Genomic DNA, 56423 nt, shown 5'->3' with positions numbered 1-56423 from the left:
GCTTTTCCTACTCTTGACATTGCTTAATTTCTCCTATTAATAAACGTAGCATAAAACTTCGCCACCTACATTTTGCTGACGGGCTTCTTTATCAGACATTACGCCTTTTGAAGTCGACAAGATGGCAATACCTAAACCATTTAATACTCTTGGCAAGTTATCCATGCCTGCGTATTTTCTCAAACCTGGTTTACTGATGCGCGTAATGCTACGGATAGCAGAAATTTTAGTTATCGGGTGGTACTTTAAAGCAACTTTAATGCTGCCCTGAGGACCAACTTCTTCAAACTTGTAATTGGCAATGTAACCTTTATCGAAAAGCACCTTAGTGATTTCCTTTTTAAGATTTGATGCAGGAATTTCAACAACCCTATGGTTGGCTTTAATAGCATTCCTTACTCGTGTAAGATAATCTGCGATTGGATCTGTATTCATTTTATTGTGTTATGATGGTGGTTTCCTTCCCGTAACATCCGGGACGACCTGCCATCGGTTAAATTCTCTTTTTTAGCTCAATGCTAAAAGCACAAAGCTTAAAGCCTGTTTAGCTTTATGCTTTATGCCTTGAGCTTTTTGCTCTTTTTTACCAGCTAGCTTTCTTTACTCCCGGTATTTTACCTGCCAATGCCATTTCACGGAATGTTACGCGTGAAATACCAAACTGACGCATATAACCACGAGGGCGACCAGTCAATTTACAACGGTTGTGTAATTTTACCGGAGACGACGCTTTAGGCAATTTATCTAAACCAACGAAATCGCCGGCTTCTTTAAGGGCTGCTCTTTTCTCTGCGTATTTTGCAACCAATTTAGCGCGCTTTACTTCACGAGCTTTTACACCTTCTTTAGCCATTGCTATTTTGATTTTTAAATGGTAATCCAAATTGTTTCAACAACTCCAATGCTTCAACATCGTTTGTTGCGGAGGTTACAAAGGTAATATCCATACCTTGGATTTTATTGATTTTGTCAATATTTATCTCAGGGAATATAATTTGCTCTGTTATACCTAAAGTATAGTTACCTCTTCCGTCAAAACCTTTATCGTTGATGCCTTTAAAATCACGGATACGTGGAAGGGCAACAGCAATTAAGCGATCCAAAAACTCATACATTGTGTTGTCACGCAAGGTAACACGTACGCCAACCGGCATATTTTTACGCAATTTAAAGTTTGAGATATCTTTCTTAGATTTTGAAGATACTGCCTGCTGGCCAGTGATAGTTGTTAATTCGGTGATTGTGTTCTCGATAAGTTTTTTATCGGTAGTAGCACCGCCAACACCCTGGTTAATGGCAATTTTTTCCAGTTTAGGAACCTGCATTACGCTTTTGTACTGAAATTTATCTTTCAGTGCAGTACGAATTTCGTCCTTGTATTTTGTTTTTAATCTTGGTACGTAAGTCATTACTTAATTTCCTCCCCTGATTTTTTTGCTACCCTTACTAATTTGCCGGCTTCGTTTTTCTTACGGCCAACACGGGTTGTATTACCTGTTTTAGGATCAACCAGCATTAGGTTTGAAATATGTATTGCAGCTTCTTGTTTAACAATTCCGCCGTTAGGATTAGCAGCATTAGGTTTAGTATGTTTTGATACCATATTGGCACCTTCAACAATAGCTCTACCTTTTTCAACTAATACTTCAACAATTTTGCCTTGTGTTCCCTTTGAATCACCGGCTATAACTTTCACTAAATCACCTTTACGGATCTTTAGTTTAGTTGGCTGTGCGTGTTTTTTCTTTTCCATGATTACAATACCTCCGGTGCTAATGATACAATTTTCATAAATTGTTTCTCACGCAGTTCTCTTGCAACCGGGCCAAAGATACGAGTACCTCTTGGCTCGTCCTGGTTATTTAACAAAACAGCTGCGTTATCGTCGAAACGGATGTATGAACCATCTTTTCTGCGGATCTCTTTTTTGGTGCGTACTACTACGGCTTTTGATACAGTACCTTTTTTAACGTTACCTGAAGGTAAAGCGCTTTTTACGGTTACTACTATCTTATCGCCTATAGATGCGTACCTTTTGCCGGTACCACCTAACACACGGATCACTAAAACTTCTTTAGCGCCACTGTTATCGGCTACGTTTAATCTTGATTCCTGTTGTACCATCTTATTTAGCCCTTTCTAAAATTTGAACTAATCTCCAGTTTTTGCTTTTGCTCAGCGGGCGGGTTTCCATAATCAGTACGGTATCGCCTATGCCACAAGTATTAGTCTCATCATGAGCCATAAATTTTGTGGTTTTTTTAACGAACTTACCGTAGATAGGGTGTTTTACTTTACGCTCAACAGCCACAACAATAGATTTCTCCATCTTATTGCTAACCACCAGGCCGGTACGTGTTTTTCTTAAATTTCTTTCCATTTTTCTGAATGCTTAAAAAATTAATTCTTTTCAGAAGCCGACGCCGCTTTGCGCTGTGTTAATTCAGTATTTAACTGAGCAATTCCCTTGCGTACCTTTGTTATACGGGATGGATTCTCAATAGCAGAAACTGCGTGAGCAAATTTCAATTTGGTTAGGGTTGACCTTTCCTCTGCGAGTTTTGCATTCAATTCTTCTGTTGATAGCTCCAAAATTTCTGAGTTTTTCATTTTCTTATTATTTTATTCGTTGTAAAGTTGGAAAGTTGAAATGTTAAAAAGTTCCCTTTTGGGGCGGTTGCTAAATCAATATGGTTTTTCAACCTTTAAACATTACAACCTTTCAACTACTCCGAACAATTATTTATGCTTCTACGTAATCCCTACGTACTATAAATCTTGTTTGTACTGGAAGCTTGGCAGCTGCAAGGCGTAAAGCCTCTTTAGCAACTTCCAAAGGCACTCCTTCGGCTTCAAAGATGATCCTTCCGGGGCGAACTACCGCTACCCAATATTCTGGAGCACCTTTACCTTTACCCATACGTACCTCTGCTGGTTTTTTGGTTACAGGCTTGTCAGGAAAAATCCTGATCCAAACCTGGCCTTCACGTTTCATAAAACGTGTTACAGCGATACGTGCAGCCTCGATCTGGCGGCTGGTAATCCATGCCGCTTCGAGTGATTTTACACCAAAAGATCCGAATGAAAGTTCAGCACCACGAGTGGTTAAACCTTTCATCCTGCCTTTTTGCATCTTTCTGAACTTCGTTCTTTTTGGCTGTAGCATTTTCTTAAGCTTTTATATCGTTACGATATTTTTCTTCTACTTGTAATTATTATCTCTTTGGGCCGCCTGGACGGTTACCACCACCTTGACCACCTGGACGGTTGCCACCTGGACCACCCGGACGGCTACTACCGCCACCACGAGGACCACTGTTGCCACCTGCACCCGGGCCGCCTCTGCGGTCGCCACCAGCACCTGGTTTCCTGTCATTTCTGCGTTCGCCACCACGTTCGCCACCGCGCTCGTTGCCACGTCCACCGAATGCCGGAGCACCATCTGGCCTGCCACCTTTACCGCTGTTGCTGCTTGTACCACCAATGTTTGGAGACAAGTCGCGTTTGCCATAAACTTCGCCTTTACAGATCCATACTTTAACACCTATTTTACCATAAGTAGTTAATGCTTCTGCTAATGCGTAGTCAATATCGGCACGGAAAGTGTGCAAAGGAATTCTTCCTTCTTTATATTGTTCGCTACGTGCCATCTCGGCACCGCCTAACCTGCCTGATGTCATGATCTTGATTCCTTCAGCACCCATTCTCATGGTTGAAGCAATTGTAGTTTTCATGGCACGACGGAAAGAGATACGTGCTTCTAATTGTTTTGCGATACCTTCTGCAACTAATTGTGCATCAAGTTCAGGGCGTTTAATTTCAAAGATGTTGATCTGAACTTCCTTTTTGGTAAGTTTTTTCAACTCTTCTTTGATCTTATCAACCTCTGCACCGCCTTTACCAATCACAATACCCGGACGGGCAGTGTGGATAGTTACAGTGATACGTTTTAAAGTGCGTTCGATAACTACTTTTGATACACCACCTTTAGCTATACGAGCTGAAAGGTATTTGCGGATCTTTTCGTCTTCAACTAATTTGTCGGCATAGTGATTGCCACCGAACCAATTAGAATCCCATCCTCTGATGATTCCTAACCTGTTACCTATTGGATGTGCTTTCTGTCCCATTTCAAATTAATTATTATCGTTTTTACTATCCACAATCAGTGTTACATGGTTTGAGCGTTTGCGTATGCGGTACCCTCTTCCTTGCGGAGCAGGGCGCAGTCTTTTTAATTGACGGCCACCACCTACTGAAATCTCTTTTACAAATAAGGCGCTATCTTCAACGCGTTTGCCTTCGTTTTTTGCTTCCCAGTTTTTAATAGCTGATAACAAAAGTTTCTCTACACGAATTGCAGCTTCTTTGTTAGTATATTTTAATATGTATAACGCTTTCTCAACGTTTTCACCACGGATCAGGTCAACCACCAAACGCATTTTGCGCGGTGAAGTTGGGCAGTTCTGTAGCTTGGCAACAGAAGCGCCGCCTACCTGGGCTTTCGCAGCTTCTTTTTGCTGTCTGATCAATACAGACTTTTTGATTTTAGTTGTTGCTTCCATGCCTTATTTTTTCTTTTCTGCGTGACCGCGGAATGTGCGGGTTGGAGCAAACTCTCCCAGCTTGTGACCAACCATGTTTTCTGTTACATACACCGGGATAAACTTGTTACCATTGTGTACTGCGAATGTGTGACCAACGAAATCAGGAGAGATCATGGAACGACGTGACCATGTTTTTACAACTGATTTTTTGCTTGATTCATTCAAGGTAAGAACTTTTCTTTCCAGGTTATGATCAATATAAGGTCCTTTTTTAATTGAACGTGCCATTATTTTTTCCTTCTTTCAATGATATAACGATCAGACCCTTTTTTCTTGTCACGTGTTTTGTAGCCTTTAGCTAACAAACCTTTACGTGAACGTGGATGACCACCTGAGGCTCTACCCTCACCACCACCCATAGGGTGATCTACCGGGTTCATGGCAACACCACGAACACGCGGCCTGCGGCCTAACCAACGTTTGCGGCCTGCTTTACCTAACACCGCGTTTGCTCTTTCGCCATTTGAAACGGTACCGATAGTTGCCAAACAAGTTGACAGTATCATACGTGTTTCGCCTGAAGGCAATTTAATAATGGCATATTTACCATCACGTGCTGAAAGCTGAGCGTAAGTACCAGCGCTGCGGGCAATAACACCACCCTGGCCAGGGTTTAACTCAATGTTGTGAATGATAGAACCTAACGGGATGTTCTTCAAAGGCATGGTATTACCAACCTCTGGAGTAGCTGTCTCGCCGGCTACAACCATCGTTCCAACTGTTAAGCCTTCCGGAGCGATCATGTATCGTTTTTCACCATCAACAAAATGTAACAGTGCTATACGTGCAGAACGGTTAGGATCATACTCAATAGTTGCAACTTTTGCAGGGATGTCAAATTTATTACGTTTGAAATCAATTAACCTATATGCTTGTTTATGACCACCACCCATGTAGCGCATAGTCATTTTACCGGTATTGTTACGCCCGCCCGATCTTGTGTTGGCTGATTCAACTAACGACTTTTCAGGAACGTTTGTTGTAATATCTGAATTAGATACATCAACTCTGAAACGGGTACCGGGGGTAACCGGTTTAAATCTCTTTACTGCCATCTCTTAATTATATATTGCTGTAAAAATCAATTGTTTGACCGTCATTCAACGTAATGATCGCTTTTTTATACGTAGCAGCACGGCCAGATACGGCGCCTGCCTTAGTATTGCGAGTTTTAAGTTTGCCGACGTATTTCATAGTGTTTACCGCCTTAACGTTTACACCATACATTGCCTCAATGGCGCCTTTAATCTGAATCTTGTTTGCTCTGTGATCAACTTTGAAAGCATAACGGTTAAGTTTCTCGGTTAATTGAGTTACTTTTTCAGTAAGTAGGGGTTTCTTTAAAATTTCCATAATTACTTAGCTAATGCTTCCTCCAAAGTTTTAACAGCGCCTGTAGTTAATAACAGTTTACCAGCGTTTAACACATCATAAGTGTTTAGCTGCTCAACTGAAATTACTTTCGTTTTCTTCAGGTTTCTGCTTGATAAATACACATTGTTGTTTTCAGCTGCTGCTACTACTAATAATGTTTTTTCATTAGTAACATTCAGGTCAGCTTCCATTTTAATGTAAGTTTTAGTTTTGATGTTATCAAAGTTAAAATCTTCCAATACTAAAATGTTGTTATCCTTTGCTTTGTATGATAAAGCCGATTTACGAGCCAGTGATTTAAGTTTCTTGTTTAACTTGAAACTGTAATCGCGTGGTTGCGGACCGAAAACGCGACCACCACCATTAAATAATGGAGATTTAACGCTACCTGCACGGGCACCACCTGTACCTTTTTGTTTATATAATTTGCGGGTTGAACCTGCAATTTCGTTACGCTGTTTTGATTTGTGTGTACCCTGACGCTGATTAGCTAAATACTGCTTAACATCAAGATAGATCGCGTGATCGTTTGGTTCAATACCGAATACCGACTCAGGAAGCTGCACCTTGGCACCTGTTTCTTTACCTGATACGTTTAATACGTTTACTTCCATCTTATTTATCCACTATTACGAATGAACCCTTAGCTCCGGGGATGGAACCTTTAACAACCAACAGATTCTGCTCAGCGTAAACCTTTACAACTTGTAAATTTTGTGTTTTAACACGAACGTTTCCGGTTTGACCCGCCATGCGCATGCCTTTAAATACACGAGACGGCCACGATGACGCACCCAAAGATCCTGGCGCACGTAAACGATTGTGCTGACCGTGAGTTTGCATACCCACACCCGCAAAACCGTGACGTTTTACCACACCCTGAAATCCTTTACCTTTTGAAGTACCAACTACATCAACAAAATCTCCCGCAGCGAAAATCTCAACAGTGATAGTATCACCTAATGATTTTTCGTCCTCGAAAGTTTTGAATTCAACAAGCTTACGCTTTGGAGTTGTACCGGCTTTTTGGAAGTGTCCTTTTAACGGACCAGAAGTGTTTTTTTCCTTTTTGTCGCCATATGCCAGCTGTACAGCAGCATATCCGTCTGATTCAACAGACTTAACTTGTGTTACCACGCAAGGGCCAGCTTCGATTACTGTACAAGGAATGTTTTTCCCTGTTTCATCGAAAATGCTGGTCATTCCTACTTTTTTACCAATAATTCCTGACATTTTCTTAATTTGTTTGTGTCCATCGAAGCAGTAGGGCTTCGTTCAAGACATATTATTCCCCCCGAAAGGGACGGCAAAGATAGAAACTTTGTAGTAATAATCAAATAGTTAGTGAGTTATTTTTTTATAAATTTTATATACGTGTTTTAACAGGCGGTTTTGAGTTATTTGATTGGGGATTAAGTGATTCAAATTCGCTTGATTTATTTCCCTCCCACATCATCGCGACGCGCAAAGTAATCCCCCGATTGACAGGCGGCGTAGGATTTGCCTGGATCAGAATTTTCTGAATTAAGGAATGAACAAAATTTTAAAAAGGCTTGCTTATTAACGCTGCGTATCGGATGAAAAGTGGAGGTCATGAGCGATTCCCCTCTTTAGAGAGGCGGAGGGGTGTGTTGGCATATTTACAAAGTCCTTGCTCCATTGTCCAAAAGTCCATTATCTAATTAATGGCAATGCCTGCGGCCCGGGCTGTACGCTTATACTACACATGGCATTAACCACGGGCCGGTATTCGCTGCCATCCCTATTGCGGGGAATTTTCAAAGCAATACTCCACAGTGTACGTCCACCGGTAAATCACCTGCGTTATTAATGGATTAATTCCCCCCTATTGCAAGCGCAACTTTCTTTCCCTATATTCATCCATCTAACAATTAAGCAGTTAAACACGATGAAACACATTACCCAAACCCTTTCCATCATCCTGATCACAACGCTGTTATTCGCCTGCAAGCAAAAATCAACAGAAAAAACTGCCGTGGACCGCATGGGCAAGGCTACCCGTGAGGATAAAAACGGTTGGATCTACGTACACCTCGCGGGCTCCCCTGCCGATATTGGTTACCAGCACGGCTACCTGCTATCAAAGGAGATTGATACCTTAATAAAGGTAATGCAGTACTACCTGCCCTATAGCAGTAAAAAGGATTGGGCATTTTACCGCAAAGCAGCGGCGGGCTTTTTATGGAAAAAGATAGATAAGGAGTACCAGGACGAGATTCGCGGTATTACGGAGGGATTGCAAGCCAAAGGTTTAAAATACGATACGCTGGATATTACAGCCCTTAATGCCAACATTGAGCTGGCGCAATATTATGTACCCACCCTCATGAACAAAGCCAAACCGGGTAGCGGCAACAACAAAGCGCCAGGCAATTGCAGCGCATTTATAGCAACCGGTCGTTATGCTAAAGATGGTAAAATTGTGATTGGCCATAATAACTGAACCGATTACATTGTGGGCGAGCGCTGGAATGTTATAGCAGATATTGTACCCGAAAAAGGAAACCATATATTAATGGACACCGCGCCCGGCTTTATTCACAGCGGGGACGATTTTGTGGTAACAAGCACCGGCATCCTGATCACAGAAACTACCATTACCGGGTTTAATGGTTTTGATACCACCCGCACACCCGAGTTTGTGCGTGCCCGTAAAGCAGCTCAATACAGTAACAGCATTGATGATGTAATAAAGATCATGAGCACAGATAATAACGGAGGTTATGCTAACGACTGGCTAATAGGCGATACCAAAACCAACGAGGTGGCCAAACTGGAGCTGGGCCTTAAAACTCAAAAAATATGGAGGTCGAAAGATACGGCCATGATTGGCTCCAACTTCCCGGCCGATCCTAACCTGATAAAACAGGAAACCACATTTGATGTAAATGATAAAACAAACTCGCCCAACGCCCGTAAGCTAAGAATGGAGAAACTGGTTTGCGTTAATTACAAAGGCAAGCTGGACGTGGAGAACGGAAAGATAATTGAAGGTGATACCTATGATGCACTAAACGGCAAAAACGCGTTTAACCGTTGTGTTATTGACGGTCATATAGACGAAGATCCAAAAGGGTGCCCGGAGTGGAGCGAAGGCCCCTACTTCCCGATGGGCGCGGTACAAGGTAAAGTTACCAATGCCGATCTTGCCAGCAAGATGCAGCTATGGGCACACATGGGCCACCCCGGCGGATCTGACTTCCTGGCTGCCCCCTTCTTTAAAAAACATCCTGAATATAATTACCAGGCCAAATACCTAAGGGATATGAAAGCATATCCATGGACATTATTTGCTGCTAAATAATCGGAAATTTGAGAATTTGTTAAATGCTCCAAACCTTACGAAGCTTCTAAAGCGTCGTAAGGTTTCCTAATAAAATATCTTCCGCTCAAATATTTCGATTTCAGCCATGCACTCACTGGCCTGTTGTAAAGCAAATATTTATCTTTACCTCATGAAACCTTATTACCTGCTCCTTATCCCTTTTTTTATAGCACAAACTTCTTTTGCCCAATCAACTCAAAAAACTGATACAACTCAACTTCCCAATAATAGAGGGTTCAAGGCTGTTGAAGTCCTTCCCGAGTTTCCCGGAGGAATACAGGCTTTTGGTAAATATATTAGTAAGAACGTTAAATATCCGGAAGTTGCCCGCTTAATAGGTATTAACGGAAAAGTGAGACTTTCCTTTGTAGTTGAGCGCGACGGAAGGGTAACCAATGTTACGCCAATGAATTGTATAGGTGCCGGCTGTGAAGCAGAGGCTGTAACTGTTTTACAAAACAGCCCTCAATGGTCGCCCGGAGTACAGGATGGCAAACCGGTGCGCGTACAATACACCGTGCCAATTGATTTCTCGATAACAAAAGGAAGCGTAAACATGAAGCAGCTAAAAAAATCTGACTACGGTTTTGTTTTCGACATTAAAGGCACATGTTATACTATTGACGAGGCCGAAAAAATCCTCGGAAAAGAATTCCCATCAGTTCAGATCGAAATAGCCGATCCGTTTTACAACAGTGATAACATCGAGAAATTTAAAATGCCTTCCAAAAAGGAAGTTTATTTATTGAAGATGAAATCATAATAAAGCAAACTTACCATGCAAACCAATCAAGATATGCCAAATGATCCTCTTTACGATGACGAGGAAGATAACCTGCGGATGGAAAATGAATTGCTGCGTTTAAAGTTAAGGGCAGAATTAGGTGCAGATTCACAAAGTTCTGGAAATTTAGACCCACTAATTGAGAATGAATTTTTAAAACACGTGATGGCCTTTGAACAAAACTACGCAGGCGCGAAACGCATTAAGGTATTTGATCTGTTAGGCAAGCCAGATTTTAAAAAGGCCGATGAACTGAGTGATCACCTCGTAGATCTGGCTTTTGAAGAAGTAACCGATTTGTTAGCTCAAAAAAATATTGAGGTAGATTTTATAGCAGCATACGACAATCGCACTAAATATTCCTTTATCACCGAAGAACTGTTTGACCAGGAAACCGATGACTTTAATATTCCGGGGATGGTTACACACTTCACTTACGAAGAGTTTCACCCCAATCATAAATTAGATATTGGGAACAGAGCAGAAGAATTTTTATCCGGATGGTTAGCACAAAAACTTAATGAGCGCAGCTGGTGCATTGCTGATCCTTTTATATTAAAGGGTGACAGAACTGTAAGCAAGGCTGAATTGGTAGAAAAGCTGAATCAAATTTTTAATTCCTACAATGCCTTTACTGATCCTGAATACAAGATTGCAGATATTGGTTTCGAGTTTAAGACCGAAACAGGTATGGGCTATGCCGAAGGATATATAAAATACAATGCCATTTTAGAAAGTAATGAAACGATAGTTATCCATGGCCCTTTTAAGCTTTACCTTTCATTTGAACACGAATGGTGGAGCATTTTTCATATGGTATTCCCTGGATTTGAAGACTAAGTTCTGTCCTAAAAATTAATTTACAATAGTACTATGTTATAAATAGTACTATGCATATATTTGTCCATCATAAAAAATGAACGGATATGAAAAAGCTTTGCCTAACCCTTTTAATTTGTAGCACTTTATTCATAAGCGGCCCCTTGGCGGCACAACAAAAACCAGCAGACGGACTATCAAAAATATACAGGGAAACACCTGCCAGGATCAATGATTTAGTACACACCAAACTTAATGTAAGCTTCGACTACAAAAAACGCTATCTATACGGCAAGGAATGGGTTATTTTAAAACCGCACTTTTACCCGACCGATACTTTAAGACTGGATGCCAAAGGCATGGACATGAAAAACATCTCAATTATAAAATACGGTAAAAATGTGCCGCTTAAATTCAGTTATGATAGCCTTACCGTGGCAATTACATTAGATAGGGTTTATCATAACAACGAAAGCTATACCATATACCTCGATTACACTGCAAAGCCCAATGAGTTAAAAACATCCAGGAAGCAGGGAAAAGGATTATACTTTATTAATCCTGATGGTACAGACAAGGATAAACCCACACAGATATGGACTGAAGGAGAGCCCGAAAGTTCATCGGCCTGGTTCCCTACTATTGATAAGCCAAATCAAAAAACCACCAGTGAGATCATAATGACCGTTCCGGCCAAATATGTTACCTTATCAAACGGCCGGCTCGCCTCGCAAAAAACAAATACCGACCATACCCGTACCGATACCTGGAAAATGGACCTTCCGAACGCCCCCTACCTGTTTATGATGGCCGTTGGCGATTTTTCAATATATAAGGACAGCTGGCATGGCAAAGAAGTAAACTATTACGTTGAACCCAAATATGCACCTTATGCAAAGGATATTTTCGGCTTTACACCCTATGCAATTGGATTCTTTTCTAAAATCACCGGTGTAGATTACCCCTGGAACAAATACGCGCAAATTACCGTGCGCGATTATGTGAGCGGCGCGATGGAAAACACCACGGCCATGGTTACCGGCGAGGGGGCACAAGCCACCAAACGTGAACTGATTGACAGGGTACATAATGATTTTGGCGGCGTGCATGAACTATTTCACCAATGGTTTGGTGATTACGTTACTACAGAAAGCTGGAGCAACCTTACCCTTAATGAATCATTTGCCGATCTTGGCGAAATACTTTGGGCCGAGCACAGGTATGGGCAAGATGCCGCAGACGAACACATCCATGAAGGTTTACAGGGCTACCTTAACAGTCCTCAAAATGCAACAAAAAACCTGGTACGTTTTTATTATAATGATAAACAGGATGTTTTTGATGGGGTTACTTATCAAAAAGGTGGTCGGATATTAAATATACTCCGGCACTATTTAGGTAACGATGCTTTTTATAAAGGGTTGAACATTTACCTTACAACAAACGCCTTTAAAAACGCTGAAGCCCAGCAACTCCGGTTAGCAATGGAAGAAGCCAGCGGGCTGGATCTGAATTGGTTTTTTAATCAGTGGTATTATGGCGCCGGTCACCCTGAATTGAGTATTAGTTATAAATGGGACGAAACCCGCAAAACCCAAACCGTTTACCTGCAGCAAACCCAGCCCGGGCAAACTTTTATTTTACCAATGGCTATTGATATTTATGCAGATGGCAAAAAGGAACGCCACAAGATTTGGATGCGCGGAAAGCTTGATACTTTAGTTTTCCCGGTAACTTCCAAACCACAGCTGGTAAATGTTGATGGCGATAAACTGTTGCTTGCCAAAAAAACAGATAATAAAACCCTTGAAGAATATGATTTTCAATATGCCAGCGCACCGCTATATCTGGATCGTTACGAGGCTATTGACGCGGCAATAGCCGGGCAAAAAACCATTACCGGTCAAAAGATCCTGATAGGAGCTTTGAAAGATAAGTATTACGGTTTGCGGCTTAAAGCTATGCAGGCTTTAAATATGGATAATGACACTATCCGTAAAGCGGCCTACCCATCGATAGTTGAAATAGCCCAAAAGGATAGCATAAGCTTAACCCGTGCCCAGGCAATAGTATTTTTGGGCAAATTTAAAAAACCCGCCGACCTCGAACTATTAAAACAGGCGCTAAAAAGCGAATCATACGCGGTACAGGGTGCGGCGTTATGGGCAATAAACCAGGTAAACCCCGCAGAAGCAATGACACTTGCACCTTTGTATGAAAAAGATAACAAAGGAGACTTGACCGGGGCAATATTTACGGTATATACTGCAAATGCCGGCGATGAAAAATGGGATTACATATACCATTTTTATATGAGCCGTTTTGAGGAACAAAGGTATAAGCTAAGCGAAAAGTTTGGAAACTACTTAGGCCGCTTAAAAAATCAGGAACACGTGCTGCAGGGGATTGAGGAGATCAAAAAACTGGGAGTTGAATTTAAAAAGTATGTGGGGCCAAAAGTAATTGCGATACTAACACAGGTTAAAACGAACCGCGCCGGATTAAATGACGCGGCATCGGTAAAAGTTGTTGATGATGCCATAGCGGAGATTAATAAAGCGAAGTAAAAGGAGTTATTGATATGATTAAATCAAAACTCCCAGTTCCGAAATAAAAATTACTCCATCATCAACCGCCTGATCAGCTCCGCGCTTTGTGCTTTACCCTCTTCCAGCCTGTGGCTGAAAAAGGATTGTACTTCGTTAAAGTGTTTCTTATAACCTTCCATGTCGCCATAGCCAATAATAGCCGACCACTCTCTTACCGCCGAGTGAAACTCCAAATCATCCCCGCGGATGGTTTTATCATACAGGGCAGTTTCAATAGATTCTTCCAATAAGTCCTCGTTTTTGAAGAGGTATTCGGCAATACCCAATCGGAGGCGAAAAGGCGGAGTTTGGCAAATAAGGTTATCATAAGGATTTACCCCTAAGTGATACCAGGCATCAACCATACTTAATATACTCAGGTGCGAGTTGGGCTTTTGCAGTTCGGGCTTTTGTGATAGCGAGAACTCTTTCATCACTACATCATTCAGCATAATGGGTTTTCGGCTTTCGTGGAAAACAAAATCGCGGGCACGGTACAGCCGTTCCCTAAAAGTTTGAGCCTCCTCCTTGATCATCAGCTTAAACAATTCCGATTCTGATTCTGAATAGCGTTTTACCTGCTGCCGGGCATAGGGATTTAATATAGCAAGCCCCGCGTACACGTGCGCTTTATAACTAAAGATGCGTAGGGTAGTCAATATCTTCACATTATCAATACCGCCAATATAAGATGCATTTTCCCAGGGGAAAAAGCCGGCGGCCTTCCACGCGGTTCCCATACTCTCAAAACCTACATGCGTTACGGCCTGGGTATCGGCCACAATTTTATCGTGCTCATGGTAATCAGCAATTTCCACTATATCGCTGCCAATGGCGGTAAATAAATCAACCATCCGCTGGTAGGCATCTGGTTTACACCGATGCGGTATCAGGATAAGCGTTTGCCCTTTAGGATCAAAACCCGGCCCGTGCATGGCATGAAAGGTAATGATCTGCACATCTGCAGGCAGATATTTTTCAAATATGGCTATCTCGGGGTGCTTTACAGATGTTTGCCCGGCCACAATAGCCCCATACTTGGTTAAAGGACCACACTCCGCCACTACCTGCTCCAGCCTGTCGGCTTCAACAGAATAAATAACGAGGTCGTTGGTGCGGGATACATCGCCGGCCCTATCTATAATAGTAATGCCAAAGGGTGTAAGTTCCTCTTCCAGCTTATTACGATTTTCGGGCAAATCGCACCCACAAACAGTGTAACCGGCTTTTGCAAAAGCCTTTGCGTATAAACGCCCCATATCGCCCAAACCAATGATGCCTATATTCATGCCGCTAATATAACTATGAGTAGCAAAATTCCGTATGAAAGCTTACATTAGCGATCAGAAAGCTCAGGATAATATAATTAAAACCTTTAAAATCCTGTTTTGTTAATAATCTGATACCTATTTTACATGATGAACAAGCATTTTATATTTCGTATCTCTGTTTTAATAGTAATTATTTTAGGCATCAGCCATATGGGTTTTGCCCAGGATACTGTTAAAAAAACTGCCGCTAAGCTGCCGACGGCAAAACCGGCTGTTATAAAACCGGCAGTAAAATATAATGCCGCCGCTCCTGCGGGTGCAAAGCCCGTTACTGCATATCAACCAAACTATACTAAGCCCCGCGAAACCGCTGCCGATTCGGCACTGGCAAAGGATAAAAGCCTGAATGGCCAATATCAATACCTGCTTAGTAAACTATTCCGTTACCAACAGCCTTTGGTTTCTGCATTATGGAAAAACATGCATGATACGTTAACAATAGAACGCCGTAAGCTTAAAGAGGCTCAAACCAAACTGGCCGCCCAAACGCAGGATATAGCCACGCTTAAAACCGATGTAGCAACCAAAGATCAAACCCTTTCTGAATCAAATGCCAAACGCGATGAAATAAATCTTTTAGGTGTAAGCTTTACCAAAGCCACTTATAACTTAGTTATGTGGGGTTTGGTTATTGTTTTTGGTTTGGCTGCCGCCATTGTAATAGCCCGTTCTGGTGCACATAGCCGCGAAGCTAAATACCGCATTAAGTTGTATAACGAGCTTGATGAAGAATACAAAACCTACAAAGCAAAAGCCAACGAAAAGGAAAAGAAACTTGCCCGTGAGCTGCAAACCGAGCGCAACAAGCTTGATGAATTGTTAGGAAGAGGTTAGGGGATTCGGATTTATATTATTGCGTATCAAAAGAGCATTTAGCCATATCTTTATTGTTGCGGTAAATTACTATTTGCTGATGCTGGCTATCGGTATTATTTTAATGTTTTTTACTGTATTTGGCACCCTGTACAATGTATGGGAAATTCTGTTTGTAAATATTATAGCCCTTATTGTCTGCATTATCTATGAAATTAAAAGAACGGTTCTTAAACAACAAACTATTGGTGAATTGATTATCGGAAACGATAATAAGACCGATATTCTGTTTCAGAATAGGCAGTTTGCTATAACCCGAATCCCGCTATTTATTTTGCTTTTAATTACGCTGATAATAAATGAAAGTTTAATAGCAGGGCTTGCTGAAAGCATAAAGTTTGGTGTAATAGATATTCTTTATAACGGGCTGGTATTTGTTTGTATATTTTTTGGGTTTAAAAATTTCTTTTTAAGACCCGATTGGCTTCCACTCGTTTTGATATGTGGAGGCGTATTTTTAGCAGGCTTCATTTTTAAAACACGGCAAAGTATACTGCTATTTAACATCGACTACATGGTGGCAATCATTTGGTTATTGGTTGGCATATTCTATAAATCAAAAAGTGTATACACCCCTGATAACCCACATGAATAACACCGAACTTTTAACCCTTATAACTCAACTACGCTCTGTGGCCGATGTTGGCTTACTTTACGCCAAAAACGAATATGATATTGAGCGCTACAATGAGTTACAACATATCAGCATTAAGATGCTGGATAATGTTACTGGTTGGGGCGCTGAAGATATTAAACTAAACTTTCCGATGCCGTCCGATTATCCTACCGTAAAAGTGGATGTGCGCGGGATGCTGCTTAATGCGGAGAACAAAATATTGCTGGCAAAGGAAAGCGCGGATGGCAAATGGTCGTTACCGGGTGGATGGGCAGATATTGGCTATAGTGCAAAGGAAGTGATCATCAAAGAATTTGAGGAAGAAACCGGACTTACTATAGTTCCCGAACGATTGCTTGCTGTATTTGATAAAAAGATGCACCCTCATCCCCCACAGCCATTTTATGTATATAAGATGGTGTTTTACTGCAAAGCACTTTCAAGCAGCCTTAATAAGGGCTTTGATGTACTTGATGTGGCGTATTTCGATATCAATAACCTCCCGGACCTGTCTGAAGACAGGATTCTGAAAAGCCAGATTGAATTACTATACCAGAAGATAGTAACAGGAGATTTGACTGCGGAAGTGGATTAATGTAACTTATATCATTGAAGGTACAGAGAGATTGTAAAAAACTTTTTGTCATCCTGAACGCAGTGAAGGATCTGTTATTCGCTATGCATGTTCGCCCTGTATAGTCTACGAATAGATACTTCACTGCGTTCAGCATGACAAACCCTTTAAAACATTTTTACCTTTTAGGACCTCGCAACTACTAATTTACTGCAAACTCACAGATGCCGCCCCTAACTTTGGCAAAGCCTTTTTATTAGCGGGCAAGGCCTGGTACTTTTTGTAAGCGTCATTGATGTACGCTGTCATTGATGGTGCATTATTATTTTTGAGGAAAGCATAGCTTGGCCTGTATATCGACATGAAGTTCTCCAGCTCCGCGCCGCGTAGTGGCACCACACTTCTTACGTAATCAACGTTAAAAGCTTCATCTATCTGCCTTTCTTCTTCTTCATGCTGAAAATATCTTTTTAACCGCCGTGCATCCTTACCCTCTTTACTAAACCAGGTGGATGGCGACATTACCGAAACCCTGCTTTTGGTATAAACTTCCGGATATTCTTTATGTGGATCAAAAGCCTCGCGGGTGGCCGTTACGTTAACCTGCCTCAATGATATGGTTTGCGATACCATTTCCACGCGTTTGGGCCGCAAATCTGTAACATATAATGTATCGGATACAAAACCTGGTGAATTGAATATTAGTGTATGACCCGTTAGGGTACGAATGCTGAAATTACCGTTATTATCTGTTATAGTGATCTGTTTGTTATTAACGTCCTTCACAAAAACATTAGCCAGTTTCTCGCTCTTACTTTTTTCGTACACCGTTCCTTTGAGTACATCCTGCGCATGCACAGTTGCGGTAATAAAAAGAAAGGCTACACATATAATACTCGTTACTTTCATAGAAGTGGATTTAAGCTGTAAATTAAACCTATTTTTTGTGTGAATGGTTTTCAATTTAACATATTTACCTTTTTGTAGTGTATAAATTACAAAAGGGTGAGGCAGGAGTTGAAATAACATGGAAAAAATACCGGTTCATTACAGCTGTAAAACACCAATTACATTTGTAATCTTTCCCAAATATATGATTTAGACTATTAGGTTATTTTTGGGTAAATTTGATTACAAAATACAAAGATGGATACATTGCTGATTGAAGTAACTAATCAACACGCATACAATTTACTTAAAGAACTTGAAAAATTGCATTTGATTAAGGTGCTTAAAAACACTTCCTCTCCTAAACAAAAGCTATCTGACAAATTTGCCGGCAAGTTACCAGCTCCCGATGCTGCAAAACTTCAGGAGCATATAAAGCAAAGTCGTAAAGAATGGAATTAATGATTTCAAAAAAACCGGTGGCTTAAAAATCATTAATCTCTGGACCATAGCGGCCACTAAATAAAAAACATCTAATCGGGCATCCATATATCGAACGATGCCATAAAAAAACCGCCCCATTGTTCATGAAGCGGTGAAATTGGCAATATATAAGTTTTGTCCCGGTAATGGTTGGGGAGTGGTTAATACCTGTTTACTTTAAAATCAGATATGCCACCACTCATATGGATATATATTTTGTTTTTTGCTGCATCAAAGCCTGCAGTTTCATAAGTGTTATTATTCTTTTTATCAAACCCTTCAAACTCGTTAGATGACAAGCCGGTGTTGGCATTTATGCTGCACGCCGCATTCTTGGGCACACTTATGGTAACTTCGGATACCCCGGTTGCAACTTCAACATTGGTGGTTTCTAACGGGGCACCCAGTTTTACACCAAATGATGCTGCACCGCCTTTTAAAGTTACACTTTTAATTTTAAATTTTGATAAATCAAAGTCCAGTTTTGTTGCACCAGTTTCCACATAAATATCCCAGATAGGATTTGGATTAAGCTTGATGTTAGCGAGGTTTGATTTATTGTCGTTAGAGTCAAAATGCCACCCTTTGTTATTTTTCATCTTCAGATTTAATACATAAACCGAATCCTCCTTGCTGGTATTAAACTCATACTTACCATAAAACTCCTTTGTTTCGGCCTTAAACAGTTGGCTTGTGGTATCGTTAAGTGTATAAGTGGTACCGCCACCACTGATGTTAAGGCGGGCCAGTTTGGCATCTGGGGTATATTCTTTATTAAATATACTGCTGCCTTCAATTTTCACAACGCCGTGGTCGGTACTGGTGCTGTCGCTATCATTGTCGCCATCACCATTATCATCGTTGTTGTTTCCATCGAAATGAACAAAATCACCCGGCCAAAAATTATACCGATCGCCAAAGCGGCCAAAAAGCAATAGTGCAAAACCGGCAATTACCACGCTAAGTTTTAAAATTGTTGCCAGTGGCGATTTATTACCTGCAAACACCAGGTTTACCCCGCCTATAATTAAAAATATAGGCCACAGGTGTAATATATTTATCCAATGGAAATCAATAATATCAAAATTGTGGAGCAGAAATATGGCTCCTATACATACCAGGATAGTACCCGGGATTAGTTTATCGCTCTTCATGATCTTATATGGTTGGAGGGGTGTCTGTAAAATTGTCGTCTTTTTTCTCTTCAGTGTTCAGAGATTCGTCAGTTGCTTTAACTTCCGGCCCCTTATTGGCATTTTGAAAATCTGTTTCCCATGGTTGCTTTTTTTGACCAGATACGATGACTGCCAAACCAACCACTATTAAAATAGCCGGCCATAATTTAGCAACGTGCCAAAAGTAAAAAACATGCAGCTCATGAAGCAGGAATGATGCGCCAAAGAATATCAGTATGCATCCAAAAATAACGCCTGCGGTTGATGATGATTTCCGGGGAGGCACAGCTTCAAATGGGTTATATTGTTGCTCTGGCGGTACCCTGTAATCAACACCAGGGCTATATGGTTGTTCTGGTGGCACCCTGTAATCAACATTCGGGTTATAAAAATTGATCCCTTTTTTTGGTAGCACTATCCATAGCACAACGTAGGCCATCAGCCCGGTGCCCATAAATATAAATGTGAGTAAAAACAAGGCCCTGATAATAGCAACATCCATATCAAAGTATTCGGCCAGCCCGGCGCAAACACCGCCTATTTTCTTCCGGTATTCATCCCGGTAAAGTTTCTTTTCCATAATTTTATTTTAAATCGTTCAAGTTTGGGTTTGTTTGATGATATAAAAGTACAGCGGACAGCTAAAAACACCTATACAATATAGGTTAGTAGGGGCAACAAGTCGGTGAATTGCCGGGTTTTGGCGGTGAAACTCCCCGTTGAAAAAGCGCCATCTATGAGCTACTACCAAATGCCGGGTATTTACAGTTTTTTATATCTGTCCCGGCGCCGGTTTAATGATTATCTCATCAACATTAGCCCCGGCACTCATCCTGTATATATTGATGATTGCCGATGCGATGTCTTCTGGTAAAACCATTGTGTTTTTATCTACAACTGCATCCTTCCATGAATCCGTTAACGTCGATCCCGGAATTATCGCGGTCACCTTTACACCATGCTCCTGCATTTCAAGCCTCATTACCTTGGTTAGACCTAACAGCGCATATTTTGTTACGCTATACGTACCTGCCTGTGCAATAGGGTTTAACGATGCTACCGAGCATATATTAAAAAAGTGTCCCTTGCGTGCGGCTATCATGGTTTTACCAAAAAAACGATATAGCTCATAGGTAGGCATAAGGTTAGTATTCAACTCCTTTTGAAAAGTATCATCGGCATCATCCAGTATACTTGATGGAATGAACATGCCCAAATTATTCACAACTACATCAATAAAACCAAGGTCATGCTGCGCGGCGGCGGCAAAATCAAGCAGCTGGCTTTTGTTGCTGCCATCGGCTACCTTAGCTAAAACCTTAATATTGGGATTAACCCCCAGCAGCTCGTCCTTAAATTCCAATAATTCTTTTTCATTTCTGGAACAAATGGCTACGTTTAATCCTTCATTAGCAAAAGCTATGGCAATGGCACGGCCCATGCCTTTTGTGGAACCTGTAATAAGGGCGTTTTTCATCATAATAATGTTCTTTAATTGTTCTTTAATTTAAATACCCGGACTAATAAGGGTGATTTTTTATTTTATACCTGTTGAAGCTTTACTATGCTAAATTACGTAAGCTAAAATAATGGCTGGTAAAAAGCCCCTATTTTAGGCAATTAAACAATAGCGAATGGTAAGCTAAATTTAAAAATGTAATTTTATCCAATTTTTAATACATAACAATGATTCAAAGTTTAGGCAGATATATCCTCTTACTACGATTAAGTTTCCGTAAGCCCGAAAAATTCACCGTATACTGGGCCGAGGTAATGCGCGAAATGGTTTCAGCCGGTATTGGCTCATTAGGCATTATCATGATTATTTCTCTTTTTATTGGTGCAGCAGTAACCATCCAAACCGCCTTCCAGTTGGTAAGTCCACTAATTGCAAAATCGGTAGTGGGTGGTATTACCCGGGATAGTATGGTTCTTGAATTTAGCCCTACCATTTCATCTTTGGTACTAGCAGGCAGGGTTGGCTCAAGTATGGCATCCCAAATAGGCACCATGCGGGTAACCGAGCAAATTGATGCTTTGGAGATCATGGGGGTAAATGCGCCGGGCTATTTGATATCACCTAAAGTAATTGCTGGTGTAAGCATGTTCCCGCTGCTGGTAATTGTTTCTGTGTTATTAGGATTTATGGGTGGATACATTGCCTGTTTTTCTTCAAGTGAAGTGACCACTGATGATTTCATGATCGGCCTGTCTGATGGTTTTAACTCAGTTATTATTACTGTATGTATGGTTAAAGCGGTTGTGTTTGGTTTCATCATCACTACCATTTGCAGCTACCAGGGCTTTTATACCAAGGGCGGCGCCCTTGAAGTAGGCCAGGCGGCAACCCGCGGTGTGGTTTATAGCTGTGTAATGATTTTATTGTTCGATTTAATAATTTCCCGCCTATTTTTATGATAGAAATCAAAAACATCCATAAAACATTTGGCGAACACGAAGTTCTTTCTGGTATAAGCGCAAATTTTAAACCCGGTGTCAATAACCTCATCATCGGTGGATCCGGATCAGGTAAAACAACCTTATTAAAATGCATCGTAGGTTTGCATGAACCTACCGAAGGTGATGTGCTTTTCAATGGCGAAAACTTTACCGATATGGGCTTTGAGGAACGGGTTCCTATTCGTACCCATATTGGAATGCTTTTCCAAAACTCAGCGCTGTTTGATAGTATGACAGTGGAGGAAAACATCATGTTCCCGCTAAACCTGTTCACCAACCAAAGCAAAGCCGAAAAACGTGAAAGGGCCAACTTTTGCCTCGAAAGGGTTAACCTGGCAGGTAAAAATAAACTGTACCCATCTGAACTTTCTGGTGGTATGAAAAAGCGTGTGGGTATAGCAAGAGCCATATCCATGCAACCAAAGTATTTGTTTGTTGATGAGCCAAACTCGGGTCTCGACCCAATGACCTCTATCCTGATTGATGACCTGATAAGTGAGCTTACCGAAGAATACCAGATCACTACGGTTGTGGTTACACATGATATGAATTCGGTAATGGGTATAGGTGATCATATTTTGTTCCTGCACCAGGGCAAAAAATGGTGGGAAGGCAGCAACAAAGAAATTGCCCACACCGATAATAAGGAGCTTAACGACTTTGTATTTGCCAGCAAGTTCATGAGAGCGGCTAAAGCCAAACTATAATAGTATCAAGTAGTTAGTATCAAGTATCAAGATTTTTGATCGGCGCGACAATGAGATATAAGACCTCGACACTCTTAAAAAAATACTAATTTTGTGCCACACAAGTGCAGCTGTCTTGATACTTGATACTAACTACTTGATACTGATATAATAAACATGCACAATTTCAAGGAGCTAAAAGTATGGAAAGCTGGCATTGAGGTATCCAAAACTACTTTTCAATTGTGCAGAACATTTCCGTCCGAAGAAAAGTATGGATTAATTTCTCAAATGGTTCGTGCAGCCATTTCAATCCCATCCAATATTGCAGAAGGTTGTGGAAGAAAGTCGAATAAAGAATTACATCAATTTTTAAACATTGCTTTGGGTTCCTCTTTTGAGTTGGAAACCCAGTTTATTATTGCAAAAGAGTTTAATTATATAACCACGGAAACTTTAGATAGAGTTTGCATACAGATCAACGACATTCAAAAGATGATCTACGGATTGCAAAAAAGCCTCACTAATTAGTATCAAGTCGCAAGAGTTTTTTGGGGATAGTATAAAGTCGCAATTTCAAGGTTTTGATCGAATTGATTATAAGGCAATTGGATTAGCAAATCTTTTATCCAAAAAAAGATACTAAATTTGCGCCACACAAGTGCAGCTGTCTTGATACTTGATACTAACTACTTGATACTAAAAAATGATTCAACTATTAACCCCGACGCACTGGAAAGATTACGAGCTGATTGATTGCGGCGATTTTGAAAAGCTTGAGCGTTTTGGCAATACCGTACTGATACGCCCCGAGCCGCAGGCAGTTTGGAGCAAAAGCCTCCCCCCTTCTGAATGGCAGCGCCTGCACCATATTAAATTTAAAGGCCGCTCTGCCACTGCAGGCGACTGGATAAAAAAAGATCCTAAAACTCCCGACCGCTGGCACATTGAATATAAAAACAATGATGCTGCCATTAAATTCCGTTTGGGCTTAACTTCCTTTAAACATCTTGGAATATTCCCGGAGCAGGCTGTAAACTGGGATTACATTACCCAAAATATTAAACGCTTCAAAACACCACAGCCAAAAGTGCTTAACCTTTTTGCTTACACTGGCGGGGCATCATTAATTGCGCAGGCTGCGGGTGCCGATACCACACACGTGGATTCAATTAAACAGGTGGTTACATGGGCAAACGAAAACCAGGAGATCTCGGGCTTAAGCAATATCCGCTGGGTGGTTGAGGATGCACTTAAGTTTGTAAAGCGCGAATTGAAACGTGGCAAAAAGTACAATGGCATTATCCTTGACCCACCAGCTTACGGCAATGGGCCAAATGGCGAAAAATGGAAGCTGGAAGATAATATCAACGAGATGATGGCCGATGTGATTCAACTGTTGGATCCTGAGGAGCATTTCCTGATCCTGAACACCTATTCGCTTGGCTTTTCATCGGTGATCATAGAAAATCTGATTAAAAGCGCACACCCAAAAGTAGAAAACCTGGAGATTGGTGAACTTTATTTACAAGCCACAGCGGGTTCAAAATTACCACTGGGCGTTTTTGGAAAGTTTTATAAAGTTAAAAGTAATTAATTTTCAATATCTATATTTGCGGCAAACTAAACCAGCTTTAGTTTCTTTATAAGTTGCTGAAAATTAGTTTAATTTACATTACATCTTACACACACATCTGCCATTTACCGAACGTCGACACATGAAATTAAAAAACGTCCTATTATCAGCCACCATCGTCTTATCATCCATTATAGTATTGCCCGGTTGCTCGCAAAGCGACGGCGCAGGCAAAAAAGAAGATAAGAAACCAGCTACTGCTAAAGATTCGGCCAAAGCCGAAGAAGCGGATACGCTCAGTGTAAAAAAATCAGATTATCCGCCTTTAGATAAGGCAAAGTATGATACTTTGTTAAAATTTAATGCTCATGGCGATACTTCTGGCAGATGGCCGGTTAAAAATACCCCATACCCTAATGGCGGTGCAATTTTGCCCTTCAAACGTGTAGTTGCTTTTTATGGCAATCTTTACTCCAAAAAAATGGGTATTTTGGGCGAGTTGCCCCCTAAAGAAATGCTTGCCAAATTAAAGGGCGAAGTTAAACATTGGGAAAAGGCCGATCCTAAAACACCTGTACAGCCTGCCCTGCATTACATCGCTGTAGTAGCACAAGGCGACGGTGGTAAAGACGGTAAATACCGTTATCGCATGCCATTTAAGCAGATAGACAGTGTATTGGTTTTAGCAAAAAAAGCACATGCAATTGTATTTTTAGATGTACAGGTGGCTTTAAGCAACATACAGGCTGAGCTACCATTATTTGAAAAATATTTATCAATGCCACAGGTTCATTTTGGTATGGATCCTGAGTTTTCGATGAAAGACGGAAGCAAACCAGGCCGAAAGATAGGTACCTATGATGCTGCAGATATTAACTATGTATCAGACTACCTCGCTAAAATTGTAAAGAAAAACGGCATACCTCCAAAAATCCTTATCGTACACCGTTTCACTAAAAAAATGGTAACCAATTACAAAAACATCAAACTGCATAAAGAAGTGCAGTTGGTTATGGATATGGATGGCTGGGGCGAACCTGATCTTAAAACAGGAACTTACCGCTACTTTATTAACCAGGAGCCAGTTCAATTCACCGGATTTAAATTGTTTTATAAAAATGATATCAAAAAAGCCCCTCACCACATGCTAACACCAGAGGAGGTTTTATCAAGATACAAACCGTACCCTATTTACATTCAGTACCAATAAACAGGTCACTACAAGTAGCCTGAGTTAAAAGCCTTAAGTCATGAATATTTATATATTTTTGATTTAAGGCTTTTTTATTAAATCAATATTTTCAACATTCAACAAACTAATTCAAATGATGATTAAATGGGGCATTATCGGTTGCGGGCGCATTGCCCATAGGTTTATGCAAGGTTTAAATGATGTGGCTGATACCCAACTGGTATCGTCATGGTCGCGCAGATCTTCAACCGTTAACGCTTTTGTTGCACATCATGGAGGCTTAGCCTGTTCAAGTATTGATGAATTACTGGCAAGTGATATTGATGCGGTATATATAGCCACCTTACCCGATAGCCATGCGGCCTATAGCATAGCCGCCCTTAAAGCGGGCAAACATGTGCTGTGCGAAAAACCGGCCACCGTAAATTTATCCGAGTTGGATGAGGTTTTAGAAGTAGTAAAATCAACCGGCCTTTTATTTATGGAAGGAATGAAACCTCCCTTCTATCCGTTATACACCCGTTTAAAAGAATACCTCGCTACAGATCCTATTGGCCCTGCAGGTTATGTACGTGCCGGATCGGCCGTGGCAGATTGCCCGCCCGATCATCCAAATTACAACCTCGAACTGATTGGCGGCAGTTTAATGGGCATTGGCATTTACGAAGCATTTTTGGCGATAGACTGGCTTGGCGAACTACAGGATATACAAACCATGGGTCGCTTTGGCGAAACAGGTATTGATATGTTTGCCATATTTCAAACCATGCACAAAGGCGGTTATTCGCAATTATATGCCGGGTTTGATCTGCATGGCAAAGGCGACGCGCTTATAGCCGGTCCACTGGGTCATGTGACCATCCATAAAAACTGGTGGAATCCTGCCCGGGCCACTATTGATTACCTGGATGGCCGCAGTGTAGAGATCAATGAGCCATTTACGGCTGGTGGCTTAAACTATGAAATTATCCATTTTTGCGATCTGATCAGATCAGGTGCAACAGAAAGCCCCATTATTCCCCACCAAATGTCGCGGCAGATGATTGATATGATCGACCGGGCCCGGGCACAGGTTGGGTTGAAATATCCGTTGGAGAAATAAAACTAAAACTTATTGGAATTGAGTACCGGATTCTGGCTGGCATTTACCTGGTAAGTGTAGATGGTATTTTGCTCATCTATCTCCACTATTCTATATCCCTTGTAATCGGTACCCCAGTTGCCTCCAATATGTGAATCAAAAAAGTGCGGAAACTTGTTGCCGGTATAACGCACCCCATCCAGCAAATGATCGTGCCCATGAAATGCGGCCTTTACATTTGGATAGCTATGCAGCAGTTCGATGGTTTCGGGGCAATCTGTAAAAACATCATTTTTAGTCCAATTTATTGGTGGAATATGCAGTATAACCAATACAATTTTCTTGCTGGCAAATTTATCCAGCGATGCTTTAATAAAGGTATTATCAGGACACACATACGTCCCTTTGGTATCGGCAGTATTAGCTAATACAAACGCGATATCACCAAACTCAATAGTATATTTATCCTCGTACCCAAAATTCTTCTTCCAAACAGAGGCATCTGCAAAATCATGATTGCCGGGAATGGTATGATAAGGCACACTCAGCTTATCAAGGTAAGTACTTTTGATTTCGGGTAGCAGGTCGGGGTGGTTATGCACCAGGTCGCCGTTTACAATCACCATATCCAGGTGATTTTTAGCATGATCATCATTTAGCCATTTCACCATGTTGCCGGTGTTGGTAGCAAAATCGGTACCCGGCTGCCCGTAGTGAATATCAGATGCCAGTGCAAAACGAAGCTTGAGTTTTGTTTTACGCTCGCGCTGATAACTGTTACCAACATTTGCAAAAGAATTAACAGCAGGCAACAAAGTTAAAGCCGCTATGCCAGTTAAGCTTGTGCCAATAAAATCTCTACGGTTGCTCATGATTTGTATAAAATTAACAGTCAATACTTTAAAAAAATATAAAGTTTTTATGTTCTATCCTTGCTCCTTTGTCCAAAAATCCTTTGTCTAAAGTCCTTCATCTAAAAGTCCTTTGTCCAAAAATCTTACTTCACTATCACCCACCTGTTCACTGTATTCAATTCCCCTTCAATGCAAACCTTATAAAACCCCGAAGGCATATTTTTAACATCAACTAAGGCATGCTCTGCAGCAACAGGAACTTCAGCCAATAATTTATACTCATCGGCTTTCCCTTCCTTATAGTTATTGGCGGCAGCTACCCATATCTTCACTTTACCTTTAGCATCCATAGCTTTCCAGCTTACATCAAGCGCGCCTTGTATTAAACTAACTTCGGGCCGGGCAACAGATATAGTGCCAATTAATGGGATGCCGTCCAACTCGCGCAATTGTGCTTCCGGCACTTTTACATTTAAAAAGCTGTTGATGGATGGCGTAATATCTACTATGCCCGGCGTATAATATTTGGCGTAATTATTAAGCGGTTTATAATTGGTAACCATCCAGGTGTTGCGCTGACGGTCGCTTTGGCCGCCGTGGTTTTTGCCCGTTTGCTCATCGCGACCATGATCGGTAGTGATAAATATCAGCCAATCCTCCTTAAAGTTTTTTTGGCGGTATTGAATAGCCTGCCAGATACGGCCAACCTGCGCATCCATTTTCTCAATGGCATCATAATATTGCGGACTATCGCCATACTTGTGCCCCATATCGTCGGTATACTCCAGGTACACCCATGAAAGATCGGGTGCTTTATCCTTAATGCAAGAGGCGGCAGAGGCAGCCACCTGCTCATCAATCAGGTGCATATAGTTGCCGGCTTTATCATGCGGAAACTTTATTGTATCCAACTCAAAACCATCATAAGCATAATCCGGGTGGATATTGCCCGCCTCGGGCAGATTGTCGCCAATGAGCTTGGTGCGGTTATCCGTCCAGCTGGAAAATACAGCAGTCTTTTTAACTGGGTAGGCATTCTTAAACATCCTGAAGATATTCCAGTAATTATAGTTTGGTGCTTTAATATCGTTACCCCAAACGTTATGCTTATTTACCCAGGTTGCTGTAAGCAGGCTATTATATCCATTTGCAGATATGGTAGGTGTTTGCGAATAACCACCCTTTTCGCCGCCAACATGTGCCCGCAGGTAAGTGCCCTGGCCGGCTATTAATTTCAAATTCGGGGTATTCAACTTTTCAATCACATCGGCAGGGATGCCATCAGCAATAATAAATACCGCTTTCTTAACACGGGGTTGGGCGTTTGCTCCCATAGTCACCGCACAAAGCAGGCTTACAAATAATAATTTAAAAGGGTTTTGCATTTTAGTTGAATGATGTGCGAAGCTAAGATGAATAAAAAATTGCTGGGTTAATAAATTGTTATGGTTTTGTATAATGGAATTATCTCTCGCCTCTTTTCTATATTTACACACGTAACCATATGAATCAAAACAACACAGCAAATCAAACCAAATGGCTGTACCTGTTTATTGGGATAGCAGTTGTTATAAATTTTAGCGGCTTGTTTACTACCATTATGGGGCCGGATGCAAATTTGTATGCCACTATTGCCAAAAACATGGTGTTGCGCAACAATTACAGCAGCCTGTTCGCCTGGAACAGCGACTGGCTGGATAAGCCGCATTTTCCGTTTTGGGTTACCGCTTTGTTTTTTAAATGTTTTGGGTTTAAAACATGGGCCTATAAGCTACCCGGTATTTTGTTTATGATGATGGGTGTAGCTTATACCTATCAGTTTGCCAAAGATCTCTATAATAAACAAATTGCACTTTGGGCGGTGCTGATATTGCTTACCGCCCAGCACATCATCCTATCCAATACCGATGTTAGAGCCGAACCTTATTTAACCGGGCTCATTATTGCAGCTGTCTATCATTTTTATAAAGCCCAACCCGGCATCAGCTTCCGGCATTTAGCGCTGGCCAGCCTGTTTACCGCATGCGCACTGATGACCAAAGGCATGTTCGCGCTTATTACCATTGGGGGCGCTATTGTAGGTCACCTGCTTATCACCCGGCAATGGAAAAAATTATTTCACTGGCGATGGTTGCTTGCCGTGGTATTGATCCTGGTATTCATACTGCCCGAGATTTGGAGCCTGTACCAACAGTTTGATCTGCATCCCGAAAAAGTAGTGTTTGGACATACGGGCGTATCAGGCATCAGATTCTTTTTTTGGGATAGCCAGTTCGGTCGTTTTTTTAATACCGGCCCCATCAAAGGGAGTGGCGATCCAGGTTTTTTTATCCATACTTTGCTATGGGCATTTTCGCCATGGTCGCTTTTATTGTTTGCAGCCATATTCCAGTTTATTAAAAAAGGAGTTAAAAATGTACAGGCGCAGGAGTGGTATTGCATCTGCGGATCCTTGATCACCTTTCTGCTGTTTTCAGCCTCCAAATTCCAGCTGCCGCATTACCTCAATATCGTATTTCCATTTTTTGCCATTATAACGGCACAATACTTGTATAATTTAACTTCGCTAAAAAGCATACAAGCTGTGCGTTTAACACAAACCGTGGCGATAGTGTTCCTGCTAATGGTTTTGGGTTTACTCGAATACTTTTTCAGGCCCGAGACCTTTGGCTGGCTATCAGGACTCATCATTGCCATATTTATATTGCTGCTGATATTTTTACCACAGAAAATATCCACAGGAATACAGCAAACCATTTACCGCACCCTTTTAGTATCCTTTATAGTTAACTTGTTTTTGAACCTGTGCTTTTATCCCTCGCTACTTCGCTACCAAAGCGGCAGTGAGGCCGCCATCTGGATAAACCATAACAACCCCGTTAAATTCCCTGTTTATATAGATGCCGGTCAGTTTCATGATGATATGAACTTTTACCTGGATGCCCCATTTACAGAAATTAACACCAACAGTACAGATACCCTGCCGGGCCCGGTGCTGCTTTATACCAGTGCCGATGCGATGAGCAAATACATGAGTAAAGGGTGGAATGTAAAAGTTGTTAAAGTTTTAAAAGCCTTCCCGGTTACCCGCCTCTCCCTTCCTTTTTTAAACAAAGCTACCCGCGATAAAGAATTGTATCCCATGGAAGTAGCTATCGTTAGTTCGCAAAAAAAATAAAATTCCTGTTGCATTCTGGTTCCCTATTCACTTCTCAAACTTTTTACCGGGCTATCCAGGGCAGCTTTTATGGTTTGTATTGTGATTAATATAGCTGCAACCAAGGTAAGGCCAACAATAGCAACCATAAATGGATTTAGGGTAATGGCTATTTTATAGGCATAATTATTAAGCCAGTTATTCATCATTAAATAAGCCAGCGGGCAGGCCACTAAACAAGCAATCACTATAACTCCTAAAAACTCTTTTATAAACAGGCTGATGATTTCTGCAACCGATGAACCTAATACTTTGCGGATACCGATCTCCTTAGTACGCTTCTGGATACTTAGTGATATTAGCCCCAATACACCCAACAGTACAATAATCACCGCTAAAACTGTAGCAATATAAGCGGCCTGCTTTAACTGAATCTCCGACTGATAAACTTTTTTAAGGGCATCGTCCATAAAGCTATATTCAAAGGGCGCACCGGGTAAAAGCACCGCCCACTTTTTTTGTAGCGCAGTAATGCTTTGCTGCATGTTGCCTGGCTTTAGTTTGATAGAAAAATACCGGTAATAAGTGGTGTAATTAACGTTCATAAAAGTAATGGGCGATATCAGATCATGCATCGACCCAAAATGAAAGTCGGCCGTTACACCGCAAATAATGAGCGGAATATTACTGCCCTGCTGCATCATCTTTTGACCTATGGCGTCATCGGGAGTTTTATATCCCATTATTTTAGCTTGTGTTTCGTTAATCACTACCTGTGTTGTATCTGCCGGGATAAAAACCGGCTTAAAAAAGGTGCCGGCCCTCATGGGGATATTGTAGGTGGCGGCGTATTGATTATCAACCATTAAACCCGTTGCAGTGATTGCTTGCGCGGGGTTCCCTCCTTGCTTGTACACGGTATAATTGCCACCGTTTTGTCCGTTTGGGATATCCCATGAAAGCGAAACACTGCTTACCTCTGGCATCTGCATCAGCTGATCTTTTACCGATTGCATTTTTTGCACCCCTTTTACCGACCAATCCCTTGGTAGCTGGGCATACACTACATAATCTTTATTGTAACCCAGCTTGCCGTTAAAAAACAGGTTTATTTGCTGCGAAATGATAAGCGCACCAATAAATACGATGGCCGCAGTACCAAACTGAAAACCCACCAGCGTTTTGCGGAATAGCACACTCTCCTTTACCGATGCCAGCTTCCCTTTTAACGAGTCGACTGATTTCAATGCGGATAACACCAACGCCGGGTAAATACCTGCCAATATCCCCACAAACAGGGCAAACAAAAAAGGTATCGCTATAAAATAAACCGGGAAGGCAAACAGTCCGGTGATTTGCTCGCCAAGCACATTGCTAAAATATGGCCTCGCCAGGGCGTATAACACCAGGGCAATCACGGTTGCAATTAAAACCATGAGCACCGATTCGGTTAAAAACTGCCAGATGAGCTGGCCGCGTAAACCACCTAATACCTTGCGGATGCCCATCTCCTTCATTCGCCCGGATGAGCGGCCGATACAGATGTTCACAAAATTGATGATAGCCATCAGCAAAATAAACAGCGCTATGTACCCCAATGTATAACACATGGTTTTAACGGTGCCGCCCCATCCTTCAAGGTAATAATCTGTAAGTGGTACCGCTACGTTTGTAAGGCTTTTGCTGATATCTGCCGGTGCGTTCTTCTTCATCAGCTCACGCAGCGGCCTTTCCAGGTCCTTTGCGGTAACACCATCTTTTAATTCAACATAGCCTACGGTGCTAAAGTTTGTCCACCCTTCCAGGTTGCGTTTAAAGTATTTTGCCGAGCTGGCCGTAAAAAAGAAATCAGAATTATTGTTTTGATCAAGGTTAGTCACCGAGTTTTTGGGCACATTATCCAATACCCCGCTGATCACAAAATCGTGCTTTTCTCCGCCAAAGCTTTCAAAGTTGATGGTTTGCCCAACAACATCCAGCTTACCAAAATACTTCAAAGCCATTTTTTGCGTAAGCACCACCGAGAAGGGATCATTCATGGCGGTTTTAGCATCACCATATAATAACTTTAATCCATACATCTTTAGCAGCGTGCTATCACCCAGCTGCAGGCTCTCTCTAAAATGCATATCGCCCCTGGATACATTAGTGGTAACCCCATCAAAATGATAATAATTAGCTACCAGGTTAGGGTAGTTATCCTTTAGCGCTCTTGGCATCTGCCCTGCCGAAGCAATTTCATTACCCTGGCCCGGATCTTTCCACCGGCTTGTTAAAATATACTGGTTCTTAAAATTTTTAAGCTGATGGTTTACCTGTAGCTGCCCCCAGATGTAGGCACCAATAAGTAAGGTAAAGGCAATGCCTACCGAAAGACCGAAGATATTGATCAATGAAAAAGCTTTGTTTTTCCAAAGGTTACGCCAGGCCAGTTTAAAGTAATTCTTCAGCATAGGTTTTCTTATTATCCAATAAAGATAATGGCATTAATTAACGTAAGTAGCTGTGTTAACATAATTTAACACATTTGGCCGTTGGTATTTCGCTGTGCTGTTATTTGTTCCGGGTTAATATATTATTATTGATACAACCTATTATCTGCTTGCTACTTAGAAATTAAAATACCTAAATTTACTAATCCCCAACTACCAAAATCATAACAAATAAATCTATGGAACGCCGTAAGTTTTTAATGAACACAGCCCTTACTGCAGGCTCAATTGCATTATTCGGAAAAAGAAGTCTGGCATCAATACTGGCCGATCCAACTTTTCAGTTTAAAACGTTACGTGGTAATGTTGGCATGTTTGCCGAAAAGGGCGGCACCATTGCCTGGCTGGCAAACAAGGAAGGTATTGTTGTGGTTGATACTGAATTTCCGGAGCAGGCTACGCACCTTATTGCTGAGCTGAAAAAACAATCAGACAAACCTTTCAAATGGCTCATCAATACCCATCACCACGGCGACCATACCAGCGGCAACATCGCATTTAAAGGTATAGCCCAAAATGTAGCGGCCCACGCCAATTCGCTTACCAACCAAAAAGCATCGGCAGCCAAACAAAATAACGACGATAAACAACTATACCCCGATATTACCTATACCGATAAGTGGAAAACTAAGGTAGGTGATGAGCATATCACCGCCCATTACTTTGGCGCGGGCCATACCAATGGTGATAGTTTTATACACTTTGAAAACGCCAACGTTGTACACACCGGCGACCTTGTATTTAATCGCCGATATCCTTTTGTTGACCGCAGCGCCGGTGCATCATGCAAAAGCTGGATAACCACGCTGGAGGCAGCCACCAAGCAATTTGATAAAAACACCATCTTCGTTTTCGGCCATGCCTTTGATCCGCTTAAGGTAACCGGCACTATGGACGATGTAAAAGCCATGCAACACTTTATGGAAAGCCTGGTAACCTTTGTTGATACCAGCATTAAAGCAGGTAAATCAAAAGAAGAAATCATTGACTCTAAAAGTATTACCGGCGTAACTGAATGGCAGGGTGATGGTATTGAAAGAGGATTAACCGCAGCCTATGAGGAACTAAGCGCGTAGAAATTTGCCTGAACCAGGGTTTAAGAATCGTAAGGTTTTTAGCTTGCCCAATCAAAATCCAAAAATCTTATGAATCTGCTTAATCCTGGTTCAGTTTAATTTACTGAACCAGGAAATTTCCGGTTTGGCTCCTTTTAAAAAGAACGGCCCTCCTTATTGCGTTACCCATCAACAAATCGTGCTGATTAGTTTTCAATTACCATAACTAACCAATGCAGTAATGCGTAAACAGCGGTAATAAACTCATTACTTAACTCATTTCGTCCCCTAATCATCTCATCATGATTTGCAAATTCCGGCTGCAGTCATTCAAGTTTTGTGCCATTGTAGCACTTTGTTTGTGTGCCAGATCTGCCTTCAGCCAAAATTCCTTCGAAAAGGAGTTAAAACAACAAGTAGATTCATTTTTGGCCCCCGTTCCGGCTGTAGCCGCGCAGGGGGCATCACAGATAGAAAACGGAGATCTTTATCCCAGCGATGCCCCCATCGCACTTTTAACACCGACTGGCTTTGGCGGATATGGCACATATATTTTCGGCGGTTTGGGCGGAGCCTACCCGGAAGTATACAGAAATAACAAGGCCGACCTCATTGGTTCCATAGGTTTTTGTGTGGGCAATCCAGAATCGGCAGTAAACTTTGCAACCAGTTTGAACGTTACTGATGTACACCTGTTTCGTGACTTTTCTGGCAACTTCATCCTAAGCAGAAAGTTATTTGCCGGTACAAGCATTTCGGCAGGCGCCCTTCAAATGTTTGCTAATGATAGGCAATCAGACTCACCCGGATCAACGTTTTATATGGCTATCAGCCATGCTGTACAAACAATTCCATCGTTAACTCCCGGCTGCTCAAGGCTTAGTTATACCATTGGTTTAGGCAGTGGCAGGTTTTATGAAAAAAGCCCCATTGATATTGCTAACGGAAAAGGCACCCATGGTACCGCAATATTTGGCAGTATTTCATTTGAGGCGATAAGACATGTAAGCATAAATGCCGAATGGACAGGCATGAATTTAGCATTTTCGGCCGGATTAAGGCCTTTCAAAAACCCCATAAGCTTTGGCATAGGCATTGCTAACTTAACCAGGTATTCATCAAATAAAGCCAACATGGTTTTCTCTATTGGCTTACCCCTTTCACTAAACAGAACCCTGATCAAATAATAAAACTTAAAAATTACAGTGGCATCGATGTTTGTTTGATACCCTTGCTATTCGCCTTACTGGCGTAAGCCGGTTCAATATCCATCTTATTTATTCTGCAACTACCTCATTCTCTCCACAGAAGGGTTACTTATTCGCCTTTATCAGAATTAATAGTAACCAAAAAAAACAATTAAAATTCATGAAAACAAAAATTGTAACTGCGCTGCTGGCGGGCATTGTTCTGCTGGGCGCGTGTAAGGGAGGTGTATCCAAGTACGAAGCTGTTAATAACAGTAGCAGTTCGTCTGCAGATTCGGCCGCGGTAGATACCCGCACAGATTCATTGACAACAATAAACCCTAAACTGGTAAAAACTGCCGACATGCGCTTCAAGGTTCAAAACGTGCAGCAAACAGCCGAAAAAATCAGCGCCTTAACAATTAAGAACAGCGGAATGGTCATGCATCACCAAATGGAATCGTCTGTGCAGGGAGCGCAGGATTACCGCATTAGCGATGATTCTGTAAAGCGTGTATCAGCTTTTAGTACTACAGAAGAAATGACTGTTAAGGTCCCCTCTGATAAATTGAGTGATTTTATGCAGCAGGTAGCACATATGGGCATGTATGTTACTTACAGCAAAATGGATATCGACGATAAATCACTTGATTTTTTATCATCAAAATTAAAACTTAACAGCAGAAAAGAGCTGGTAGAGCAACAGAAAAAAGGGAAAATCACCATAAAAAACCCATTGAATGTATTGTTATTAAAAGATGATATGGTTGATGGGCAGATTGACAATATGAAAATTGACGCCGCTGTTAAGTTTAGCGTAGTAACCCTTAGCTTTTACCAAAGCAATACTATAGTGAACGAAACCATCGCAAATGATGACCCCTCGGCTTATCAACTGTCATTTAACAAACGTTTTGCAAATTCATTGCATTATGGCTGGTACCTGTTTACTCAACTTGTTTTGGGGTTAGCCAACTTGTGGGTGTTTATTTTAGCGGGTATTGGTGTGTGGATATTAATAAGGTATTATAAAAGAAAACACCCCACATTTTTAGGCTCGATAAAATCATAAAAATTAGTGGCATTTTCGCTAAACATTTCTATTTTTGCCAAAACATTAAATACGGTATCATGGAGTCAATGGAAAACGCCAATTCAGAGAAACATTACAAACTATTAGTTGTAGCTATTATCATAGGCATTGTAGGTGTATTTATCCGCTTTGCAGGTGATGAAAATACCCCATACTTTTCATGGATCGCCAATGTATTATTAGCATTAGGTGCCGGTATTGCTTTAAAAGCAGTTTTCGATATTATGAAATAATTTATTATTCAATATATAAAAAAAGCGTCAAGGTTATCCCTGACGCTTTTTTTATGCTTCATCTGCTCATCTCATATCCGTAATCTGCACATTTACTTCGGCTTATATTTCGATTGATTCAGGATCTTTTGCGCATCCTTATCAGCCATTAACTGTGGCAAGGTAACCTCAGGATGCTTATCCATATAGGCACGCACAATTTGCCAGCCCGTATATACAGCCAACTTTGGCGCCGATTCATTTCTCTCGCCCAGGCCCGGAGTAAACGGAGCTTCAGTAAGATATTTTTGAATTTTTGGATAATCGGTTTCGTACAATAGATTCTCCTCCAAAAAGTATCCCCATATTTTCGATTCAAAATCATTACACCATTTTAACTGGGTGGCGGTATAGCTAATTTTAGTTTTATCACCAACATCAGGTAATATCCTATCCATAAAATACATGATCTTACCGTTGTACACCATTTTTGATAGTAATGATTTATCATTATCATCTTCGGGAAACATATCCTCACGGGCAATGCCCTCAACCACACGGGGGGTAATATTATCGGGCGTAAAATGTCTTGATAAATAATGCGGAAACGCGCTGGTGATTGAAGGATAAAACCTGGAGTTGGCCCCCAAAAATAAATCAAGCCCTATAGCAAAATACCCGTCACCAATGGATGTTTGCGCCTGGAATCCAGACAGGTAAGCATAAACTTTCGGGATTCTCTTTTTGGGATAATAGTATTTAATGTATTTAAAAGCTTCTGTCAGTTCGGCATTCTGTTTATCCATATTTGGGTAAACAGCCTCTACGTCATGTTTCAGATCGTTATAAGCTTTACCTTTAAATACTTCGTGCAAGGTTTTAAAATAGGCAGTATCTCTTGTACTGCCGGCCTGCAAAACACGTTCAATAAAATCCTGGTAAAATGCCCCATACTTATTATGAAGAAAAATGGCTTGCTGGTTCATGCGCCCGGTGCGCATAGCATCAAAATCATGATCAAAGCGCTCTATCGTCACATCAAGGTTAATATTACTTACATCAACCTTTTTATTGCGCCCGCAGGCTGTCAAAATCAGGCCAATAAAAAAAAATAAGTAAATTTGTTTTGCTTTATACCGGGTAGTTATCATTTTTATCCTTTGAGCAAAAATAATTTTTATTTGCATTAATACGTTACTATACCATCTATGAAAATCGCATTAGCCCAGCTCAACTATCATATAGGTAACTTCGAATCGAACACAGCCAAAATTATTGATCATATTTTAGAGGCAAAGCAAAACGGTGCCGACCTTGTTGTATTTGCCGAACTATGCGTTTGCGGATACCCGGCACGCGACTTTCTTGAATTTGATGAGTTTATAGGTTTGTGCGATGAAGCGGCAAAAAAAATAGCTTCAGTATGTACAGATGTGGCCTGCATTATTGGTCTGCCCACTTTCAATAACAAAACAGAGGGTAAAGACCTTAACAACTCGGCATATTTTATTGAGAACGGTAAGGTTAAGGCTATAGTGAATAAAGCCCTGCTACCAAATTATGATGTATTTGATGAATACCGTTATTTTGAACCATCAACAGATTTTAACTGTATTGAATTTAAAGGCAAAAAAATAGCGCTTACCATATGCGAGGACTTGTGGAATACCATAGAGAACCCGCTGTACGTTACCCGCCCAATGGATATCCTCATTCATCAGCAGCCCGATGTAATGATCAATATCGCGGCTTCCCCATTTGCCTATAACCACGATGAGGTGCGGATTGATATTTTGAGCGATAATGCCAGCCGCTATAATTTGCCACTACTTTATGTAAACCAGGTAGGCGCACAAACCGAATTGATATTTGATGGTGGATCGCTGGTATTTGACAATACAGGTAAGCTTATAGATGAATTGCCTTATTTTGAGGAAAATATGGCTTATTACACCCTGGCCGATAACAACACCATAAGTTTTGAGCATACATCAACCCTAAAAACCGAACGCCCGAGTGATATTGACCAGATACACCAGGGAATTATTTTGGGGATCCGTGACTACTTTTATAAATCGGGCTTTAAACAGGCTATTTTAGGTTTATCCGGGGGGATAGATTCGGCCGTGGTTTGTGCTTTGGCTGCGGAGGCCTTAGGTCCGATGAATGTGATGGCCGTATTACTGCCTTCGCGTTTTTCAACAGATCATTCCCTTAAAGATGCAGAGGACCTTGTGAAAAACCTGGGCTGCAAAAGTGAAACGATAGCTATAAAACATATTACCGAAGCGATTGAGAGTTCCCTGCACCCGCAGTTTAAAAATCTTACATTTAATATTGCCGAAGAAAATATCCAATCGCGTACCAGGGCTGTTTTATTAATGGCGATGTGCAATAAGTTTGGTTATATTTTGCTAAACACCAGCAATAAAAGCGAAGCGGCGGTAGGTTACGGTACTTTATATGGCGATATGTGCGGAGGTATTTCCGTTATAGGCGATGTGTATAAAACGCAGGTTTTTGAATTGGCCCGCCACATTAACCGCAATAAGGAGATCATCCCGATTAACTCCATCGTTAAACCGCCATCGGCTGAGTTAAGACCCGATCAAAAGGATACCGACTCCCTGCCTGAATATGATATTTTGGACAAAATACTGGAAGAATATATTGAATACCGTCGTTCATCTGCAGAGATCATTAAAATGGGCTATGACGAAGCAACAGTTCGCCGGGTAATCAAGCTTACCAACTCGGCCGAGCATAAACGTTACCAAACACCGCCAATCTTAAGGGTTTCGCCAAAGGCTTTTGGTATGGGCCGCAGAATGCCGATAGTGGGTAAATATCTTTCGTAGATATATTCATTGAGTTTATCGATTATATGCATATTCGTATAAATATATGAGTTAATTTGCCATCTCATTATTTTGAAAATGCCTATATCCAAGTCAATGAATAAGCTATACTCCGCAATTTACTTTTTATTGTTTTTGCTGGGTACCACTACTGAGCTTTTTGCTCAACAACCATTGGTAAGCACCGCAAAAAAGGCCGAACTTGGCAATTTTTCATCCCAATTAAGAAACACTTACACCGTGGGCAGGCAACAGGCCCTGTCATTAGCCGGTAAACGCGGCTGGACCATAAGCCGCAGATCAAAAAACGGCAATTTGTTATCATTACAAGGCGTAAACAGCTTGGGGTTCCCTATATACCTCATTACACATAATAATACTACCGCTGCAGCAACAACAAATACCAATAAAATACAACCCGGTGGCTCGTTAGGATTAAATCTTTCAGGGTCCAGTACCAGCCTCCTCAATAAATTGGCGATGTGGGATGGTGGCTCCGTTTACGCCGCCCACCAGGAATTTGCCGGCAAAACCATCACCATAAAAGATGGCGCTGCTGTACTTGACCATACCACTCACGTAGCAGGTACTATGATAGCCAAAGGGGTATATGCACCTGCTAAAGGCATGGCTTTTAACTCGGCCGGTTTGCTATCATGGGATTTTGATAACGATGTATCAGAAATGAGCGGTGCGGCATCAGGCTTATTACTATCTAACCACTCCTATGGAGATGTGGCTGGCTGGGATTATAATGACAGCGACTCGCGTTGGGAATGGTATGGCTTACCCGGTGATTCTGTTGATTACACTTTTGGTTTTTATGATACGCGCGCGCAGTCATGGGATAAAATTGCCTATACCGCGCCGTATTACCTCATCGTTGAATCAGCAGGTAATAGCCGGTCCAGTAACGGGCCAGCCATCGGATCAACTTATTATGGCTATAGGAGCAGAACAGATCAAACCATTGTTAACAAAGGTGCAAGGCCTGCAAACATCAGCGATAACAGCGGCTATGATATCATCAGCACAACTGGTAATGCTAAAAATATAATTACCGTTGGCGCCGTAAATCCCTTACCATCCGGCCCTACAAACCGGCAGGATGTAAGTATCGCTTATTTCAGTAGCCGGGGACCAACCGATGATGGCCGCGTAAAACCAGATATTGTTGGTGATGGTGTAAATGTAACTTCAGCAGGTGTTGCCAACAGTACATCGTACCTCACCCTATCAGGTACATCAATGGCTGCACCCAATATTACAGGCTCTTTATATTTATTGCAGGAGTACTACTACAAAAAAAAAAATCAAAGCTTTATGCGCTCGGCCACACTAAAGGGCCTGGTTTGTCACACTGCCTTTGATGCCGGTAATGTGGGGCCCGATTATATTTATGGATGGGGGCTGCTCAATACGGCAAAGGCCGCCCAGGCTATAACTGAAAACGGCACCAAAAGCCTTATTAAAGAGAATACACTTACCCAGGGCCAAACGCAAACCTTTAATGTATTGGCATCGGGTGCTGATGCTTTGATTGCAACTATTGCCTGGACAGATCCACAAGGAACAGTTTTGCCCGACGGGACAATAAACAGCCGCACACCAAAATTGGTAAACGATTTGGATATAAAAGTGAGTGATGGCACAACTACCTACAACGCCTGGGTTTTGGATCCCGATCACCCATCTGCCACAGCAACAACCGGCAATAATATCCGGGATAATGTGGAACAGGTTTTTATTGCCAACGCGGTGCCAGGCAAGGCTTACACCATTACGGTATCTCATAAAGGCACCCTTTCATCAGGCTTGCAGGCTTACTCCCTCATCGTAACCGGAATGGGCGGTACTGCTTACTGCTCATCGGCACCTTTGAGTAATGCCGATTCGCGCATTGATAACCTTAAATTTGCCAATATTGACAATACACCTACCCCGGGATGCAAAAGCTATTCTGATTACACCAATTTAACCATTCAATTAGAGGAGGACAAATCCTACCCCCTAAGCATTACCCTGGGTACCTGCGGCAGCAATTTTACTAAAGTCGCTAAGGTATTTATTGATTATAATGAAAACGGTGTTTTTGATAGCAATGAAGAAGTAGCAACTACCGGCTTTTTTAACGGCACCGGAACATACACCACAAACATTAAGATACCGGCCAACGTTTTGCCGGGCACCTACAGTTTAATGAGGGTAGTATTAAACGAAACCGCGGATGCTTCAACCATACAAGCCTGTGGCAGTTACAGCAAAGGCGAAACCCAGGATTACCGTGTACAATTTTTACAAACCAGTATTGATGCCGGCATATCGGCCATAGTTAACCCCGGCTCAAGTGGGGCATGCTCCATCACCACGCCCATAACTATCCGGGTTAAAAATTTTGGCAGTGCGGCAATCAGCAATATTCCCTTAATGGTAAAAATAACCGCGCCCGATAATACTGTTACCACCTTTAACGGAACCTACGCGGGTGCCCTTGCACCCGGCGATGAAGACAACTTCACCTTTAGTCAAAATTTTAACGCGATGGCCGGGGCCACTTATACCATAACTGCTGTAAGCAATTTAACCGGCGACCCGGTAAAAACAAATGATACCGTAACAACAACCATAGTTATTAACTTTCCATCTACTATTGGCGATCTTAGCGCTTATTACTGTACCGATAGCAAACAATACCTTTTATCCGGGAATGGCGATGGCACTTTGCTTTGGTACCAAAATATTGGAGATACTACCCCCGTTGCTGTTGGCAGCCCAATAAGCACAACATATCCGCCTGTAAATAATACTTATTACGCAGGCATAAATGATTTTAAGGGCACCGTAGGGCCGGCAACTAAAAATATTTTCAGTGATGGTGGATATGATCAGTTTACCCCATCTGTTATTGTTGATACCAAAGTACCGGTAGTTATTCAAAGCGCGCGTTTATATATCGGCAACCCAGGCAAAATCACATTTAATGTAAGTAACAGCAACGGGCAAACTGTGGCATCAACAACTATAAACGCCCAGGCTACCCGTAGCATACCACTCCCCGGTCCGCAAGCAAATGATCCGGCAGACCCCGGTAAGGTTTATGACCTCAATCTTGAATTACCTGCTGCCGGTAAATACGTAATATCAGTTGAATATGATAATAGCGCAACTATTTATCGCAACAACGCGGGTGTAACAGCCTATCCGTTCAGCACCGGTAAAATATTCAGCATTACCGGGAATGACGCAACCAGTGATAACCCTTCAGATACCAGTTATTACAAAAGCTTTTACTATTATTTTTATGATATAAAGGTTCAAAGCCTGGGTTGCGCTTCTGCAGCCAGGAAAGCCGTCACATTAACGAAGCCTGTTATTGTACAAAGTAATAATACCTTAAACTCGAGTATTGCAATGGGCAATCAATGGTTATTAAATGGAACGCCTGTCAAAGGAGCCACAGGTGTTACCTATGATCCCATACAAAGCGGAAACTACCAGGTAGCAGATACTTTAAGCAGTGGATGCGTGGCCATATCAGATGTTTTTGTTTATGCCAGAACGGTAGCCAATGCAGATAAATCAACCGATATAGGATTAACAGTATTTCCAGTGCCGGCAAACGCCAATCTAAACGTTTTATTTACAGCTAAAACGGCCGCAGATCTCAACCTCTCACTTGTAAATTCGGTGGGGCAAATCGTAATTTCGGATAAGCAAAGTATCCCTCAGGGTAATTTCAGCACTGCAATAAATGTAAGCAATTTGCCACCGGGCGTTTATGTTTTAAAGGTATTATTGGGCAGTAAGGTCTACGGAAAAAAGGTAATAATCAGTCATTAAAAACTTTATACCACTAAAGAACATAGCCAAAAGCTGTAATCCTTTACACAGATAAATGGAGGAAAATTCACATTTTATGGAAAAAAAAATAGAGCAGGCCTAAAATGCCTGCTCTTAAATTGTAACTGTAATTTTGGGGTAAGTAAATCAAAGCTTTATGCCATAGGCATTCGCTTTAATGTTTATTGAAAAGTATATTTTACACCTACGCCCGGTGCAATATCAAAAAATGGCCCGGTGGCTACTTCAAGGCGGGGGTTAAGATCTAAGCTTACTGCAATTGGGCTATTAGGAATCATCCATTCCAAACCCAAAACACCATCGGCTCCTAATAAAAGGTGCCTGTCTTTATAGTATTGTGCATCACTGCCAAAGCGATGGTAATACCCACTGCCAATAGAGCCCAAATGCCCCCCAAAACCGTAATAAAAATTAAGCTTATCAACGTTAAACGCTTGTGTATGTATCTCATACAAACCGGTTATTACCAGGCCGTGATCGCGGATACCCAGGATACCTTCAAGTGCAGTGGTCTTATCCAGGAAGTACTTACCGGATGGCCCAATTTCATATGCGCCAAATTTTAAACCGGCGGCTACCTTATAATCCTGCGCCTGCGAGCGCTTGCCTATTAATAAAAAAGAAACCGAGCATAACAGAATGTAAATAAATTTTTTCATGTAGTAGTTTTAAGTAAACAATTAAACAGGTAATGTAAACGCATATTAGCTTGACGAAGAATTAACCCCGTTTGGCCGTAAATGTTCAGTAATAAACGCCAATTATGAATTTTTATGGTATTGTAAAGAAAAAACTACATCCATAAATATTCATCTAACTGACTTTCAACAGGAAATATTGGTCTTCTTTTAATGTATTTATGACCTTAAATAGATTATTTTAGTGAAATAATTTTCGCTGATAATGATGATATATAGCTTTAAAATAAGAAAGAGCAATTACATAACCCTGTTTTTAACCATACTTTTTTTTATAACCACAGGATGTGTACACGGGCAACTGGGGGTTAACAATAGTAACCAATATCGGAATGGTATGGTGGTTTGCGCTTACCCGGATGCCGCGCAGGTTGGGCTTGATATTTTAAAGAAAGGTGGCAATGCTGTTGATGCCGCGGTAGCGGTGCAATTTGCGTTAACAGTAACACATCCGCAAGCGGGCAATATTGGCGGTGGGGGCTTTATGGTTTTCCGTTCCAAAAGCGGCAAAACAAATACCCTGGATTTTAGGGAAAAAGGACCAGCCGGGGCAAGTGCCGATATGTACCTTGATTCGGCCGGGAATGTAATTCCTGATATGAGCCTGTATACGCACCAGGCATCCGGCGTTCCCGGTTCTGTTGATGGGATGGTTGAGGCACACCGTAAATATGGCAAGCTTAAATGGGCCGATCTTGTACAACCTGCTATTGAACTTGCCCGCAACGGTTTTAAAATAACAAAACATTTAGCCAGCGACCTCAATCGCACCAAAGCCCAGTTCACAAAATTGAATCCCGGCAAAACCTATTTGATAAAAGATGGGGATTGGAACGAAGGCGACGTGTTAGTACAGGAGGATTTGGCCAAAACCTTTGAACTCATCCGCGATAAAGGCAGAGAGGGATTTTATGATGGTATAGTGGCCGATGAAATTGTTGCCGAAATGAAAAGCGGCAAAGGATTGATGACAAAGGAAGATCTCAAAAATTACCACTCTGTTTGGCGCAACGCTATTACGGGCAATTATAAAGGGTACAAGATCATTACAATGCCGCCGCCATCAAGCGGAGGCATAGCTTTGCTCCAATTGCTGCAATCTGTTGAAAAATATCCTTTAAAAAGGTGGGGATACAACCAGGATTCAACCGTGCGATTGGTAGTTGAAGCCGAACGCCGGGTTTATGCAGATAGATCCAAATACCTTGGCGATCCTGATTTTTTTAAAGTGCCGGTTGATAGCCTGCTGAAACCAGCTTACACCGCATCGCGCATGGGCAATTTTAGCTGGGATGCGGCCACACCAAGCACCAGCATACAGCCCGGCACCTTTGTAGGTTACGAAAGCGACCAAACAACACACTATTCTATTGTAGATAGGGATGGCAACGCGGTATCCATTACTACCACTTTGAACGACAGCTTCGGTTCCAAAATTTTTGTTAAAGGCGCGGGGTTCCTGCTTAACAATGAAATGGACGACTTTAGCTCCAAACCGGGAGTACCCAATATGTACGGATTGATTGGAGGCAAGGCCAACAGCATCCAACCCGGTAAACGCATGCTATCATCCATGACACCAACCATTGTTGAAAAAGATGGAAAACTGTTTATGGTGGTTGGTACTCCCGGCGGCTCAACAATCATTACATCAGTTTTTCAAACCATACTTAATGTAATAGACTTTAACCAAAGCATGCAACAGGCTGTAACTTCAAAACGCTTCCACTCACAATGGCTGCCCGATGAGGTGATGGTTGAAAAAGATGCCATTGATAGTGCCACCGTTACCAAACTCCAAGGTAAAGGCTACAAAATAACCACCAGCGGGACCATAGGTCGGGTGGATGCCATTCTAAAAACCCAATGGGGTTATTACGAAGGCGGCGCAGATCCACGAGGTGATGATACTAAACTGGGGTGGTAGTTAGTCGGTTAGCAGTCGGCAGTTTGCTTAACATCTATTTAATAAAAACCGCAAACTGGCAACGGCAAACAGCAAACTTAAATTTGTGTAATTAACAAGCATTTCTTACGTTTGGTATGCATGCATAATAGTGTAAAACACCAGGAAACCATTGATTATTTTTTAAAAATTGTGTGGCAAACCGTTGCCAACAGGTACAACCAGTTGGTTACTGAGTTTGGCATCACGCAGTCTATAGGCTACCTGTTAATCAATATCGACGAAAAGGAAGGCACCACCGTATCCCAGGCGGCCGCATTATTAGGGCTTAAATCAACCAGTTTATCAAGAATGCTTAGTCAGCTGGAAAAAACAGGACTAATCTATCGGGAATCTAACCAGGGCGATAAACGTTCGGTAAAGATTTATCTGACAGATGTGGGCAAAGAAAAACGGCACCAGGCACGCGTGGTTGTAAAACAATTTAATAACTACCTTGATGCCCACATCAGCCCGGCAGATAAAGAATACCTTACCGAAATGCTTAAAAAAATAAACAAGCTTACTGTTAACTATAAACCTAATAGTCAATAAGCATTACAAGAGCTTTTATTGTAAAAACACTTTGCCGTAAACCAGTAATAGCGCGGCCAGAAAAACTAACGGACGTACAGCCATAAACCGAAGTAATTTTCTTTAAAATGATTCGTTTAGTTTGAAATAAAGCTCTTAACTACACTTATTTAATGCTGTGCGGATTATTAATTGTTAAAAAATGTTAAGCTGCCGTTTTTCTATTATAAAAGAATAAATTTGCCTTTTGAGAAAATGAACAGGTTACTTGTTTTACTATTGGTATTGATGGCGGGATTGGGCGCATGTAAAAAATCTGCCGATCCTATGGTACAGTATAAAATTCAAGCGGCAATTGATGATAAAATAATCAGCGATTACCTGGCAAAGCATCCGGAAGACAGCGCTAAACGTGTGGACACATCAGGAGTGTTTTACATTATAAAAAAGGGCGAGGAAGGTTCAGGAAATGACCTGTTTACCAGTTCAACAACTGTAACAGTGGGCTTTACAGGGCAACGTTTGGCTGATGGTGTTGTTTTTGCGCAAACTACCAATTTTCACCCGTCCTATACATTAGGAAGTGTAATAAGAGGTTGGCAGTTGGGCATACCACAGATAAAGAAAGGTGGCAAAATAAGATTGCTTATTCCGTCAAGATATGCTTACGGGCCATATCCGCAGGATTCGGTACATTTGCCCGCTAATTCGGTACTTGATTTTCGTATACAGCTATATAACATAACTAATTAGACAAAAGAATAAAGGTAAAGGGCCACAATGATTAGCTGTTTACTGTTAACAAACAATATAAATGAAGAAAATTACTTTTACGCTATTATTACTTGCCACAATAGGTTTTATATCTTGCCGCAAAACAGCCAACGATCCTAATATTACACAAGTCGACGAAACCAATATTCAAAACTATATTAAAGCCAATGGCCTCACAGCTATGAAACGTGATACTACTGATCATGATACCAGCGGCATTTATTACCAGATTCTTTCGCAGGGATCAACTGCGGGTCTGCCATTGGACTATTCAGATACAGTGAAGTTTGTTTTTACCTTAAAATCATTCGACGGAAAATACAACTCACTTGATTCGCTGACCAATAACCATTACGATGGTTTTTTAGGCCACATAAATCAAAGTGCGCTTCCAAAAGGTTTGCAGATTGCTATTCATAACCTCATTAAATATAAAGGAACAAGAGCAAGGGTATTAATACCTTCGCGCCTGGCCTATGGAATAAACGGCTATGGAACGGGCAGTGCAAGTAACGTTAATACCCGTATTGCAGGTAACCAATGCCTTGATTATTATCTTAACGTATATACCGATCAAAACAAGTATGATGACCAGGTTATAAATAACTACAAGGCTGCCAATGGCTTAACTGGTTTTGTTAAGGCACCAGGTGGTTATTATTATAAAGTAACAACTCCTGGTACAGGCGCCAATGCCATAGGTCAATATTCAGCCTTTACCACAACTTACTCGGGCAAATTTTTAACCGGAACAGAATTTGACTCCAACACAACTGGTGCAACATTTGACCTTTCGGGCAATAGTGGAAGCATACCTGTAACAGGTGTGGCAGAGGGCTTACAAGGTTATACTACAGGCGCCGCAGTTACACTACTATTACCTTCAAGATATGCCTATGGAAGAGCGGGTACTACCGGTATAGCCGGGAATACTAACTTACGTTTCGACTTTACAATAGTTACAGTGACTAATTAATTATTTAGCTAAAGCCTCTTTAAATACTTTTAAACAACGCTCGCGTGCAAAAGCGTGATCAATAATGGGTTTCGGATATGTGCTAAAGTCAGCATATTCCGGAACCCATTTTTTTATGTATTTCAATTCCGGGTCAAACTTTTTGGTTTGAGATTCAGGATTAAATATCCTGAAATACGGTGCAGCATCTGTACCCGAGCCTGCAGCCCATTGCCAGCCGCCAACATTGCTGGCCATTTCATAATCAAGCAGCTTACGGGCAAAATAATGTTCGCCCCAGCGCCAGTCTATCAATAAATCTTTACTTAAAAAGCTGGCCACTATCATGCGTACACGGTTGTGCATAAAGCCGGTGGCATTCAGTTCGCGCATGCCCGCGTCAATTATCGGGTAACCGGTTTGCCCATCGCACCAGGCCTTAAATTGCGCTTCATCATTAACCCATCTAATGCGGTCATACTCCGGGCGAAAAGCATGATCCATCGTGTGCGGAAAATGGTACAATATCATCATATAAAACTCGCGCCATATCAGCTCATTAAGCCACGTTTTACTACTATAACCAAATGCCGTTTTTGCCAGTTCCCTAATGCTTATGGTGCCAAAACGTAAATGAATCCCAATATGTGATGTGCCTTTAATAGCGGGAAAATTACGCTTCTCCGCATAATCGCTGATAACATCCTCATACTCCTTACCGGGCAAGGGAAGGGTACTTTTTTCAAAACCCATTTCTTTTAATGAAGGTATTGCCAAAGACTGGGTTTTAACCAGGTTGGTTAAATACTTTAGGGTAGGATAAGGTTTAAGATGAAATGGCTTAAGTGCTGCGTACCATTTGCGCTGATATGGGGTATAAACAGTGTAAGGTTTACCATCATCTTTGGTTACCTCATCTTTTTCAAATATTACCTGGTCTTTAAAGGTTTTGAAATCGATATTGTGCTTTTTCAGCATCTCTCCTACAGCATCGTCCCGCCTGGTAGCGTAGGGTTCATAATCATGATTGGTATACACCGATGCAATATTATGTTCCTTGATTATTTTATCCCAGGCATGTTCGGCCTTATCATAAATCACCAATAGGCTGCTTCCATGTTTTTTCAGTTCTGCATGCAGCTCTTCAATAGCATCATAAATAAAAGTGACACGGGCATCATCCTTGTCTTCCAGCTTATCTAATATCTCTTTATCAAAAATAAACAAAGGCAAAACAGGGTTGCCACTTTTCAAGGCCTGATATAAACCAGCATTGTCATTTAAACGCAGGTCGCGGCGAAACCAGAAGATCGTTATCGGGGTATTTTTATCCATATATTTCTTTCAATGCGGGTGTCACCTCAGTATACTTAAAACTGAAGCCTGCATCTTTAATTTTTTGATCAGATACTTTAGTGCTTCCCAAAACCAGGCTACTCATTTCGCCCAGCAATAATTTCAGCACAAATGCAGGCACATTTGGCGCCCACATAGGTTTATGCAATTGTTTAGCTACTGCCTTTGTCATTTGGGCATTGGTTACCGGGTTAGGTGCCACCATATTAAAAACCCCTTTCAGCCCTTTGTTTTCTATGGCAAACAGGTACATATCAACTACATCCTGCCAGTGGATCCAGGGAATCCATTGTTTACCATTGCCTATTGGCGAACCTACAAAAAGCTTTACGGGTAAGGCCAGCGCAGGCAATGCTCCCGCTTCTTTATCCAACACCACACCGGTTCGGAATTTTACTATACGCAAACCCAGCTTTTCACCTTCATCAACCGCGGCCTCCCAATCAATACAGCATTGCGATATAAAATCACTAACCGGCGGGCTGGTTTCTGTCAGTAATTCATCTCCCCTATCACTATAATAACCAATACCCGAGGCAGAGATAACCGAAGTAACTTTGTTAGCCCGGGTTTTAAGCAGGCTATATAACAGGGCAATTGATTTGGTGCGACTTTCTACAATCTCTTTTTTACGATTTTCCGTCCAGCGTTTATCTGCAATGCCCGCCCCCGCCAAATGAATAATAGTATCCACGCCATCAATGCAATGTTCATCAATAGTGCCATTATTCACGTTCCATATAAAGGTTTTAATATCTATGTCTTTAGCAGGGTTCCTGCTCAAAAAACTTACAGAATGGCCCTTCGCCAGCAATAGCTTACTAAGCCGCTTACCTAAACCGCCAGAACCACCTGTTATCAATATGTTCATCTTGTTGTTATTTGTCAAGGTTTTTTGTTTTCATGTTATTGGATCGTCGCAAAGCGAGGAGTTAAGAGCCATAAAACAAACGGCTAAACTCCCTCCCCGTAATGTATAATTTCTTTTGCCATGCCATTAAAAATAAACAGGTGGAAAGGCCACATGGCGTACCAGTACAAACGCCCCCACAAACCGCTGGGCCTAAAAGTAGCAACCTGGCTCAAGTTTTTATTACCGTTACGTTCAATTATTTTAAATTCCAGCCAGGCTTCGCCCGGCAGTTTCATTTCGGCATATAATAGCAGGCGCTTATTTTCTTTATCGGCCAGCAAAACACGCCAAAAATCTATGACATCGCCGGGAGCTATATTGATGTTGCTGGTGCGGCCCCTGCGTATGCCTACGCCTCCAAATAACTTATCAATAAAACCGCGGATATTCCAGATCCAGTCCCAGTAATACCACCCCCGGTTGCCTCCTATCGACATAAAATTGGTGAACACATCTGCGCTTTCGCGCTCAAAAGGAATTTTAACTTTATACTGCAGCGTACCATTCTGCGGTACTTTTATCTGGTCCATAAAACCCGAATGGAGATAGCCCATATTCAGGGCGTCTTTCCAGCTGGATACAATAGAGTTCTGCTCTATCTTAACAAAGGCCAGGTTAAGTGCTTCCTCATAAGTTAAGCATTTTCTGGATACAATATCATCTATGCTATGATCTTGCATAATGGTTTCGTTCTTCATGCTGTTCACCAGGCTTTGCGCTAAGGTATAACTGGTTGAAGTAACAAAGTAAAGCCAATAGGAAGAAATTTTAGGTGACAGGAACGGAATGATAAAAATATGCCTTTTCAGCTTACGCACTTTGGCATACACAAGCATCATATCCTTGAATGATAAAATATCCGGTCCGCCTATATCAAAGGTTTTCTTAAATGTTTTTTCGTTGAGCATCACACTTACCAGGTAACCCAGCACATCGCGGATGGCTATAGGCTGACAGCGGGTGTTTACCCAGCGGGGCACGGTCATGACAGGTAGTTTTTCGGTAAGATCACGAATGATCTCAAACGAGGCGCTTCCAGAACCGATGATAATGGCCGCCCTTAACACAGTAAGCGCCGATTTACCCTCCTTTAAAACATCCTCTACATGCCTGCGCGATTCGAGATGTTTGGACAGATTATTATCATTGGTAATACCGCTTAAAAATATGGTTTGCCTGCAGCTGGTTTTATCAAGCGCATGAATAAAGTTATATGCTGATAAAGCCTCCAACGCCGCAAAATCCTGCGCCTGCGACATAGAATGCACCAGGTAATAAGCGGCATCAATATCTTCAGGAAAGGCCTCAATACTCGATTCCTTAAGCAGATCTCCTGTTGTAAGTGTTACTTGCTTACTAAAGTCGCTATGTTCATGAAAACGCCGTTTATCACGCACAAGGCAAACTACGTCATAGCCTTTCTCCAACAAAACCGGGATAAGCCTTGTACCTATGTAACCGTTAGCCCCCGCAAGTAATACCTTCACGTTATGTGCAACAACAAAGCAGGCAGGCTGTTTTAAATTGCGTGTTTACCCGGTACTTATTAAATATTTACGCTATCAACCACTACGACTTTACTGCAAAGTGGCTTTGCATACTGCTCGGCAAAAATAATATGGGTAGGATCTACCTGGTAGGCCTCCTGTAACTCTGGCGAATCAAACAAAAGCAACAAGGATACATCATAAGAGCGGTCAATCACATCGCGGTTGGTATCGGCAGGCACGCCAATATGAAAATCACGGATGTGGGCGATAGGTTTCAGGATGTTTAGCCCCTCTATCAATTTATCCTTATCCGCTTTATTGGTAAGCCAGAAATGTACGTGGTGAACGAAGGTGTTTGCTAGTAATGGCATATGTATATTTTATATATGGCTGAGGAAATTCAAATATAAATAAAACTTCAAATCAAAGGCCCTGTCGTAAGGAGAATGGTTGATAAAGCTCAATACTCCAACAAAACGTTTAAGTCAAACTTACGAAGTTTTGAAAACTTCGTAAGTTTCTATGCAAGCGCAAATCAAAAGTGATCTTCTTTGAAATGGGTTGGATGAGCTCAATACTCCAATACCACATGTGGCTTAAAAGTATCCGTTTTAACCTCGGCCTTTAATTCATGTAAAATATTATACAAGCCGAAATTGGTGCGGTTAACATAAATAAAATGCTTAACTCCACGGGCCTGTTTAAATTCGGGCATTTTGGAAAGGCGTTCGCCAAAAGCAAATAGCTTGTCAAAAAACTCGGTTTGGCTAAAGTCGAAATGATCATCAATGTAAGGCATGGCAAATAAGCTGATCATTTCCTTAAATTGTGTATAATAAAACTCAATTTGTGCCGGGGTATCACCCTTGCGGATCATATCCAATAGCCGGAAAGCCTTGATGGTTTCCTCTTTATTATCTAACAGGTTGGTTGATGTAAGCGAGAAGAAGGGATAATAAAAATCCTCCGGCATCTCTTTAATACAGCCAAAATCAATAACTCCCAGTTTACCTTCCGGGGTGATCATGAAGTTACCGGGATGCGGATCGGCATGTACGGCACGTAGTTCGTGCTGCTGAAAATTATAAAAATCCCAAAGGGCCTGCCCTATCTGATTACGCAGTTCCTGTGATGGGTTGGTAGCCAAAAATTCTTTCAGGTGCTTTCCTTCCAGCCAATCCATAGTGATGATGCGCTTGCTGGACAGCTCGGGGTAGTATTTAGGAAACACTACATTATCCAGGTTGGCGCAGGCGGTAGAAAACTCGATAGAGCGGCGTACTTCCAGCTCATAATCGGTTTCTTCCAGCAGGCGCTCTTCTACCTCGCTCATGTAAACATTCAATTCCTTTTCGCTCATGCCCAGCATACGGAAAGCAAAAGGCTTAATCAGTTTAAGGTCGGAGGATATAGAATCACCCACACCGGGGTATTGGATTTTCACAGCCAGCTTTTTACCATCCAGTTCGGCCTGGTGAACCTGGCCTATTGATGCGGCATTGGTCGATCGGATATTGAACTTATCATAGATCTTGTCGGGATTTTTGCCAAAATACTTTTTAAACGTTTGTACAATAAGCGGCCCCGAAAGCGGCGGAGCATTGTATTGCGATTGCGTGAATTTATCTACATAAGCCTGCGGCAGCAGGTTTTTATCCATGCTGAGCATTTGGGCAACCTTAAGCGCGCTGCCCTTAAGTTCACTTAACGACTGGTAGATATCGGCAGCATTATCCTCGTTCAGCTGGGACTTATCCATATCTGGGTTGAACAGCTTTTTTGAATAATGCTTTATATAATTGCCTCCTATTTTGAAACCCGTTTTTACAAACTTGGCGGAGCGCTCAGTTTTGGTGGTTGGCATGCTGCTTTGTTCGGGAGCAGCACCCTGTAAATCTCCTCCATCAGCCGACGGAAGATCTTTTTTGTTATCTGTCATAATGAATTTTAAAATCCCATCTTATCTTTAAACCCTACCGTTTTTCACAAGGAATTTACCATACTCAAAAAGGTTATCGATGGGCGAACGCTGAAACAGATCGAACGTTACGTTAACTCCTTTTTCAATAGCTTCATCGGTTTTCTCAAAGCCGGCCGAATTATCATTTACCCAAAAGTTTAGCACAAACACAAACTGGATCCACAGCGCATCTTTATAGCGCTTGCTGAAAAACTTGCGATCAGTAAGTTCTGTTGTTTCAATGCCTTCCTTCAGAATCTCATCGGCAAAGTTTTCGTAAATATTTTTCAGGTTTTCAAACACGCGCGGGGTAGTAAACCCTTTAGGCTGTTTATTGATAGTATAAATGGCAAAACTGCGACTACCTTTAAGCAACTCAAAAAAACCATAAAAAAATGACAGGGCTTTTTCACGGGCGCTATACTGTGCCCATACTTCCTGAGCTCTTATTTCGGCTAATGTTTTTGTTGCAAAACCTGCCCAAATAGCTTGTTCCACCGCCTCGAACGAGCCAAAGAACTGGTAAAATTCAGCCTCGGTCATTTCGTTTTGTTTAGCAAATATGTATACCGATTTAGGTTGTGAGCCTTCCGTAAGTACATAATCAATATATGAATTCTGAATGCTTTCGATAGTTGCCATAATGGATTTACTTTTAATATTATACGTTAAAGTTACATACATAGTATGAACTGTTTGTCACAGAAGCCTCACGTAGCCCCCCGCATTTGAGAGGGAGGACTAAGGCTTATATAAACATCTCAATCGTCCGCTGCAGGTCCCTTGCCTGCACCACGCCGCTTTGGCGCCATTTGGTTTGCCCCTTTTGAAATATCATAAGCGTAGGCACACTTTGCACCTTAAACGCGCTTGCTGCCTGCGGATTTTTGTCGATATCTATTTTGATGATTTTTACCTTATCGCCAAGGGCGTGCTTTACATCCTGCAATATAGGTGGCATCATTTTACACGGGCCACACCACTCGGCCGAAAAATCAACCAGTACAGGTATCTCTGATGCTATAATTTCCTGGAAATTTGCCATATAATTTTAGTTAATGGTTCAATATCATAGCTAAATTAACCTTAGCTATGATCCTCATTTATAACTATTAAGTTACAGAAAAGTTTAAGCTAATAAACTTTGAAACATCAACTATAAACTATATTTACTTTATGCAAACAAAACTCGCCATTTACCTATGCCTGCTACTATTTGCAGCACCATTAGCCGTATCGGCGCAGGATAAACCTGTAGTAATACCACTGTGGCCAAAAGGCGCACCGGGGTTTGAGAGCCGGCGTAATGAACCCGAGCAGGCTAAGGATTATTGGGTGAAAAATATCCATAATCCCTCGCTTACGGTATTTTTACCTCCTGCAGGTAAAGCTAACGGCGCGGCGGTGGTCATATGCCCCGGCGGTGGCCATCGTTTACTGGTTTATACTGCCGAGGGTGTGGAGCCCGCAAAATACCTCAACAACCTGGGTATTACTGTTTTTGTATTGAAATACCGATTGGGCAGGGATACCCTTTCGCCCTATAAAATTGATGTACACGCTAAGCAGGACGGTTATAGGGCTATGCGCCTGGTGCGTAGCAAAGCCGCCGAATACGGCCTGGATACCAACCGAATAGGAATGATGGGCTTTTCTGCCGGTGGCGAAGTAGTTGATATGGTAGCCTATGGAGAAGGCAAAGGCGATCCTGCTGCCCCCGACCCTATCGACCGCCTAAATGCTAAACCTAAGTTTGTGATCCAGATATACCCGGGACCACTGTATATACCGGATGTGATCCCGGCAGATGCACCACCAGCCTTTTTACTGGCCGCCAATGATGATCCCTGCTGTGCGGTACCAGTGGTAAGTCTGCTGCAAAAGTACAGGGAAGCTAAGGTGCCTATCGAAGTGCATATTTTTACGCAAGGTGGGCACGGCTTTAATATGGGCAATCGCTCAAAGCTCCAATCCATCAGTACCTGGCCGCAGCGCATGGCCGACTGGCTGGCCGATAATAATTACCTAAACCCGGTTAGTAAGGAGCGCAAGAAGATTTTGCATTGATCCTTTCGCTAAAAACTTCTTAAAGCTATTTTTTTGCATCATAAATGCCTTAAAAATGCCAATTATGATCAATAAACGCACCTAAAAAGAGTAAAAAACATCCAAAAAAATACAAAAAAGAACAGGTTTTTATGCCTTTAAAAAGTTTTCGTTCTTCATAAAAAAAGCCCGGTTTTCGCCAGGCTTTTTTAATATCATCATGGAGGAATTTACACCCCTAATAACAACCTTGCAGGATCTTCCAGTAATTGTTTTACACGTACCAGGAAGCTTACCGATTCGCGGCCATCAATGATGCGGTGATCATATGACAGGGCCAGGTACATCATCGGGCGTATAACAACTTGTCCGTTTACGGCAACCGGGCGCTCAATAATATTGTGCATCCCTAAAATGGCAGATTGAGGTGAATTTAATATCGGGGTAGACATCATAGAACCAAACACACCACCATTGGTGATTGTGAAAGTACCACCTGTCATTTCTGGTATGGTTAATTTGTTTTCGCG

Annotated in this window: 61 protein-coding genes (2 of these 61 cut by a window edge); 27 read left to right on the top strand and 34 right to left on the bottom strand. The window is 41.7% G+C overall.

All coding sequences use genetic code 11. The features are described 5' to 3' along the window. The 16 genes from rplF to rplC all read right to left on the bottom strand — a co-directional run. On the bottom strand, positions 1 to 20 hold the beginning of the coding sequence (gene rplF, locus AC1D0K_RS20965) for a 50S ribosomal protein L6 (protein WP_295717630.1). 538 nt of this gene lie to the left of the window's left edge; the window shows 20 of its 558 coding nt (coding positions 1–20); the start codon lies at positions 18 to 20; its stop codon lies beyond the left edge, outside the window. A gap of 16 nt (positions 21 to 36) precedes the next feature. Beyond that, a complete protein-coding gene (gene rpsH, locus AC1D0K_RS20960) occupies positions 37 to 435 on the bottom strand; it encodes a 30S ribosomal protein S8 (protein ID WP_477391526.1) in 399 nt (132 codons plus the stop codon). 148 nt (positions 436 to 583) lie between these two features. Next, positions 584 to 853: a 30S ribosomal protein S14 gene (rpsN, locus tag AC1D0K_RS20955; RefSeq protein WP_295717634.1), complete on the bottom strand. Its 270-nt coding sequence runs from the start codon at positions 851 to 853 to the stop codon at positions 584 to 586. Further along, a complete protein-coding gene (rplE, locus tag AC1D0K_RS20950; protein WP_090643407.1) occupies positions 846 to 1409 on the bottom strand; it encodes a 50S ribosomal protein L5 in 564 nt (187 codons plus the stop codon). The genes rpsN and rplE overlap by 8 nt, the downstream gene beginning before the upstream one ends. After that, complete coding sequence (rplX, locus tag AC1D0K_RS20945; RefSeq protein ID WP_295717638.1) at positions 1409 to 1753, bottom strand: 50S ribosomal protein L24; 345 nt, start codon at positions 1751 to 1753, stop codon at positions 1409 to 1411. Before rplX ends, rplE begins: the two co-directional genes overlap by 1 nt. Before the next feature lie 2 nt (positions 1754 to 1755). Next, positions 1756 to 2124 carry a 50S ribosomal protein L14 gene (gene rplN, locus AC1D0K_RS20940; RefSeq protein ID WP_073405786.1) on the bottom strand — a complete coding sequence of 123 codons (369 nt, stop codon included), beginning with the start codon at positions 2122 to 2124 and terminating at the stop codon, positions 1756 to 1758. A 1-nt stretch (position 2125) separates the two neighbouring features. Further along, positions 2126 to 2380: a 30S ribosomal protein S17 gene (rpsQ, locus tag AC1D0K_RS20935; RefSeq protein WP_008506277.1), complete on the bottom strand. Its 255-nt coding sequence runs from the start codon at positions 2378 to 2380 to the stop codon at positions 2126 to 2128. Between the two features lie 20 nt (positions 2381 to 2400). After that, positions 2401 to 2610, bottom strand: coding sequence for a 50S ribosomal protein L29 (gene rpmC, locus AC1D0K_RS20930; protein WP_295717647.1), 210 nt, complete (start codon positions 2608 to 2610; stop codon positions 2401 to 2403). 133 nt (positions 2611 to 2743) lie between these two features. After that, complete coding sequence (gene rplP, locus AC1D0K_RS20925; RefSeq protein WP_295717649.1) at positions 2744 to 3166, bottom strand: 50S ribosomal protein L16; 423 nt, start codon at positions 3164 to 3166, stop codon at positions 2744 to 2746. A 49-nt stretch (positions 3167 to 3215) separates the two neighbouring features. Then, complete coding sequence (gene rpsC, locus AC1D0K_RS20920; RefSeq protein WP_295717651.1) at positions 3216 to 4130, bottom strand: 30S ribosomal protein S3; 915 nt, start codon at positions 4128 to 4130, stop codon at positions 3216 to 3218. Between the two features lie 6 nt (positions 4131 to 4136). Continuing rightward, positions 4137 to 4565: a 50S ribosomal protein L22 gene (gene rplV / locus AC1D0K_RS20915; protein ID WP_295717653.1), complete on the bottom strand. Its 429-nt coding sequence runs from the start codon at positions 4563 to 4565 to the stop codon at positions 4137 to 4139. A gap of 3 nt (positions 4566 to 4568) precedes the next feature. Continuing rightward, entirely contained in the window at positions 4569 to 4835 is a 267-nt protein-coding gene (gene rpsS, locus AC1D0K_RS20910; RefSeq protein ID WP_076377419.1) for a 30S ribosomal protein S19, read from the bottom strand. Then, positions 4835 to 5662 carry a 50S ribosomal protein L2 gene (gene rplB, locus AC1D0K_RS20905; RefSeq protein WP_295717657.1) on the bottom strand — a complete coding sequence of 276 codons (828 nt, stop codon included), beginning with the start codon at positions 5660 to 5662 and terminating at the stop codon, positions 4835 to 4837. The genes rpsS and rplB overlap by 1 nt, the downstream gene beginning before the upstream one ends. Before the next feature lie 7 nt (positions 5663 to 5669). Beyond that, complete coding sequence (gene rplW, locus AC1D0K_RS20900) at positions 5670 to 5960, bottom strand: 50S ribosomal protein L23 (protein ID WP_090643376.1); 291 nt, start codon at positions 5958 to 5960, stop codon at positions 5670 to 5672. 2 nt (positions 5961 to 5962) lie between these two features. Further along, entirely contained in the window at positions 5963 to 6595 is a 633-nt protein-coding gene (gene rplD, locus AC1D0K_RS20895; protein WP_295717661.1) for a 50S ribosomal protein L4, read from the bottom strand. A 1-nt stretch (position 6596) separates the two neighbouring features. Beyond that, a complete protein-coding gene (gene rplC / locus AC1D0K_RS20890) occupies positions 6597 to 7214 on the bottom strand; it encodes a 50S ribosomal protein L3 (protein WP_295717663.1) in 618 nt (205 codons plus the stop codon). 676 nt (positions 7215 to 7890) lie between these two features. On the opposite strand from rplC, the gene AC1D0K_RS20885 reads away from it, so the two are divergent. The 5 genes from AC1D0K_RS20885 to AC1D0K_RS20865 all read left to right on the top strand — a co-directional run bounded on the left by AC1D0K_RS20885 (position 7891) and on the right by AC1D0K_RS20865 (position 13497). Beyond that, entirely contained in the window at positions 7891 to 8445 is a 555-nt protein-coding gene (locus AC1D0K_RS20885; protein ID WP_477391527.1) for a hypothetical protein, read from the top strand. A gap of 12 nt (positions 8446 to 8457) precedes the next feature. Next, complete coding sequence (locus tag AC1D0K_RS20880) at positions 8458 to 9306, top strand: hypothetical protein (RefSeq protein WP_477391528.1); 849 nt, start codon at positions 8458 to 8460, stop codon at positions 9304 to 9306. A gap of 151 nt (positions 9307 to 9457) precedes the next feature. After that, on the top strand, positions 9458 to 10090 hold the full coding sequence (locus AC1D0K_RS20875; RefSeq protein ID WP_477391529.1) for an energy transducer TonB: 633 nt from the start codon (positions 9458 to 9460) through the stop codon (positions 10088 to 10090). A 15-nt stretch (positions 10091 to 10105) separates the two neighbouring features. Next, positions 10106 to 10951, top strand: coding sequence for an eS24 family ribosomal protein (locus tag AC1D0K_RS20870; protein ID WP_477391530.1), 846 nt, complete (start codon positions 10106 to 10108; stop codon positions 10949 to 10951). Positions 10952 to 11037: 86 nt separating this feature from the next. Beyond that, the gene (locus AC1D0K_RS20865) at positions 11038 to 13497 is read left to right on the top strand and encodes a M1 family aminopeptidase (protein WP_477391531.1); all 2460 of its coding nucleotides are present in this window, start codon (positions 11038 to 11040) and stop codon (positions 13495 to 13497) included. 50 nt (positions 13498 to 13547) lie between these two features. Here AC1D0K_RS20865 and AC1D0K_RS20860 read toward each other — a convergent pair whose 3' ends face one another. Continuing rightward, the gene (locus AC1D0K_RS20860; protein WP_477391532.1) at positions 13548 to 14807 is read right to left on the bottom strand and encodes an NAD(P)-binding domain-containing protein; all 1260 of its coding nucleotides are present in this window, start codon (positions 14805 to 14807) and stop codon (positions 13548 to 13550) included. Between the two features lie 126 nt (positions 14808 to 14933). Between AC1D0K_RS20860 and AC1D0K_RS20855 the strand changes: the two genes are divergently transcribed. The 3 genes from AC1D0K_RS20855 to AC1D0K_RS20845 are packed head-to-tail and all read left to right on the top strand — an operon-like array spanning position 14934 to position 16933. Continuing rightward, complete coding sequence (locus AC1D0K_RS20855) at positions 14934 to 15683, top strand: hypothetical protein (protein ID WP_477391533.1); 750 nt, start codon at positions 14934 to 14936, stop codon at positions 15681 to 15683. A 19-nt stretch (positions 15684 to 15702) separates the two neighbouring features. Then, positions 15703 to 16317 carry a hypothetical protein gene (locus AC1D0K_RS20850; protein WP_477391534.1) on the top strand — a complete coding sequence of 205 codons (615 nt, stop codon included), beginning with the start codon at positions 15703 to 15705 and terminating at the stop codon, positions 16315 to 16317. Next, the gene (locus AC1D0K_RS20845) at positions 16310 to 16933 is read left to right on the top strand and encodes an NUDIX hydrolase (protein ID WP_477391535.1); all 624 of its coding nucleotides are present in this window, start codon (positions 16310 to 16312) and stop codon (positions 16931 to 16933) included. Before AC1D0K_RS20850 ends, AC1D0K_RS20845 begins: the two co-directional genes overlap by 8 nt. Positions 16934 to 17119: 186 nt before the next feature. Here the strand turns inward: AC1D0K_RS20845 and AC1D0K_RS20840 are convergent, their stop codons facing one another. Further along, positions 17120 to 17821 carry a carboxypeptidase-like regulatory domain-containing protein gene (locus tag AC1D0K_RS20840; RefSeq protein WP_477391536.1) on the bottom strand — a complete coding sequence of 234 codons (702 nt, stop codon included), beginning with the start codon at positions 17819 to 17821 and terminating at the stop codon, positions 17120 to 17122. A 237-nt stretch (positions 17822 to 18058) separates the two neighbouring features. Between AC1D0K_RS20840 and AC1D0K_RS20835 the strand changes: the two genes are divergently transcribed. Next, the gene (locus AC1D0K_RS20835; protein ID WP_295717688.1) at positions 18059 to 18262 is read left to right on the top strand and encodes a hypothetical protein; all 204 of its coding nucleotides are present in this window, start codon (positions 18059 to 18061) and stop codon (positions 18260 to 18262) included. Positions 18263 to 18444: 182 nt separating this feature from the next. Here AC1D0K_RS20835 and AC1D0K_RS20830 read toward each other — a convergent pair whose 3' ends face one another. The 3 genes from AC1D0K_RS20830 to AC1D0K_RS20820 form a co-directional block, all read right to left on the bottom strand. Further along, on the bottom strand, positions 18445 to 19437 hold the full coding sequence (locus AC1D0K_RS20830; protein WP_477391537.1) for a LiaI-LiaF-like domain-containing protein: 993 nt from the start codon (positions 19435 to 19437) through the stop codon (positions 18445 to 18447). Between the two features lie 4 nt (positions 19438 to 19441). Continuing rightward, positions 19442 to 20038: a PspC domain-containing protein gene (locus tag AC1D0K_RS20825; protein WP_477391538.1), complete on the bottom strand. Its 597-nt coding sequence runs from the start codon at positions 20036 to 20038 to the stop codon at positions 19442 to 19444. Between the two features lie 192 nt (positions 20039 to 20230). After that, positions 20231 to 20938, bottom strand: a complete 708-nt coding sequence (locus tag AC1D0K_RS20820; protein ID WP_477391539.1) for an SDR family oxidoreductase — start codon at positions 20936 to 20938, stop codon at positions 20231 to 20233. Positions 20939 to 21144: 206 nt separating this feature from the next. Between AC1D0K_RS20820 and AC1D0K_RS20815 the strand changes: the two genes are divergently transcribed. From AC1D0K_RS20815 to AC1D0K_RS20790, 6 genes are all read left to right on the top strand, one after another. Next, positions 21145 to 21876 (top strand): MlaE family ABC transporter permease, encoded by a 732-nt coding sequence (locus AC1D0K_RS20815; protein WP_295717696.1) that lies wholly within the window; start codon positions 21145 to 21147, stop codon positions 21874 to 21876. Beyond that, positions 21873 to 22625 carry an ABC transporter ATP-binding protein gene (locus AC1D0K_RS20810; protein ID WP_295717698.1) on the top strand — a complete coding sequence of 251 codons (753 nt, stop codon included), beginning with the start codon at positions 21873 to 21875 and terminating at the stop codon, positions 22623 to 22625. The genes AC1D0K_RS20815 and AC1D0K_RS20810 overlap by 4 nt, the downstream gene beginning before the upstream one ends. Before the next feature lie 156 nt (positions 22626 to 22781). Beyond that, positions 22782 to 23135: a four helix bundle protein gene (locus AC1D0K_RS20805; protein ID WP_477391540.1), complete on the top strand. Its 354-nt coding sequence runs from the start codon at positions 22782 to 22784 to the stop codon at positions 23133 to 23135. A 175-nt stretch (positions 23136 to 23310) separates the two neighbouring features. Continuing rightward, a complete protein-coding gene (locus AC1D0K_RS20800) occupies positions 23311 to 24201 on the top strand; it encodes a class I SAM-dependent methyltransferase (RefSeq protein ID WP_295717701.1) in 891 nt (296 codons plus the stop codon). Between the two features lie 121 nt (positions 24202 to 24322). Then, positions 24323 to 25390, top strand: a complete 1068-nt coding sequence (locus AC1D0K_RS20795) for a hypothetical protein (RefSeq protein WP_295717703.1) — start codon at positions 24323 to 24325, stop codon at positions 25388 to 25390. 115 nt (positions 25391 to 25505) lie between these two features. After that, positions 25506 to 26474, top strand: coding sequence for a Gfo/Idh/MocA family protein (locus tag AC1D0K_RS20790; RefSeq protein WP_477391541.1), 969 nt, complete (start codon positions 25506 to 25508; stop codon positions 26472 to 26474). A 2-nt stretch (positions 26475 to 26476) separates the two neighbouring features. Here AC1D0K_RS20790 and AC1D0K_RS20785 read toward each other — a convergent pair whose 3' ends face one another. Continuing rightward, positions 26477 to 27325, bottom strand: a complete 849-nt coding sequence (locus AC1D0K_RS20785; RefSeq protein WP_477391542.1) for a metallophosphoesterase family protein — start codon at positions 27323 to 27325, stop codon at positions 26477 to 26479. A gap of 125 nt (positions 27326 to 27450) precedes the next feature. Next, complete coding sequence (locus tag AC1D0K_RS20780) at positions 27451 to 28692, bottom strand: alkaline phosphatase family protein (protein WP_477391543.1); 1242 nt, start codon at positions 28690 to 28692, stop codon at positions 27451 to 27453. 119 nt (positions 28693 to 28811) lie between these two features. Here AC1D0K_RS20780 and AC1D0K_RS20775 point away from each other — a divergent pair, with 119 nt between their 5' ends. Further along, positions 28812 to 30485 carry an ArnT family glycosyltransferase gene (locus AC1D0K_RS20775; protein ID WP_477391544.1) on the top strand — a complete coding sequence of 558 codons (1674 nt, stop codon included), beginning with the start codon at positions 28812 to 28814 and terminating at the stop codon, positions 30483 to 30485. A gap of 23 nt (positions 30486 to 30508) precedes the next feature. On the opposite strand, the gene AC1D0K_RS20770 is transcribed toward AC1D0K_RS20775, so the two are convergent. Then, on the bottom strand, positions 30509 to 32917 hold the full coding sequence (locus AC1D0K_RS20770) for an ABC transporter permease (RefSeq protein ID WP_477391545.1): 2409 nt from the start codon (positions 32915 to 32917) through the stop codon (positions 30509 to 30511). A gap of 218 nt (positions 32918 to 33135) precedes the next feature. Between AC1D0K_RS20770 and AC1D0K_RS20765 the strand changes: the two genes are divergently transcribed. The 4 genes from AC1D0K_RS20765 (at position 33136) to AC1D0K_RS20750 (ending at position 36524) form a co-directional block, all read left to right on the top strand. After that, a complete protein-coding gene (locus tag AC1D0K_RS20765) occupies positions 33136 to 34032 on the top strand; it encodes an MBL fold metallo-hydrolase (RefSeq protein WP_477391546.1) in 897 nt (298 codons plus the stop codon). Positions 34033 to 34313: 281 nt separating this feature from the next. Beyond that, positions 34314 to 35198: a hypothetical protein gene (locus AC1D0K_RS20760; RefSeq protein WP_477391547.1), complete on the top strand. Its 885-nt coding sequence runs from the start codon at positions 34314 to 34316 to the stop codon at positions 35196 to 35198. A gap of 181 nt (positions 35199 to 35379) precedes the next feature. Then, positions 35380 to 36270, top strand: coding sequence for a DUF4349 domain-containing protein (locus tag AC1D0K_RS20755; protein WP_477391548.1), 891 nt, complete (start codon positions 35380 to 35382; stop codon positions 36268 to 36270). Positions 36271 to 36329: 59 nt separating this feature from the next. Further along, positions 36330 to 36524 (top strand): hypothetical protein, encoded by a 195-nt coding sequence (locus AC1D0K_RS20750; RefSeq protein WP_295717720.1) that lies wholly within the window; start codon positions 36330 to 36332, stop codon positions 36522 to 36524. A gap of 92 nt (positions 36525 to 36616) precedes the next feature. Here AC1D0K_RS20750 and gldB read toward each other — a convergent pair whose 3' ends face one another. Then, positions 36617 to 37654: a gliding motility lipoprotein GldB gene (gene gldB / locus AC1D0K_RS20745; protein WP_477391549.1), complete on the bottom strand. Its 1038-nt coding sequence runs from the start codon at positions 37652 to 37654 to the stop codon at positions 36617 to 36619. A gap of 57 nt (positions 37655 to 37711) precedes the next feature. Here gldB and AC1D0K_RS20740 point away from each other — a divergent pair, with 57 nt between their 5' ends. Together AC1D0K_RS20740 and AC1D0K_RS20735 are read left to right on the top strand one after the other, a co-directional pair. Beyond that, positions 37712 to 39361 carry an NAD+ synthase gene (locus AC1D0K_RS20740; protein WP_477391550.1) on the top strand — a complete coding sequence of 550 codons (1650 nt, stop codon included), beginning with the start codon at positions 37712 to 37714 and terminating at the stop codon, positions 39359 to 39361. 96 nt (positions 39362 to 39457) lie between these two features. Continuing rightward, entirely contained in the window at positions 39458 to 43201 is a 3744-nt protein-coding gene (locus AC1D0K_RS20735; RefSeq protein WP_477442209.1) for a S8 family serine peptidase, read from the top strand. A gap of 182 nt (positions 43202 to 43383) precedes the next feature. Here the strand turns inward: AC1D0K_RS20735 and AC1D0K_RS20730 are convergent, their stop codons facing one another. Continuing rightward, positions 43384 to 43881 carry a hypothetical protein gene (locus AC1D0K_RS20730; protein ID WP_295717729.1) on the bottom strand — a complete coding sequence of 166 codons (498 nt, stop codon included), beginning with the start codon at positions 43879 to 43881 and terminating at the stop codon, positions 43384 to 43386. A 244-nt stretch (positions 43882 to 44125) separates the two neighbouring features. Here AC1D0K_RS20730 and ggt point away from each other — a divergent pair, with 244 nt between their 5' ends. The 4 genes from ggt (at position 44126) to AC1D0K_RS20710 (ending at position 48149) form a co-directional block, all read left to right on the top strand. Beyond that, positions 44126 to 45847, top strand: a complete 1722-nt coding sequence (gene ggt, locus AC1D0K_RS20725) for a gamma-glutamyltransferase (protein ID WP_477391553.1) — start codon at positions 44126 to 44128, stop codon at positions 45845 to 45847. 120 nt (positions 45848 to 45967) lie between these two features. Continuing rightward, complete coding sequence (locus AC1D0K_RS20720; RefSeq protein ID WP_295717731.1) at positions 45968 to 46420, top strand: MarR family winged helix-turn-helix transcriptional regulator; 453 nt, start codon at positions 45968 to 45970, stop codon at positions 46418 to 46420. 234 nt (positions 46421 to 46654) lie between these two features. Then, the gene (locus tag AC1D0K_RS20715) at positions 46655 to 47152 is read left to right on the top strand and encodes an FKBP-type peptidyl-prolyl cis-trans isomerase (protein ID WP_295717733.1); all 498 of its coding nucleotides are present in this window, start codon (positions 46655 to 46657) and stop codon (positions 47150 to 47152) included. A 61-nt stretch (positions 47153 to 47213) separates the two neighbouring features. Next, the gene (locus tag AC1D0K_RS20710; RefSeq protein WP_477391554.1) at positions 47214 to 48149 is read left to right on the top strand and encodes an FKBP-type peptidyl-prolyl cis-trans isomerase; all 936 of its coding nucleotides are present in this window, start codon (positions 47214 to 47216) and stop codon (positions 48147 to 48149) included. Here AC1D0K_RS20710 and AC1D0K_RS20705 read toward each other — a convergent pair whose 3' ends face one another. From AC1D0K_RS20705 to trxA, 7 genes are all read right to left on the bottom strand, one after another. Beyond that, positions 48150 to 49463: a cryptochrome/photolyase family protein gene (locus AC1D0K_RS20705; RefSeq protein ID WP_477391555.1), complete on the bottom strand. Its 1314-nt coding sequence runs from the start codon at positions 49461 to 49463 to the stop codon at positions 48150 to 48152. Next, positions 49456 to 50355, bottom strand: coding sequence for a TIGR01777 family oxidoreductase (locus tag AC1D0K_RS20700; protein ID WP_477391556.1), 900 nt, complete (start codon positions 50353 to 50355; stop codon positions 49456 to 49458). Before AC1D0K_RS20700 ends, AC1D0K_RS20705 begins: the two co-directional genes overlap by 8 nt. A gap of 83 nt (positions 50356 to 50438) precedes the next feature. Next, entirely contained in the window at positions 50439 to 51884 is a 1446-nt protein-coding gene (locus AC1D0K_RS20695) for an SDR family oxidoreductase (RefSeq protein WP_477391557.1), read from the bottom strand. Between the two features lie 59 nt (positions 51885 to 51943). Then, positions 51944 to 52258: a Dabb family protein gene (locus tag AC1D0K_RS20690; RefSeq protein ID WP_295717743.1), complete on the bottom strand. Its 315-nt coding sequence runs from the start codon at positions 52256 to 52258 to the stop codon at positions 51944 to 51946. Positions 52259 to 52458: 200 nt separating this feature from the next. Next, positions 52459 to 53826, bottom strand: a complete 1368-nt coding sequence (locus tag AC1D0K_RS20685) for an ABC1 kinase family protein (RefSeq protein ID WP_477391558.1) — start codon at positions 53824 to 53826, stop codon at positions 52459 to 52461. A gap of 27 nt (positions 53827 to 53853) precedes the next feature. Next, positions 53854 to 54489 (bottom strand): TetR family transcriptional regulator C-terminal domain-containing protein, encoded by a 636-nt coding sequence (locus AC1D0K_RS20680; protein WP_477391559.1) that lies wholly within the window; start codon positions 54487 to 54489, stop codon positions 53854 to 53856. 106 nt (positions 54490 to 54595) lie between these two features. Further along, positions 54596 to 54892, bottom strand: coding sequence for a thioredoxin (trxA, locus tag AC1D0K_RS20675; RefSeq protein ID WP_477391560.1), 297 nt, complete (start codon positions 54890 to 54892; stop codon positions 54596 to 54598). Between the two features lie 131 nt (positions 54893 to 55023). Here trxA and AC1D0K_RS20670 point away from each other — a divergent pair, with 131 nt between their 5' ends. Beyond that, positions 55024 to 55914, top strand: a complete 891-nt coding sequence (locus AC1D0K_RS20670) for an alpha/beta hydrolase (protein WP_477391561.1) — start codon at positions 55024 to 55026, stop codon at positions 55912 to 55914. A 209-nt stretch (positions 55915 to 56123) separates the two neighbouring features. Here AC1D0K_RS20670 and odhB read toward each other — a convergent pair whose 3' ends face one another. After that, a protein-coding gene (gene odhB, locus AC1D0K_RS20665) for a 2-oxoglutarate dehydrogenase complex dihydrolipoyllysine-residue succinyltransferase (RefSeq protein WP_477391562.1) crosses the window boundary here: on the bottom strand, positions 56124 to 56423 show its final stretch. 1266 nt of this gene lie beyond the right edge of the window; only the last 300 of its 1566 coding nucleotides appear in the window; its start codon lies off the right edge, out of view; the stop codon is at positions 56124 to 56126.

This window comes from Mucilaginibacter sp. P1_A3, from assembly GCF_056406855.1.
This window is presented reverse-complemented; position numbering and strand designations above follow the sequence as displayed.

What these genes read in the sequence shown, in the direction of transcription:
- AC1D0K_RS20755 (WP_477391548.1), top strand. Translation starts at nt 35,380, where the DNA reads ATGAAAACAAAAATTGTAACTGCGCTGCTGGCGGGCATTGTTCTGCTG.
- AC1D0K_RS20830 (WP_477391537.1), bottom strand. Translation starts at nt 19,437, where the DNA reads ATGAAGAGCGATAAACTAATCCCGGGTACTATCCTGGTATGTATAGGA.
- rplE (WP_090643407.1), bottom strand. Translation starts at nt 1,409, where the DNA reads ATGACTTACGTACCAAGATTAAAAACAAAATACAAGGACGAAATTCGT.
- AC1D0K_RS20765 (WP_477391546.1), top strand. Translation starts at nt 33,136, where the DNA reads ATGGAACGCCGTAAGTTTTTAATGAACACAGCCCTTACTGCAGGCTCA.
- AC1D0K_RS20795 (WP_295717703.1), top strand. Translation starts at nt 24,323, where the DNA reads ATGAAATTAAAAAACGTCCTATTATCAGCCACCATCGTCTTATCATCC.
- AC1D0K_RS20875 (WP_477391529.1), top strand. Translation starts at nt 9,458, where the DNA reads ATGAAACCTTATTACCTGCTCCTTATCCCTTTTTTTATAGCACAAACT.
- AC1D0K_RS20680 (WP_477391559.1), bottom strand. Translation starts at nt 54,489, where the DNA reads ATGGCAACTATCGAAAGCATTCAGAATTCATATATTGATTATGTACTT.
- rplD (WP_295717661.1), bottom strand. Translation starts at nt 6,595, where the DNA reads ATGGAAGTAAACGTATTAAACGTATCAGGTAAAGAAACAGGTGCCAAG.
- rpsS (WP_076377419.1), bottom strand. Translation starts at nt 4,835, where the DNA reads ATGGCACGTTCAATTAAAAAAGGACCTTATATTGATCATAACCTGGAA.
- AC1D0K_RS20780 (WP_477391543.1), bottom strand. Translation starts at nt 28,692, where the DNA reads ATGCAAAACCCTTTTAAATTATTATTTGTAAGCCTGCTTTGTGCGGTG.
- AC1D0K_RS20800 (WP_295717701.1), top strand. Translation starts at nt 23,311, where the DNA reads ATGATTCAACTATTAACCCCGACGCACTGGAAAGATTACGAGCTGATT.
- AC1D0K_RS20855 (WP_477391533.1), top strand. Translation starts at nt 14,934, where the DNA reads ATGATGAACAAGCATTTTATATTTCGTATCTCTGTTTTAATAGTAATT.
- rpsH (WP_477391526.1), bottom strand. Translation starts at nt 435, where the DNA reads ATGAATACAGATCCAATCGCAGATTATCTTACACGAGTAAGGAATGCT.
- AC1D0K_RS20690 (WP_295717743.1), bottom strand. Translation starts at nt 52,258, where the DNA reads ATGCCATTACTAGCAAACACCTTCGTTCACCACGTACATTTCTGGCTT.
- rplB (WP_295717657.1), bottom strand. Translation starts at nt 5,662, where the DNA reads ATGGCAGTAAAGAGATTTAAACCGGTTACCCCCGGTACCCGTTTCAGA.
- AC1D0K_RS20885 (WP_477391527.1), top strand. Translation starts at nt 7,891, where the DNA reads ATGAAACACATTACCCAAACCCTTTCCATCATCCTGATCACAACGCTG.
- AC1D0K_RS20825 (WP_477391538.1), bottom strand. Translation starts at nt 20,038, where the DNA reads ATGGAAAAGAAACTTTACCGGGATGAATACCGGAAGAAAATAGGCGGT.
- AC1D0K_RS20845 (WP_477391535.1), top strand. Translation starts at nt 16,310, where the DNA reads ATGAATAACACCGAACTTTTAACCCTTATAACTCAACTACGCTCTGTG.
- AC1D0K_RS20815 (WP_295717696.1), top strand. Translation starts at nt 21,145, where the DNA reads ATGATTCAAAGTTTAGGCAGATATATCCTCTTACTACGATTAAGTTTC.
- rpsN (WP_295717634.1), bottom strand. Translation starts at nt 853, where the DNA reads ATGGCTAAAGAAGGTGTAAAAGCTCGTGAAGTAAAGCGCGCTAAATTG.
- rpsQ (WP_008506277.1), bottom strand. Translation starts at nt 2,380, where the DNA reads ATGGAAAGAAATTTAAGAAAAACACGTACCGGCCTGGTGGTTAGCAAT.
- AC1D0K_RS20860 (WP_477391532.1), bottom strand. Translation starts at nt 14,807, where the DNA reads ATGAATATAGGCATCATTGGTTTGGGCGATATGGGGCGTTTATACGCA.
- AC1D0K_RS20870 (WP_477391530.1), top strand. Translation starts at nt 10,106, where the DNA reads ATGCAAACCAATCAAGATATGCCAAATGATCCTCTTTACGATGACGAG.
- AC1D0K_RS20820 (WP_477391539.1), bottom strand. Translation starts at nt 20,938, where the DNA reads ATGATGAAAAACGCCCTTATTACAGGTTCCACAAAAGGCATGGGCCGT.
- rplN (WP_073405786.1), bottom strand. Translation starts at nt 2,124, where the DNA reads ATGGTACAACAGGAATCAAGATTAAACGTAGCCGATAACAGTGGCGCT.
- AC1D0K_RS20750 (WP_295717720.1), top strand. Translation starts at nt 36,330, where the DNA reads ATGGAGTCAATGGAAAACGCCAATTCAGAGAAACATTACAAACTATTA.
- rpmC (WP_295717647.1), bottom strand. Translation starts at nt 2,610, where the DNA reads ATGAAAAACTCAGAAATTTTGGAGCTATCAACAGAAGAATTGAATGCA.
- rplV (WP_295717653.1), bottom strand. Translation starts at nt 4,565, where the DNA reads ATGGAAGCAACAACTAAAATCAAAAAGTCTGTATTGATCAGACAGCAA.
- AC1D0K_RS20840 (WP_477391536.1), bottom strand. Translation starts at nt 17,821, where the DNA reads ATGAAAGTAACGAGTATTATATGTGTAGCCTTTCTTTTTATTACCGCA.
- AC1D0K_RS20865 (WP_477391531.1), top strand. Translation starts at nt 11,038, where the DNA reads ATGAAAAAGCTTTGCCTAACCCTTTTAATTTGTAGCACTTTATTCATA.
- rplX (WP_295717638.1), bottom strand. Translation starts at nt 1,753, where the DNA reads ATGGAAAAGAAAAAACACGCACAGCCAACTAAACTAAAGATCCGTAAA.
- AC1D0K_RS20735 (WP_477442209.1), top strand. Translation starts at nt 39,458, where the DNA reads ATGAATAAGCTATACTCCGCAATTTACTTTTTATTGTTTTTGCTGGGT.
- rplP (WP_295717649.1), bottom strand. Translation starts at nt 3,166, where the DNA reads ATGCTACAGCCAAAAAGAACGAAGTTCAGAAAGATGCAAAAAGGCAGG.
- rplW (WP_090643376.1), bottom strand. Translation starts at nt 5,960, where the DNA reads ATGGAAATTTTAAAGAAACCCCTACTTACTGAAAAAGTAACTCAATTA.
- trxA (WP_477391560.1), bottom strand. Translation starts at nt 54,892, where the DNA reads ATGGCAAATTTCCAGGAAATTATAGCATCAGAGATACCTGTACTGGTT.
- AC1D0K_RS20785 (WP_477391542.1), bottom strand. Translation starts at nt 27,325, where the DNA reads ATGAGCAACCGTAGAGATTTTATTGGCACAAGCTTAACTGGCATAGCG.
- rplC (WP_295717663.1), bottom strand. Translation starts at nt 7,214, where the DNA reads ATGTCAGGAATTATTGGTAAAAAAGTAGGAATGACCAGCATTTTCGAT.
- AC1D0K_RS20805 (WP_477391540.1), top strand. Translation starts at nt 22,782, where the DNA reads ATGCACAATTTCAAGGAGCTAAAAGTATGGAAAGCTGGCATTGAGGTA.
- AC1D0K_RS20790 (WP_477391541.1), top strand. Translation starts at nt 25,506, where the DNA reads ATGATGATTAAATGGGGCATTATCGGTTGCGGGCGCATTGCCCATAGG.
- AC1D0K_RS20710 (WP_477391554.1), top strand. Translation starts at nt 47,214, where the DNA reads ATGAAGAAAATTACTTTTACGCTATTATTACTTGCCACAATAGGTTTT.
- AC1D0K_RS20760 (WP_477391547.1), top strand. Translation starts at nt 34,314, where the DNA reads ATGATTTGCAAATTCCGGCTGCAGTCATTCAAGTTTTGTGCCATTGTA.
- AC1D0K_RS20740 (WP_477391550.1), top strand. Translation starts at nt 37,712, where the DNA reads ATGAAAATCGCATTAGCCCAGCTCAACTATCATATAGGTAACTTCGAA.
- AC1D0K_RS20720 (WP_295717731.1), top strand. Translation starts at nt 45,968, where the DNA reads ATGCATAATAGTGTAAAACACCAGGAAACCATTGATTATTTTTTAAAA.
- rpsC (WP_295717651.1), bottom strand. Translation starts at nt 4,130, where the DNA reads ATGGGACAGAAAGCACATCCAATAGGTAACAGGTTAGGAATCATCAGA.
- AC1D0K_RS20835 (WP_295717688.1), top strand. Translation starts at nt 18,059, where the DNA reads ATGGATACATTGCTGATTGAAGTAACTAATCAACACGCATACAATTTA.
- AC1D0K_RS20810 (WP_295717698.1), top strand. Translation starts at nt 21,873, where the DNA reads ATGATAGAAATCAAAAACATCCATAAAACATTTGGCGAACACGAAGTT.
- AC1D0K_RS20685 (WP_477391558.1), bottom strand. Translation starts at nt 53,826, where the DNA reads ATGACAGATAACAAAAAAGATCTTCCGTCGGCTGATGGAGGAGATTTA.
- AC1D0K_RS20705 (WP_477391555.1), bottom strand. Translation starts at nt 49,463, where the DNA reads ATGGATAAAAATACCCCGATAACGATCTTCTGGTTTCGCCGCGACCTG.
- AC1D0K_RS20775 (WP_477391544.1), top strand. Translation starts at nt 28,812, where the DNA reads ATGAATCAAAACAACACAGCAAATCAAACCAAATGGCTGTACCTGTTT.
- AC1D0K_RS20770 (WP_477391545.1), bottom strand. Translation starts at nt 32,917, where the DNA reads ATGCTGAAGAATTACTTTAAACTGGCCTGGCGTAACCTTTGGAAAAAC.
- AC1D0K_RS20730 (WP_295717729.1), bottom strand. Translation starts at nt 43,881, where the DNA reads ATGAAAAAATTTATTTACATTCTGTTATGCTCGGTTTCTTTTTTATTA.
- AC1D0K_RS20715 (WP_295717733.1), top strand. Translation starts at nt 46,655, where the DNA reads ATGAACAGGTTACTTGTTTTACTATTGGTATTGATGGCGGGATTGGGC.
- gldB (WP_477391549.1), bottom strand. Translation starts at nt 37,654, where the DNA reads ATGATAACTACCCGGTATAAAGCAAAACAAATTTACTTATTTTTTTTT.
- ggt (WP_477391553.1), top strand. Translation starts at nt 44,126, where the DNA reads ATGATGATATATAGCTTTAAAATAAGAAAGAGCAATTACATAACCCTG.
- AC1D0K_RS20700 (WP_477391556.1), bottom strand. Translation starts at nt 50,355, where the DNA reads ATGAACATATTGATAACAGGTGGTTCTGGCGGTTTAGGTAAGCGGCTT.
- AC1D0K_RS20670 (WP_477391561.1), top strand. Translation starts at nt 55,024, where the DNA reads ATGCAAACAAAACTCGCCATTTACCTATGCCTGCTACTATTTGCAGCA.